This window comes from Neorhizobium populisoli (genome assembly GCF_019430945.1).
GTDB lineage: Bacteria > Pseudomonadota > Alphaproteobacteria > Rhizobiales > Rhizobiaceae > Neorhizobium > Neorhizobium populisoli.
This window is the reverse complement of record NZ_JAHYCB010000004.1, coordinates 575,743-633,085: the sequence shown is the minus strand read 5'-3', so window position 1 is coordinate 633,085 and position 57,343 is coordinate 575,743. Positions and strand designations below refer to the sequence as shown.

Annotated in this window: 54 protein-coding genes (2 of these 54 running past the window's edge); 34 read left to right on the top strand and 20 right to left on the bottom strand. The window is 61.0% G+C overall.

Annotated features, from left to right (window positions below; translation table 11 throughout):
- From KX729_RS14060 to KX729_RS14020, 9 genes are all read left to right on the top strand, one after another.
- A protein-coding gene (locus KX729_RS14060; protein WP_219743077.1) for a DUF6005 family protein crosses the window boundary here: on the top strand, positions 1 to 986 show its 3' portion. 310 nt of this gene lie to the left of the window's left edge; only the last 986 of its 1,296 coding nucleotides appear in the window; the start codon falls outside the window, past its left edge; its stop codon occupies positions 984 to 986.
- Between the two features lie 229 nt (positions 987 to 1,215).
- On the top strand, positions 1,216 to 1,731 hold the full coding sequence (locus KX729_RS14055; RefSeq protein ID WP_219743076.1) for a sigma-70 family RNA polymerase sigma factor: 516 nt from the start codon (positions 1,216 to 1,218) through the stop codon (positions 1,729 to 1,731).
- A gap of 201 nt (positions 1,732 to 1,932) precedes the next feature.
- The gene (locus KX729_RS14050) at positions 1,933 to 2,907 is read left to right on the top strand and encodes a FecR family protein (RefSeq protein ID WP_219743075.1); all 975 of its coding nucleotides are present in this window, start codon (positions 1,933 to 1,935) and stop codon (positions 2,905 to 2,907) included.
- Between the two features lie 125 nt (positions 2,908 to 3,032).
- Positions 3,033 to 5,318 (top strand): TonB-dependent receptor, encoded by a 2,286-nt coding sequence (locus KX729_RS14045; RefSeq protein ID WP_219743074.1) that lies wholly within the window; start codon positions 3,033 to 3,035, stop codon positions 5,316 to 5,318.
- 108 nt (positions 5,319 to 5,426) lie between these two features.
- Entirely contained in the window at positions 5,427 to 5,726 is a 300-nt protein-coding gene (locus KX729_RS14040) for a DUF2218 domain-containing protein (protein WP_219743073.1), read from the top strand.
- A gap of 33 nt (positions 5,727 to 5,759) precedes the next feature.
- Complete coding sequence (locus KX729_RS14035) at positions 5,760 to 6,659, top strand: siderophore ABC transporter substrate-binding protein (RefSeq protein ID WP_219743072.1); 900 nt, start codon at positions 5,760 to 5,762, stop codon at positions 6,657 to 6,659.
- The gene (locus KX729_RS14030) at positions 6,656 to 7,633 is read left to right on the top strand and encodes an ABC transporter permease (RefSeq protein WP_219743071.1); all 978 of its coding nucleotides are present in this window, start codon (positions 6,656 to 6,658) and stop codon (positions 7,631 to 7,633) included. Before KX729_RS14035 ends, KX729_RS14030 begins: the two co-directional genes overlap by 4 nt.
- Positions 7,626 to 8,567, top strand: coding sequence for an iron chelate uptake ABC transporter family permease subunit (locus KX729_RS14025; protein ID WP_219743070.1), 942 nt, complete (start codon positions 7,626 to 7,628; stop codon positions 8,565 to 8,567). Before KX729_RS14030 ends, KX729_RS14025 begins: the two co-directional genes overlap by 8 nt.
- Positions 8,564 to 9,322, top strand: a complete 759-nt coding sequence (locus KX729_RS14020) for an iron ABC transporter ATP-binding protein (protein WP_219743069.1) — start codon at positions 8,564 to 8,566, stop codon at positions 9,320 to 9,322. The genes KX729_RS14025 and KX729_RS14020 overlap by 4 nt, the downstream gene beginning before the upstream one ends.
- A 15-nt stretch (positions 9,323 to 9,337) precedes the next feature.
- Here the strand turns inward: KX729_RS14020 and KX729_RS14015 are convergent, their stop codons facing one another.
- Both KX729_RS14015 and KX729_RS14010 read right to left on the bottom strand, forming a co-directional pair.
- Positions 9,338 to 9,724, bottom strand: coding sequence for an SgcJ/EcaC family oxidoreductase (locus KX729_RS14015; protein WP_219743068.1), 387 nt, complete (start codon positions 9,722 to 9,724; stop codon positions 9,338 to 9,340).
- Positions 9,725 to 9,737: 13 nt separating this feature from the next.
- Positions 9,738 to 10,430: a GntR family transcriptional regulator gene (locus KX729_RS14010; RefSeq protein WP_219743067.1), complete on the bottom strand. Its 693-nt coding sequence runs from the start codon at positions 10,428 to 10,430 to the stop codon at positions 9,738 to 9,740.
- A 254-nt stretch (positions 10,431 to 10,684) separates the two neighbouring features.
- Here KX729_RS14010 and KX729_RS14005 point away from each other — a divergent pair, with 254 nt between their 5' ends.
- The 6 genes from KX729_RS14005 to KX729_RS13980 are packed head-to-tail and all read left to right on the top strand — an operon-like array spanning position 10,685 to position 18,103.
- A complete protein-coding gene (locus KX729_RS14005) occupies positions 10,685 to 12,517 on the top strand; it encodes a gamma-glutamyltransferase family protein (protein WP_219743066.1) in 1,833 nt (610 codons plus the stop codon).
- 48 nt (positions 12,518 to 12,565) lie between these two features.
- Positions 12,566 to 14,083, top strand: coding sequence for an ABC transporter substrate-binding protein (locus KX729_RS14000; RefSeq protein WP_219743065.1), 1,518 nt, complete (start codon positions 12,566 to 12,568; stop codon positions 14,081 to 14,083).
- A gap of 22 nt (positions 14,084 to 14,105) precedes the next feature.
- Complete coding sequence (locus tag KX729_RS13995; RefSeq protein WP_219743064.1) at positions 14,106 to 15,146, top strand: ABC transporter ATP-binding protein; 1,041 nt, start codon at positions 14,106 to 14,108, stop codon at positions 15,144 to 15,146.
- Positions 15,143 to 16,261: an ABC transporter ATP-binding protein gene (locus tag KX729_RS13990; RefSeq protein ID WP_219743063.1), complete on the top strand. Its 1,119-nt coding sequence runs from the start codon at positions 15,143 to 15,145 to the stop codon at positions 16,259 to 16,261. The genes KX729_RS13995 and KX729_RS13990 overlap by 4 nt, the downstream gene beginning before the upstream one ends.
- A 4-nt stretch (positions 16,262 to 16,265) precedes the next feature.
- A complete protein-coding gene (locus KX729_RS13985) occupies positions 16,266 to 17,207 on the top strand; it encodes an ABC transporter permease (RefSeq protein WP_219743062.1) in 942 nt (313 codons plus the stop codon).
- 53 nt (positions 17,208 to 17,260) lie between these two features.
- Positions 17,261 to 18,103 (top strand): ABC transporter permease, encoded by an 843-nt coding sequence (locus KX729_RS13980; RefSeq protein WP_219743142.1) that lies wholly within the window; start codon positions 17,261 to 17,263, stop codon positions 18,101 to 18,103.
- Between the two features lie 83 nt (positions 18,104 to 18,186).
- On the opposite strand, the gene KX729_RS13975 is transcribed toward KX729_RS13980, so the two are convergent.
- From KX729_RS13975 to KX729_RS13945, 7 genes are read right to left on the bottom strand one after another with little or no spacing between them, the layout of a single operon-like run.
- Entirely contained in the window at positions 18,187 to 18,885 is a 699-nt protein-coding gene (locus tag KX729_RS13975; protein ID WP_219743061.1) for a hypothetical protein, read from the bottom strand.
- A gap of 8 nt (positions 18,886 to 18,893) precedes the next feature.
- Positions 18,894 to 19,946, bottom strand: a complete 1,053-nt coding sequence (locus KX729_RS13970) for an ABC transporter ATP-binding protein (RefSeq protein ID WP_219743060.1) — start codon at positions 19,944 to 19,946, stop codon at positions 18,894 to 18,896.
- Between the two features lie 15 nt (positions 19,947 to 19,961).
- Positions 19,962 to 20,804: a carbohydrate ABC transporter permease gene (locus KX729_RS13965; protein WP_219743059.1), complete on the bottom strand. Its 843-nt coding sequence runs from the start codon at positions 20,802 to 20,804 to the stop codon at positions 19,962 to 19,964.
- Positions 20,794 to 21,726, bottom strand: a complete 933-nt coding sequence (locus KX729_RS13960) for a carbohydrate ABC transporter permease (protein ID WP_219743058.1) — start codon at positions 21,724 to 21,726, stop codon at positions 20,794 to 20,796. The genes KX729_RS13965 and KX729_RS13960 overlap by 11 nt, the downstream gene beginning before the upstream one ends.
- Before the next feature lie 12 nt (positions 21,727 to 21,738).
- Positions 21,739 to 23,013: an ABC transporter substrate-binding protein gene (locus KX729_RS13955; protein ID WP_219743057.1), complete on the bottom strand. Its 1,275-nt coding sequence runs from the start codon at positions 23,011 to 23,013 to the stop codon at positions 21,739 to 21,741.
- A gap of 26 nt (positions 23,014 to 23,039) precedes the next feature.
- Entirely contained in the window at positions 23,040 to 24,641 is a 1,602-nt protein-coding gene (locus KX729_RS13950; RefSeq protein WP_219743141.1) for an FAD-dependent oxidoreductase, read from the bottom strand.
- Positions 24,642 to 24,661: 20 nt separating this feature from the next.
- On the bottom strand, positions 24,662 to 25,687 hold the full coding sequence (locus KX729_RS13945; protein ID WP_219743056.1) for a LacI family DNA-binding transcriptional regulator: 1,026 nt from the start codon (positions 25,685 to 25,687) through the stop codon (positions 24,662 to 24,664).
- A 106-nt stretch (positions 25,688 to 25,793) separates the two neighbouring features.
- On the opposite strand from KX729_RS13945, the gene KX729_RS13940 reads away from it, so the two are divergent.
- From KX729_RS13940 to KX729_RS13900, 9 genes are all read left to right on the top strand, one after another.
- The gene (locus tag KX729_RS13940) at positions 25,794 to 26,459 is read left to right on the top strand and encodes an SGNH/GDSL hydrolase family protein (protein WP_219743055.1); all 666 of its coding nucleotides are present in this window, start codon (positions 25,794 to 25,796) and stop codon (positions 26,457 to 26,459) included.
- Positions 26,460 to 26,570: 111 nt separating this feature from the next.
- The gene (locus KX729_RS13935) at positions 26,571 to 27,008 is read left to right on the top strand and encodes a DUF2231 domain-containing protein (RefSeq protein WP_219743054.1); all 438 of its coding nucleotides are present in this window, start codon (positions 26,571 to 26,573) and stop codon (positions 27,006 to 27,008) included.
- A gap of 2 nt (positions 27,009 to 27,010) precedes the next feature.
- On the top strand, positions 27,011 to 28,600 hold the full coding sequence (locus KX729_RS13930; RefSeq protein ID WP_376775966.1) for a PQQ-dependent sugar dehydrogenase: 1,590 nt from the start codon (positions 27,011 to 27,013) through the stop codon (positions 28,598 to 28,600).
- An 81-nt stretch (positions 28,601 to 28,681) separates the two neighbouring features.
- Complete coding sequence (locus KX729_RS13925) at positions 28,682 to 29,014, top strand: hypothetical protein (RefSeq protein WP_219743052.1); 333 nt, start codon at positions 28,682 to 28,684, stop codon at positions 29,012 to 29,014.
- Positions 29,015 to 29,129: 115 nt separating this feature from the next.
- A complete protein-coding gene (locus tag KX729_RS13920; RefSeq protein WP_312991020.1) occupies positions 29,130 to 30,266 on the top strand; it encodes an HlyD family secretion protein in 1,137 nt (378 codons plus the stop codon).
- 9 nt (positions 30,267 to 30,275) lie between these two features.
- Positions 30,276 to 31,883, top strand: a complete 1,608-nt coding sequence (locus KX729_RS13915) for a DHA2 family efflux MFS transporter permease subunit (RefSeq protein ID WP_219743050.1) — start codon at positions 30,276 to 30,278, stop codon at positions 31,881 to 31,883.
- Between the two features lie 111 nt (positions 31,884 to 31,994).
- Positions 31,995 to 33,035: a gentisate 1,2-dioxygenase gene (gtdA, locus tag KX729_RS13910; protein WP_376775965.1), complete on the top strand. Its 1,041-nt coding sequence runs from the start codon at positions 31,995 to 31,997 to the stop codon at positions 33,033 to 33,035.
- A gap of 45 nt (positions 33,036 to 33,080) precedes the next feature.
- Complete coding sequence (locus tag KX729_RS13905) at positions 33,081 to 33,950, top strand: fumarylacetoacetate hydrolase family protein (RefSeq protein WP_219743048.1); 870 nt, start codon at positions 33,081 to 33,083, stop codon at positions 33,948 to 33,950.
- Entirely contained in the window at positions 33,947 to 34,462 is a 516-nt protein-coding gene (locus KX729_RS13900) for a MarR family winged helix-turn-helix transcriptional regulator (RefSeq protein ID WP_219743047.1), read from the top strand. Before KX729_RS13905 ends, KX729_RS13900 begins: the two co-directional genes overlap by 4 nt.
- 18 nt (positions 34,463 to 34,480) lie before the next feature.
- Here KX729_RS13900 and KX729_RS13895 read toward each other — a convergent pair whose 3' ends face one another.
- Positions 34,481 to 35,068 carry a TetR/AcrR family transcriptional regulator gene (locus KX729_RS13895; protein ID WP_219743046.1) on the bottom strand — a complete coding sequence of 196 codons (588 nt, stop codon included), beginning with the start codon at positions 35,066 to 35,068 and terminating at the stop codon, positions 34,481 to 34,483.
- A gap of 140 nt (positions 35,069 to 35,208) precedes the next feature.
- On the opposite strand from KX729_RS13895, the gene KX729_RS13890 reads away from it, so the two are divergent.
- The 3 genes from KX729_RS13890 to KX729_RS13880 all read left to right on the top strand — a co-directional run bounded on the left by KX729_RS13890 (position 35,209) and on the right by KX729_RS13880 (position 37,850).
- Positions 35,209 to 35,754: a DUF308 domain-containing protein gene (locus KX729_RS13890; RefSeq protein WP_219743045.1), complete on the top strand. Its 546-nt coding sequence runs from the start codon at positions 35,209 to 35,211 to the stop codon at positions 35,752 to 35,754.
- A 102-nt stretch (positions 35,755 to 35,856) separates the two neighbouring features.
- Positions 35,857 to 36,915 carry an alcohol dehydrogenase gene (locus tag KX729_RS13885; protein ID WP_219743044.1) on the top strand — a complete coding sequence of 353 codons (1,059 nt, stop codon included), beginning with the start codon at positions 35,857 to 35,859 and terminating at the stop codon, positions 36,913 to 36,915.
- Positions 36,912 to 37,850, top strand: coding sequence for an acyl-ACP thioesterase (locus tag KX729_RS13880; protein ID WP_219743043.1), 939 nt, complete (start codon positions 36,912 to 36,914; stop codon positions 37,848 to 37,850). Before KX729_RS13885 ends, KX729_RS13880 begins: the two co-directional genes overlap by 4 nt.
- A 58-nt stretch (positions 37,851 to 37,908) precedes the next feature.
- Here the strand turns inward: KX729_RS13880 and KX729_RS13875 are convergent, their stop codons facing one another.
- The 5 genes from KX729_RS13875 to KX729_RS13855 all read right to left on the bottom strand — a co-directional run bounded on the left by KX729_RS13875 (position 37,909) and on the right by KX729_RS13855 (position 43,812).
- A complete protein-coding gene (locus tag KX729_RS13875) occupies positions 37,909 to 38,631 on the bottom strand; it encodes an enoyl-CoA hydratase/isomerase family protein (protein WP_219743042.1) in 723 nt (240 codons plus the stop codon).
- Positions 38,632 to 38,642: 11 nt separating this feature from the next.
- The gene (locus tag KX729_RS13870; RefSeq protein ID WP_219743041.1) at positions 38,643 to 40,988 is read right to left on the bottom strand and encodes a xanthine dehydrogenase family protein molybdopterin-binding subunit; all 2,346 of its coding nucleotides are present in this window, start codon (positions 40,986 to 40,988) and stop codon (positions 38,643 to 38,645) included.
- A gap of 226 nt (positions 40,989 to 41,214) precedes the next feature.
- A complete protein-coding gene (locus KX729_RS13865; protein ID WP_219743040.1) occupies positions 41,215 to 41,994 on the bottom strand; it encodes an alpha/beta fold hydrolase in 780 nt (259 codons plus the stop codon).
- A gap of 15 nt (positions 41,995 to 42,009) precedes the next feature.
- A complete protein-coding gene (locus tag KX729_RS13860; protein ID WP_219743039.1) occupies positions 42,010 to 43,134 on the bottom strand; it encodes an LLM class flavin-dependent oxidoreductase in 1,125 nt (374 codons plus the stop codon).
- Between the two features lie 66 nt (positions 43,135 to 43,200).
- Entirely contained in the window at positions 43,201 to 43,812 is a 612-nt protein-coding gene (locus KX729_RS13855) for an NADPH-dependent FMN reductase (protein WP_219743038.1), read from the bottom strand.
- A gap of 203 nt (positions 43,813 to 44,015) precedes the next feature.
- Between KX729_RS13855 and KX729_RS13850 the strand changes: the two genes are divergently transcribed.
- Positions 44,016 to 44,720, top strand: coding sequence for a GntR family transcriptional regulator (locus tag KX729_RS13850; RefSeq protein WP_219743037.1), 705 nt, complete (start codon positions 44,016 to 44,018; stop codon positions 44,718 to 44,720).
- 5 nt (positions 44,721 to 44,725) lie between these two features.
- Here the strand turns inward: KX729_RS13850 and KX729_RS13845 are convergent, their stop codons facing one another.
- Positions 44,726 to 45,397, bottom strand: coding sequence for a spermine/spermidine synthase domain-containing protein (locus KX729_RS13845; protein WP_219743036.1), 672 nt, complete (start codon positions 45,395 to 45,397; stop codon positions 44,726 to 44,728).
- A gap of 121 nt (positions 45,398 to 45,518) precedes the next feature.
- On the opposite strand from KX729_RS13845, the gene KX729_RS13840 reads away from it, so the two are divergent.
- Complete coding sequence (locus KX729_RS13840) at positions 45,519 to 45,977, top strand: DUF1801 domain-containing protein (RefSeq protein ID WP_219743035.1); 459 nt, start codon at positions 45,519 to 45,521, stop codon at positions 45,975 to 45,977.
- A gap of 1 nt (position 45,978) precedes the next feature.
- Here the strand turns inward: KX729_RS13840 and KX729_RS13835 are convergent, their stop codons facing one another.
- Positions 45,979 to 46,830, bottom strand: a complete 852-nt coding sequence (locus tag KX729_RS13835) for a LysR family transcriptional regulator (protein ID WP_219743034.1) — start codon at positions 46,828 to 46,830, stop codon at positions 45,979 to 45,981.
- A gap of 272 nt (positions 46,831 to 47,102) precedes the next feature.
- On the opposite strand from KX729_RS13835, the gene KX729_RS13830 reads away from it, so the two are divergent.
- The 4 genes from KX729_RS13830 (at position 47,103) to KX729_RS13815 (ending at position 53,852) form a co-directional block, all read left to right on the top strand.
- Positions 47,103 to 49,553 (top strand): GcvT family protein, encoded by a 2,451-nt coding sequence (locus KX729_RS13830; RefSeq protein ID WP_219743033.1) that lies wholly within the window; start codon positions 47,103 to 47,105, stop codon positions 49,551 to 49,553.
- Positions 49,550 to 52,000 carry a GcvT family protein gene (locus tag KX729_RS13825; RefSeq protein ID WP_219743032.1) on the top strand — a complete coding sequence of 817 codons (2,451 nt, stop codon included), beginning with the start codon at positions 49,550 to 49,552 and terminating at the stop codon, positions 51,998 to 52,000. The genes KX729_RS13830 and KX729_RS13825 overlap by 4 nt, the downstream gene beginning before the upstream one ends.
- A gap of 216 nt (positions 52,001 to 52,216) precedes the next feature.
- Positions 52,217 to 53,446 carry an aromatic ring-hydroxylating oxygenase subunit alpha gene (locus KX729_RS13820; protein ID WP_219743031.1) on the top strand — a complete coding sequence of 410 codons (1,230 nt, stop codon included), beginning with the start codon at positions 52,217 to 52,219 and terminating at the stop codon, positions 53,444 to 53,446.
- A 7-nt stretch (positions 53,447 to 53,453) separates the two neighbouring features.
- Entirely contained in the window at positions 53,454 to 53,852 is a 399-nt protein-coding gene (locus KX729_RS13815; RefSeq protein ID WP_219743030.1) for a GFA family protein, read from the top strand.
- 3 nt (positions 53,853 to 53,855) lie between these two features.
- Here the strand turns inward: KX729_RS13815 and KX729_RS13810 are convergent, their stop codons facing one another.
- A complete protein-coding gene (locus KX729_RS13810; protein ID WP_219743140.1) occupies positions 53,856 to 54,260 on the bottom strand; it encodes a GNAT family N-acetyltransferase in 405 nt (134 codons plus the stop codon).
- 178 nt (positions 54,261 to 54,438) lie between these two features.
- Between KX729_RS13810 and KX729_RS13805 the strand changes: the two genes are divergently transcribed.
- On the top strand, positions 54,439 to 54,675 hold the full coding sequence (locus KX729_RS13805) for a hypothetical protein (protein WP_105371118.1): 237 nt from the start codon (positions 54,439 to 54,441) through the stop codon (positions 54,673 to 54,675).
- 4 nt (positions 54,676 to 54,679) lie between these two features.
- Here KX729_RS13805 and KX729_RS13800 read toward each other — a convergent pair whose 3' ends face one another.
- Complete coding sequence (locus KX729_RS13800) at positions 54,680 to 55,465, bottom strand: carnitinyl-CoA dehydratase (protein ID WP_219743029.1); 786 nt, start codon at positions 55,463 to 55,465, stop codon at positions 54,680 to 54,682.
- Between the two features lie 64 nt (positions 55,466 to 55,529).
- Positions 55,530 to 57,343, bottom strand: the 3' portion of a protein-coding gene (locus KX729_RS13795) for an acetate--CoA ligase family protein (protein WP_219743028.1). The gene runs 262 nt beyond the window's last position; 1,814 of the gene's 2,076 nt are visible here — the last part of the coding sequence; the start codon falls outside the window, past its right edge; its stop codon occupies positions 55,530 to 55,532.

Genomic DNA, 57,343 nt, shown 5'->3' with positions numbered 1-57,343 from the left:
ACGACATCAAGGTGCATTGCTTCGTCAGCTGCGTCTGCGACGGGCTGAAGCGGAACGGGCTCGATCAGCGGCCCTTCTATTTCGGCGTCTGGGACGTGAAATTCACCGTCAGCGACCGGTTCGAACTTCTCTACCATTCCCCGGAGATCAAACAGGATTTCTTCCGCGAATGGTTCACCCAGCTCTACACGGTGCCGATCCGCGAATGGTACAATCCCGCAAAATCGAAGGCGGAAAACCTCGAGACGCTGATCGACCTCGTCGAGAACCGGCGGGAGACAGGCTCGGTCATGGTCATGCTCGACATGTTCCACCTGCCGGAGCGCGAGAACAAGTTCAACCAGAACCCCTTCCCGCACTACCTCATGCTGCAGAAGACCGCCGATCCGGAAAAATGGTTCGTGCACGATCCTGACTATCGCTGGGAAGGAGAGATCGATCGGAAGACGGTCATCAATGCCATCATGCAGCCGACCGTCGGTGGCGGATATGTCTTTGACAACGCACTGGCCCGCAATCCGGCGCCGGAAGATTTAAAGGCTTATTTCGAAGCCTGCTTCGTGCCAGACCGCAATCCAATTGCCGATGCGGTCCGCAGTATCGTTACCGCCCATCTGGAAGGCTACGATGGTCTGACGCTCGCCGATCTGACCGCCGCAGTGCGCGAACTGCCGATCATCGCCATCCGCAAATATGCCTACGAACACGGCTTCGCGTTCTTCTGGCGGGCACTGAAGCTGCCGGCGTCCGAGTTCGAAGCCTGGTGTGAGGAGATAGAGGCGCTATTCCAGGCGCTCAAGAATCTGCATTACTCTTGCATGAAGCTTGGCCAGACGGGTGACAGGACGCACGCAGCGGCGGTCTTCCAGCGCCTTGATGAAGCCGATCGGCAGGAATTCAGGCTGAAGGCGCGGCTGGGCGAGGTCTTCGGTCTCTGGTGCAATCATAATGTGCCGGTAATGCCGTTGAAACGAGTGGCAGGATAGGCCCTTTCCGGCATCGCTGGGACCCGAATTGGCGATGCAGAGCGGCACGGATTTTCACCTCTGTACTGCCGTCATCGTAATATGACTATTGCAATCAACTTTTTGATGATAGATAGACGTCCGGCATGATGAGCAATTCGGACGTGCAATTCCATTCGGCCGTGCAGCCGGCAGGCGTCGTCGCCTGCCGGCTCCCGGCGCGTGAAACAGATTTCGCCCTCTCGATCATATGACCACAGACGCGGAAGAACGGCACAGTGTTTATCTGACCCACCGCCCCGCGCTGGTGGATTATGCTGCGCGTATTCTCGGCTCCCGCGAAGCGGCCGAGGATATCGTTCAAGAAGCCTATCTGCGGTTCGCGCCCGGCAAGGCGCCGAGCGAAACCGCGCGCCAGGGACCGTCCTATCTCTATCGCATCGTCCGCAACCTCGCCTTCGACGTCCTGAAGCGCCGCAAGATCGAATATCGCGGCCATTCGGAAGACCCGCCGTTCTGGACTGTGCCGCAGCATGCCGACAGTCCCGAACAGGCGGTCATGTATTCCGATGAAGTGCGCGTCGCCGCCGCCGTCCTCGATGGATTGCCGACAGAAATTCGGGTTGCTGTGGAAATGTATCGCTTCGGCGGCCATACATTGGAAGGCGTCGCCGACCATCTCGGCATTTCGGTTGCCACCGCCCATCGCCACGTCCGTACCGCCATGGTGAAGATAGCTACCGCGCTCGACAGGAAAAATGCCTGATTGCTGCAAAAAGCGAAAAATCCGGACTGTTCAATCGTTCCTACGCATGAAAGGGAAATTTCGGACAAGCATCTCGCGCAAATGTGAGTAACGGTTCTGCGATGACGACATGTGAAAGCAGAAATCCAAAGCGTCAAAAGCGAATCCATAGGATCGCGACATGCTTTGTAAAATGCGGGATATCCGAAGCAGGTTAAAGACTTGGCACGGCAGGGCGAAACGGACGAAAGCATTCTGGAAGAGGCTATGGACTGGTTCCTGCGCCTGCGTGAGCCATCGCGCGCGCCCGGCGACGAGCAGGAGTTCGGCCGGTGGCTTGACTTCTCGCCCTCTCATCGTGAGGCGTGGCTGAAAGCCTGTAGAACCTGGGAGCTGATGGGCGAAACCACGCCGATCCACGAGGATCTATGGCGACCGGCAACCCAGACGAAAATCGTCACGCTCCGGCCGCGCCGCCGCGCCTGGGGTGTTGGTGTGGCGCTTGCGCTGGCAGCCTGTCTTGTGCTGGCGCTTGCCGGCCCCTCCCTGTTTCTCCGGTATCAGGCGGATTTCCGCACGAAAACGGCAGAACTTCGCAAGATCACCCTCGACGACGGCACGGTGGTCGAGCTCGGGCCGAAAAGCGCAATCGACACCGATTTCGCCGATGGTGCGCGCAATGTGACCCTGCTTGCGGGCGAGGCCTTTTTCGATGTCAAACATGATCCAGCACGGCCGTTCGTCGTCAATGCCGCGGGCGTCCAAGTTACGGTTCTCGGCACTGCCTTCGACGTGCATATGAAGCCGGAAGACACGACGGTCGAGCTGTTGCGCGGTCTGGTCGGCCTTTCGGTGGAAGGCACTTCACACCGGTTCGAGCTTTCCCCGGGCGATTCCGTTTCCGTCGCGCGAGCAGACGGTAAAGCGTCGCGCAATCGGCTTTCGCCGGACGACATCGCCGCCTGGCGCAATGGCAAGCTATTCGTCAACGACGTGACGATTGCTTCCGTGGTCGAGGAATTGCGACGCTACCACCCTGCCTGGATCAGCATTCCGAGCGGCGATCTCGCCAATCGCCGCGTCACAGGCCTCTATGATCTGTCGAACCCTGATCGTGCCCTTGAGGCTCTTGTGCAGCCTTATGGCGGCAAGGTGCATCATGTTTTGCCTTACCTTCGTGTCGTGGCACTTTTCTGAGGCCGTTAAGTTTTCCTGAAAATTTTCACGAGCGGTGAAAAAACTGCCGCGTGCAGTCGTCTCTACGCTTGAAACGCTGGCCGGGGGGCTTGGCGTACACATCGCGTAATCAGGAGACGGGGCGGATGAGTTTGCCGGTAAGTGGAGTTTTGCGTGGCGCGGAGCCGAAGGCCAAAAAGAAAGCCTTTGCATTGGGCTTGATGGCGACGGTAGCTGCTGCGGCAATCGTGGCAAGCCCGATCGTCACTCGCCCCGCCATGGCACAGACCGCCACCCGCAACTTCAATATTCCCGCACAGCCGCTTGCCTCGGCTTTGAACGCCTTCGGCCGCCAGTCCGGCCTGCAGGTGACGCTTGCCGCTTCGACCTCCCAAGGCGTCACGGCCCAGCCGGTCAGCGGCAACCTGACGCCGGACCAAGCGCTGGCCCGCCTGCTGTCCGGCACGGGCGTCAGCTATCGGATCAATAATGGAACCGCTGTGATCGGCGCACCGGCGGCGGCCGGCGGAGCAGGTTCGGCGGAGGGTACCACCACCCTCCGCCCGATCGTGCTCGACGGTCAGCCCAGTGCGGAAGGCGATGTCGGCGAAACGGTCATCGGCCAGGAGCAGCTGGAGCGCATCAACCCGACCGATCTCGCCGACGTCTTCCGCGAAGAACCCGGCGTCCAGGTCGGCAGCTCGCTGCCGATGTCGCAGAAGGTCTATGTTCACGGCGTGGAAGAGACCAATCTTGCGGTCAGCATCGATGGCGCCCGGCAGAACAACAAGGTCTTCCACCACAATGCCACCAACCTAATCGACCCGTCTATTCTGAAGGCCGTCGATGTCGACGCCGGCATCGCGCCGGCCGATGCCGGCCCCGGCGCTCTGGCGGGCTCGATCAATTACGAGACCAAGGATGCGGCGGACCTTCTGGCGCCCGGCCAATCGATCGGCGGCTTCGTGACGTCGACCTACAATTTCAACAGCGACACGGTGACGACCGGTGTTTCGGCCTATGGCAAGCACGAGGGTTTCGAATTCCTCGGCTACTTCACCTTCGGCAAGGGTGACGATTTCGTCGCCGGCAATGGTCATGAAGTGGGCGGCACCAGCACCAATATCCTGAGCGGTCTCGGCAAGATCGCTTACGAGACCCAAGACGGCCACCGTTTCGAATTGAGCCATGACCGTGTTGTCGATGACGCCCCGCGTCCCTTCCGCGCCAATGCAGGTTTCGTCGATACCGGCCGCCCATGGGAACCGCGCGTGCGCGACTATCGCATGGACCGGCAGAACACTGTCTTCACCTATACGGACACGTCGCCCGAAGGCTGGTGGGATCCGAAATTTCAGCTGGCCTACAGCTCCACCGAGGTGAAGGTGCCGATCTTCGGCCCGCCCGGCTATCTCTATACTGATACCGGCGAGACCTCGAGCTTCAACGGCAAGTTCGAGAACAAGTTCGCCTTGGACATCGGCAATATCGTCGCCGGCATCGATTTCTACAGTGACAAGGCGGACCTCGACGATCCGTTCGAGCCCGGCACAGAAAAGGCGACCAATGTCGGCATCTACGCGCAGGCGCGTCTCGAGCCGTGGGATCATACCCGCCTTTCGTTCGGCGGTCGCGCCGACCATCAGTGGTTCACCGGCGTCAACGGCTCGGAATTCGACAATAGCGGCCTCAGCGCCAATATTTCCGGCGAATATGACCTGACGGATTTCCTCACCGCCAAGGCCGGTTTTTCGCATGTCTGGGCAGGCATTCCGCTTGCGGAAAACTTCATCATGAACCCGGCCTGGGATTACGGCGCGGACGGTCCGAAGGTCGTTACCGCCAACAATTACATGATCGGCCTCGAAGCCCATTATGAAGGTTTCACGGCGGAAGCCAGCCTATTCCGGACCAAGATCAACAATGCCCGCGTCGCAGCCTATCGGACGGCGGCGGAAGGTGCGCTGATCAACAAGGATCTCGATTCCAGGGGCTTCGAGCTTGGCGCCGGCTACGCATGGACCGACAGTTCGGTAAAGGTGAAATACGCGCATGTGGACGTAGACGTGAACGGGGCGCCTGCAGATTCCGACTCCGGCAACTACCTTGCCACGCCGGTCGGCGACATCTTTACGCTCACCGCGACCCATACGTTCGTGGATTGGGGCCTGACCATTGGCGGCGATCTGGAATATGCGCCGGAATATGACCATGTCAGCGCCGGCGACCCTTACAAGGCCTATACGGTGGTCAACGTCTTCGCCGAGTGGAAGCCGGAGACGATGCAGCACTTCACCTTCCGTGCCGAAGTGAAGAACGTGTTCGACGAAACCTATTCCGACCGCGCCACCTACGGCCAGGAATTCGGCAATGTCACGCCGCTTTACGAGCCGGGCCGCGCATTTCTTCTGACCGCAAAGGCGACGTTCTGAGGAACGTGATCACATTGTTCACGTCGGCGTGTGGCGGCAACCTTCCGGGTTGTCGCCACATCCATGTCGGGATAAGTGGAATATAAAACTCAAGTAAAGGAGCAATCCATGATCCAGGCAGCAGCAGAATGGCGAACCGAACACGGCCGCAAATATCTCGTCCAGCTGTGCAAGCATTTCGCCCACAAGATCGACGTCACCTATACGGAAGACCACGGCGAATGCCGTTTCTCCTGCGGCATGGCGGTGCTGGATGCCGATGACACTGGTCTGAAGATCACAGCGGTTGCGGAGGGTTCCGAACAGCTCACCGAGACGCAATCGGTGATCGAGCGGCATCTCGTCCGCTTCGCCTTCCGCGAAAATCTGGAGGCTCTGCAATGGCAGCTACAGGATCGCGCCGCCTGAGCCGGAGCGAGATGAGCAATACAGGGTGAGACGATGAAGATCAGGACGATAGCGGCTGTCGCCGCCTTTGCGCTTTCAGCACTTTCGGCACAGGCTGCCGAGATTTCGACCGCCAGGGGGCCGGTCGCGATTGCAAAGGCGCCGGCCAAGGTTGCCGTCTTCGATATCGCCGCCCTCGACACGCTCGACCGGATCGGAGTCAAGCCGGCAGGCGTGCCGGAAAAGCTGTTCCTGTCGCAACTCGAACCGTTGAAACAGGGAGCCGAAGTCGTCGGCGATATTTTCGAGCCAGATCTCGAAGCGCTGAGCTCACTTGGCCCCGATCTCATCATCGTCGGCGGCAGGTCTTCCACCAGGTTGGATGCGGCCGCCAAGGTGGCGCAGACCATCGACATGACCATGGATGGCGACGATCTCGTGGCTCAGGCCAAGCAAAGGCTTGCAACTTATGGCGCTCTCTTCGGCAAGCAGGCGGAAGCCGCCAAGGCCGCGAGCGAACTCGACGATCAGATCAAGGCAGCCAAGACCGCGATCTCCGGCAAAGGCCGGGGTTTGATCGTCATGACCAACGGGCCGAAGGTGACAGCCTACGGTCCAGGCTCCCGCTTCGGCTGGGTGCATGCGGCACTCGACCTGCCACCAGCCGTGCCCGACGTGAAGGCCGCCAATCACGGCGAAGCGGTTTCCTTCGAATTCATCGCCAAGGCCAATCCCGACTGGTTGCTGGTGCTCGATCGCGCCGCTGCAATTGGTTCGGGCGAGCAGGGCGCCAGGGCGACATTGAATAACGAATTGATCGCCCAGACGACCGCCTGGAAGAAGGGTCAGGTCGTTTATCTGCCGGCCGCGGAGTTCTACATCGCCGCCGGGGGCGTGCAATCGATGCAGCGGGTGATGGCGACCGTCGCAGAGGCATTTGCCGCCGCGAAATGACGAGCGCCGTCCTGAAACCAGTGTCGTCGGTAACCTGGATTGCGGGTCTCGTGCTCGCAATTCTCGTCGTGGCAAGCCTGTTTGTCGGCGTCAGCGACGTGTCGCCGGGCCGCGTCTTTTCCGATGCCGCAGTATTCGAACTGCTGCTGGTAAGCCGACTGCCGCGCACGCTGGCGGCCCTTCTGGTCGGAGCCGGCATGGCGATCGCAGGGCTCATCATGCAGACGCTGGCGCGCAACAGCTATGTCGAGCCTTCAACGGCCGGCACGGCGCAAAGTGCCGAACTCGGCGTGTTGGTCGTCACGCTGTTCTGGCCTTCAGCAAGCCTCTTCCTCAAAAGCATCGCCGCAACCGGCACTGCTCTTCTCGGAACGTCAATTTTCCTGATGACCGCGCATCGCTTGCTGCCGACGCAGCCGTTTCTCGTACCGCTGTTCGGCATCGTTTACGGCGGGGTTGTCGGCGCGGCAGTCACCTTTATCGCCTGGCAGGCGGATCTGCTGCAATATCTCTCGGTCTGGACCAACGGCGATTTTTCCGGCGTGCTGCGCGGCCGTTATGAACTATTGTGGATCGGCGCGGCCATGCTGATCGTCGCCTGGGCGATCGCCGATCGGCTGACGATCATGGCGATGGGGCGCGATGCAAGCATCGGGCTCGGTGTCGATTATGCCCGCATGCTGCAGCTCGGCCTTGTGATCGTCTCCGTTATCTCGGCGCTCTGTACGGTCGTTGTCGGCACCATCCCCTTCGTCGGCATCGTCGTGCCGAACATCGTATCGCGCCTTGCGGGAGATAATCTGCGCAGCACCTTGCCGGTCGTGGCGCTCAGCGGCGCGATCCTGGTACTGGGTTGCGACATCCTCGGCCGGCTGGTCCGTTATCCCTATGAGATACCCGTAGGCACGGTGATGGGCTGCGTCGGTGGCGCCATTTTCCTCTGGCTCCTGTTCAGGCGGCCAGCACATGGTTGATCGTCGGCTTGCCTGTCTCGGCGTTGCAGCCCTGCTCTGCATCCTGGCCTATATGACGATCGGGCTGCGCGGCAATATCGGCTTCGTGCTGGCGCTGCGCGCCACGAAACTCGCGGCCCTGATCCAGGTCAGCGTCTCGATCGCCATCTCCACCGTGATCTTCCAGACTGTCACCAACAATCGCATCCTGACGCCCTCCATCATGGGTCTCGATGCGCTCTATCTTTTCGGCCAGATGCTGCTCGTCTTCCTGTTGGGCGGGCTCGGTTACGCGGCGCTCGACCCGCAGCTCAAGTTCAGCGGCGAAGTGCTGCTGCTGATGGCGCTTGCGGCCGGCCTGCTGCTTCCTATGCTGAAGCATCGCATCGACATGGGGCTGATGCTGCTTGCCGGCATCATCCTCGGCGTTCTGTTCCGCAGCCTTCAATCGCTGCTCGCCCGGCTTGTCGACCCGAACGATTTCGCCGTGGCTCAGGGCGCGAGTTTCGCCAATTTCAACGACGTCCGCACTGATCTGCTGATTTTCGCGGCCGTCCTCACGGTGGTTGGCGTGGTGATCGCCTGGCGCGCGCGGCATGTGCTGGATATCCTGGCGCTCGGGGCAGACAGCGCAACCGGCCTTGGCGTAACCTGGAGCAGGACGGTCACCGGGTTTCTTCTGCTCGTCGCGGCGCTGGTCGCCGTTTCCACTGCTCTTGTCGGCCCCGTCGCCTTTTTCGGTCTGCTTGTCGTCGCCGTGGCGGAACGCATCGTGGATACCCGCCGGCATGCCATGATGATGCCGGCGGCCGCGCTGACAGCCATCGTCATTCTGGTCGGCGGCCAGACGCTGTTTCAGCACGGGCTCGGCAACAGCTCGACACTCGGCGTCGTTATCGAGTTCGCCGGCGGCCTCGCCTTTCTCGTCCTCCTCTTTCTTGGCAGCCGCAAATGATCCGGATTGAAAACGTCTCCCTGAAACACGGCGCCGCATCGATCCTGTATGACATCTCGCTGGACATCCCGAAAGGCGGCATTACCGCACTGATCGGCCCGAACGGCGCCGGCAAGTCCTCGCTTCTCTCGCTCATCGCAAGGCTGCAGCCCCTGCAATCCGGCAAGATCTCCATCGACGGTTTCCCGGTCGATAAGACGCCGAACCGAGATCTGGCAAAGATCATCGCGATCCTGCGTCAAGATTCGATCGTGACGAGCCGGCTTAGGGTGCGAGAACTCGTCGGTTTCGGCCGTTTTCCGCATGGCCGCGGGCGGCTGACATCGGAGGACCACGCGGTCATCGGCCAATCGCTCCAGCAATTCGACCTCACCGATCTTGCTGACCGGTTCCTCGAAACACTGTCGGGCGGACAGCGGCAGCGCGCACTCGTCGCCATGGCCTTCGCACAAGGCACTGATTACCTGCTGCTCGACGAACCGCTCAACAATCTCGACATGTATTTTTCTCGCGAGCTGATGCGCTCGCTGCGTGCCATTGCCGATGACGCCGGCAAAACGGTAGTGATCGTGCTGCACGATATCAATCAGGCGGCCGCGCATGCGGACCGGATCGTTGCGATGAAAGCCGGGCGCATCATTGCCGACGGCACGCCCGCAGAGCTTCTCACATCCGAGACCCTGCAAAGGATTTTCAGTTTCGACATGCCAGTTATCACAATCGACGGCACGCCGGTCGTCATGCATTTCCGATAAGATTGTATAACGCGCCTATCGCTCGATCTGCGAAACGTGGTTGAGTGCGATCACCCATCTGCCGTCGCGTTTGCGCATCAGCCGGGTGTTGACGCCGGTCTGGTTGCCGGCCGGGCGCACCAGCTTGTAGTCGCTGATCAGCTGGGCGGCATCGGGCGCCAGCATTTCGATGCGGATGTTGGTGAAGGCGAGTTCGCCTTGGGAGCCCGGAGACCCGCCGTAGTCGGCGATATAATGATCCAGCGTCGCCTGCCAGTCCTTCTGGATCTTGCCGCGGGAGACGAAGGTCACGTCCGGATTTGCGAACCCGGCCATGTATCCATGGAAATCCGCGCGGTTCCAGGCAGCCTGCATCTGCGCGATAACATCGCGGATGGCGTCTTTTTCGATCGTGTCGGACATCAGTATGCTTTCTTCAGAGATGACTTTTGGCGGCGGCCTCGTCTTCCTGACGCTGCCGTTTGAGAAGGACTTCCTGGGCCGCCGAAACGAGATGACGTCGCAGCGCATTTTCCGCAGCCTTCGGATCCTGGTCGAGGATCGCGTCAACGATCTGCTGATGCTCGCGGCAGGAACGCTTAAGGCGGCCCTTGTCCTTCAGCTGGTATTTACGGAATGGCGCAAGCTTCAGCCGCAGCGTCTGGGCGGCGGAGATCAGGTCGCTATTATGGCTGCCCTGGAAAAGCAGGCTGTGAAACCGCGTATTGATCTCGTTATAGGCCTCGTGGTCGCCTTCATCGGCCAGCGCATTCATCTCGCGATGCATGCTTTCGAGTTCCGCCCGCTCGCTCATCGTCATCCGATGCGATGAAAGCCGGCCGCAGGTCGCTTCGAGCTCGGCCATCGCCTCGAACATCTCGTCGATACGCTGCGCCGAGATCTGGATGGCAACGACGCCCTTGTAAGGCTCCCGCTCGGCAAGGCCGCGGCCGCACAGAATATGCAATGCCTCGCGAACCGGCGTGCGCGAGACGCCGAACTGTGCGGCGATCGATGTTTCATCGAGGCGTGACCCGGCTGGAATATCGCCGTTAATGACAGCCTCTTCCAGCTGCTCTGCAACGAAATCGCTTCGACTTTTCTTCGCGTTAGCCGGAGTTTCCAGCATCAGGCATTCCCCTTTCCCGTTTCGGGCAGTTTCTTTTGTATCGTTCGGATAACCCAATCGGCAACATATTACACAATCCGCTTGCAATATCGGCAACAAATATACAGTATGTCCACAGAGAGAGGCTGTCGCATGCGATGCGGCACTTAACATTGAGACTTGTATATAATCCAGCGTCAACATGCGGCTCCCGCCAGCAACCTCTGCGAAGAGGCTGAAAGATGGGGCGCACGCGGCTGGGATGAGGAATCGCCATGACATTCACGACACGACCGGAACTCAGAGGCACGTTCGGAGCAGTATCGTCGACTCACTGGCTTGCCTCAACAGTCGGCATGTCCATTCTGGAAAAAGGCCACACGGCCTTTGATGCTGCCGTGGCAACCGGCTTCGTCCTTCAGGTCGTCGAGCCCCATCTCAACGGCCCTGCAGGCGAAGTGCCGATCATCGTCACCCCGGCCGGCGCCGATGCTCCGACCGTGATTTCCGGACAAGGCCCCTCGCCATCCAAGGCGACCATAAAGTATTTCAAGGACCTTGGCCTCGATATTATTCCGGGTACCGGCCTTCTCGCGGCCTGTATCCCGGGTGCATTCGGCGCCTGGCTGACACTTCTGCGTGATTACGGCACGGCCGAACTCGAGGATGTGCTGGCGCCGGCGATCTATTATGCAAGGACCGGCCACCCGCTGGTGCCGCGCATCGCCAACACGATTGCCTCGATGCGCGAACTCTTCGAAACGCATTGGCCGAGCTCGGCGGAAATCTACCTGCCGGGCGGTGTTGCGCCGCAATCCGGCAAGCTCTTCCGTAACCCGCTGATTGCCGATCTCTACGAAAAGATCATCAATCAGACGAAGTCCGCCAAGACCCGCGAAGCCCGCATCGATGCGGCTTTGGATTTCTGGTATCGCGGCCCGGTTGCCGAACGGATCGAGGAATTCTGCGCCACGGAAGAAGTCTGGGACGTTTCCGGCCGCCGCCACAAGGGCCTGATCACCGCCCAGGACATGGCCGATTACAAGCCGCTGATCGAAAAGCCGGTCTCCACCACCTATGGCGACTACGAGGTCTTCAAGTGCGGACCGTGGTCGCAAGGCCCGGTCCTCCTGCAGATGCTCAACATCCTGAAGGGCACGGATATCGCCGATCTGGACCCGATGGGCGCCGATTTCGTGCATCTCGTCGTCGAGGCGACAAAGCTCGCCATGGCCGACCGCGAGTCGTGGTATGGCGACAGTCCCGACGTGCCGATGGCCGCGCTGCTGTCCTCCGGTTATGCCGACACCCGCCGCGCACTGATCACCGGTGCCGCCTCCATGGATGTGCGCCCCGGCGCCCCGGAAGGCCGCAACCCGAACATCCCGCCGCTGCGCACGGTCGGCACCATTCATCAGCCGGGCCTTGGCGGCGGCGAACCGACGGTTGCCCGTGACGTCAAGCTGCCGAACGACAAGCAGGGCGAACCCGCCTTGACACGCGAAGGCGCTCAGCGCGGCGATACCGTGCAAGTAAGCGCCGTCGATCGCTGGGGCAATATGGTCTCCGCAACCCCTTCGGGCGGCTGGTTCCAGTCGAGCCCGGTCATTCCGGGCCTTGGTTTCAGCCTCACAACACGCGGCCAGATGTTCTGGCTGGAAGAGGGCCTGAATTCCTCGCTCGCACCGTCCAGGCGGCCGCGCACGACGCTGACCCCGTCCACCATGTTCCGCGATGGCCAGCCTTACATGGCCTTCGGTACGCCGGGTGGCGACCAGCAGGACCAGTGGCAGCTCATCATGCTGATGCGCCATATCCACAAGGGCATGAACCTGCAGGAGGCGATCGACGCGCCTTCCTTCCATACCGACCATCTGCCCTCCTCCTTCTGGCCGCGCGAGATCAGCTATGGTGCGGTCACGCTGGAATCCCGTTTCCCTGAAGCGGTTCGCGAGGATCTGGCGGCCCGTGGCCATAAGATCACCGTCGCCGATGCCTGGTCGGAAGGTCGTCTTGCTGCGGTCGCAAGGGAAATGGATGGCGACGTGCAACTGATCAAGGCCGGCTCCAACCCGCGCGGCGTGCAGGGCTATGCTGTCGCGCGCTGATGCCGCCTAGGCCGTAACAAGAGTTTTAAACAAGAGAGAGGGAATTCGATGAAACCACTTTACCTCGCACTCGCAGCCACGCTGGCATTCGGCGGCATGGCCGCCACTGCAGCGCCGGCCGCCGCTCAGTCCGTCCTCAAGATCGGCCTGCAGGACGACCCGGATACGCTCGACCCGGCAACCAATTGGAGCTTCGTCGGCCGCCACGTTCTGCAGTCGCTCTGCGACAAGATCGTCGATATCGACGAGAACGGCCAGATCATCCCGATGCTCGCTGCCAGCTGGCAGTGGAGCGCCGACAGCAAGACCCTGACGCTGAAGCTGCGCAGTGACGCCGTTTTCCATGACGGCACCAAGGTCGATGCGGCTGCGATCAAGTACAATCTCGAGCGCGCTCTCAACGCCAAGTTCTCCCGCCGCAAGCCGGAAATCAGCGCGATCAACACGGTCGACGTCGTCGATCCGACCACCGTCCAGATCAATCTGAAATCGCCGTCCGTGCCGCTGCTCGCTGCACTCAGCGACCGCGCCGGCATGATCATCAGCCCGGCTGCCGGTGAAAAGCTCGGCGAGAAGTTCACCGACGCTCCGGTGTGCTCCGGCCCGTACAAGTTCGTCGAGCGCGTGGTTCAGGACCGTATCGTCCTTGAAAAGTTCCCGCAGTATTACGACGCCAAGAAGTACAATTTCGACCGCCTGATCTATCGCGGCATGCCGGATTCCAACGTCCGCCTGCTCAACCTGCGTTCCGGCCAGCTTGACCTGATCGAGCGTCTGGCAGCGACCGACGTCGAAGCCGTCAAGAAGGACAAGGCGCTCGCCGTCGATCCGGTCGTCGGTCTCGGTTATTACGGCATCACCTTCAGCATCGGTGGCGAGGGCGCAAACCTCGAAGCCGGCAAGAAGGCCGCCATCCGCGAAGCATTCAGCCTTGCGATCGACCGCGAAGCGATCAGCAATGTCGTGTTCGACGGCCAGGCCTCGATCGGCAACCAGCCGTTCCCGCCGTCGAGCCCGTTCTACGACAAAAAGTTCCCGGTTCCGGCCCGCGACGTCGAAGCCGCCAAGAAGAAGATGGCGGAAGCCGGTGTGAAGTCGGTCGATCTGGAACTCCTCGTTCCGACCGATGCCGAGCGCCAGCAGGTCGCAACGCTGATCCAGGCCATGGTTCAGGAAATCGGCATCAACGTTTCGATCAAGCCGACCGAGCTGATGACGCTGCTCGACATCGCCCGCCAGGGCAAGTTCCAGGCGCACCTCGTCGGCTGGAGCGGTCGTGTCGACCCCGACCTCAACATCACGCCGATGCTCTCCTGCGGTGCGCCGACCAACGACGCGCATTACTGCAACAAGGAGCTCGATGCGAACCTGGAAAAGGCCCGCTCTATCGGTGACGTAGAAGCCCGCAAAGTGGAATACGCCAAGATCGTCGCGACACTCCAGAAGGACCTGCCGATCGTCTACATGTACCATTCGCAGTGGATCTTCGCGCATAACTCCAACATCGTCGGCATGAAGCCTGCTCCGGACGGCATCATCCGCCTGGCTGGCGTCAGCCGTAAGTAATACAAGCTGATCAAAGGCTTCGATGAGCACGTCTCAACATACACTTGAAACCCAGTCAGCCCGATCCGTTCGGGCTGACGACGCGTCTGCGTCGGTGCTGGAAGTCAACAATCTGCGTGTCGTCTTCGAAGGCGATACGCGCACCGTCACCGCCGTGGACGGCGTCAGTTTTTCGGTCAAGAAGGGCCGGACGCTGGCGATCGTCGGCGAATCCGGTAGCGGCAAGAGCGTCACGTCGCTTGCCGTGATGCGGCTTCTGCCCGAACACAGCGCCCGCATTTCCGGCAGCGTCAATTTCGACGGCCGACAGTTGCTCGACGAAACCAAGAGCGGTATGCGCAGCCTGCGCGGCAATCGGCTCGCAATGATCTTCCAGGAACCGATGACCTCGCTCAACCCGTCCCATACGGTCGGCGACCAGATCGAGGAAGTCATCCTGCGCCATCGCCGGATGTCGAAAAAGGAAGCGACCGAACGCGCCATCGCCATGCTGAAGCTGGTGCGCATTCCTTCGCCCGAAACCCGCTATCATCAATATCCGCACAATCTTTCCGGCGGCATGCGCCAGCGCGTGATGATCGCCATGGCGCTCGCCTGCGATCCGGAACTGCTGATCGCCGACGAACCGACGACCGCACTGGACGTGACCATCCAGGCGCAGGTGCTGGAACTGATGCGCGAACTGCAGCAGAAGACCGGCACCGCCATCGTCCTCATCACTCACGATCTCGGCGTCGTGGCGGAATCCTGCGATGACGTGATCGTCATGTATGCCGGCCAGGTGGTCGAGCAGTGTTCCGTCGAGGAGCTGTTCACTTTCCCGCAGCACCCTTACACTGTTGGCCTGCTCGGCTCGCTGCCACGCCTTGATGAAAAGCGCGAGCAGCTCGTCGCTATCACCGGTACCGTTCCGGACATGGCCAATCCGCCTTCGGGCTGTCGTTTCCAGGCGCGCTGTCCGTTCCGCATCGAAAAATGCGCCGAAATGCCTGAGTTGATGGACGTCACCGACGGCCATTTCAGCCGCTGTTGGCGCGCGCCCATGCAGGACCTCGTCCCATGACCCAGACCTCCACCACCCCGATTATCGAAGTCCGTGGGCTCGGCAAGAATTTCGTCGTCAAGCGCACCGTGTTCGGCCGTCCGCTGGCCTCTGTCGGCGCTGTTGATGCCGTCACCCTGAAGCTGATGCCCGGCGAAACGCTGGCGATCGTCGGCGAATCCGGTTGCGGCAAGTCCACGCTCGGCCGATTGCTGATGCGGCTGATCAAGCCGAGCGCCGGCGAAGTGCTGATCGACGGCCAGGACGTCACCAATATCAGCCACTCGGCGATGCGCGAGCAGCGCCGGCATGTGCAGCTGATCTTCCAGGACCCCTATGCCTCGCTCAACCCGCGCATGACGATCGCCCAGACGATTGCCGAGCCGCTGATGCTGCACAATATCGTGCCGGCCAATCAGCGCGCCAAACGCGTCGCCGAGCTTCTCGAAATGGTCGGTCTGCGCCCGGAAACGGCAAACCGCTATCCGCACGAATTCTCCGGCGGCCAGCGCCAGCGCGTCGTCATCGCCCGTGCGCTTGCGTCGGAGCCGAAGGCCATCATCTGCGACGAGGCGGTTTCCGCCCTCGACGTATCGATCCAGGCGCAGGTTCTCAATCTGCTGAAAGATCTGCAGAAACGCCTCGGCCTCGCCTTCGTGTTCATCTCGCATGACCTCGGCGTGGTGAAGCACATCGCCGACCGCGTCGCCGTCATGTATCTCGGCAAGGTGGTCGAGATGGGCACGGCCGACGATATCTTCGCCGCTCCGCGCCATCCTTATACACGCGCCCTGCTCTCGGCCATTCCGGTCGCCGCTCCGCCAAGCCACCAGCGCGCCAAGGCCGCCCGCCTGCATGGTGACCTGCCAAGCCCGCTTTCGCCGCCGGAAGGCTGCCGCCTGCATACCCGCTGTCCGTATGCGCGACCGGAATGCAAGAGCGTCGATATGAAACTAGACGTCGAAGCCAATGGCCATGCCAATACCTGCGCCTTCTGGCGCGAACTGCCGGCGCAGGATGCAGCGGAAATCGCCCGCGAACCGCGCAATCCAAAGCTTGAAAAGCTGTTCGCGGCCTTCGAGGCCATGGCCGCCAAAGCGGCCAATCGTCCGGCCCAGACCGTGGCAGGAGGCTGAACCCATGTCATCGCTTCTCGCACGCCGCCTCCTGCAGCTCATCCCGACGGTCATCCTTCTGTCGCTGATCATCTTCTCGCTGCAGCATCTCCTGCCGGGTGACCCGGCGCTGGTGCTGGCCGGCGAAAATCCGGACGAGGCGACGCTTGCCGCCATCCGCGCCCAGTACCATCTCGATCAGCCGATGCTCGTCCAGTATCTCTACTGGGTTAAGGGCGTCTTCGTCGGTGATCTCGGCGAATCCATGCGCCACAATCGCCCGGTTCTCGAACTCATCCTGCTCAAGCTACCGGTCACCCTGCAGCTCGCGGTCATGGGCATCATCGTAGCCCTGGTGCTCGGCATTGCCGGCGGCGTCATCTCGGCGCTTCGCCAGAATACGCCGATCGACTACGCCACAAACGTCGTGTCGCTGGCCGGCATTTCGCTGCCGAACTTCTGGCTCGGCATCATGCTGATCATGTTCTTCTCGGTAAATCTCGGCTGGCTGCCGGCCTCCGGCTTCGTCAGCCCTTGGGAAGACCTGAGGATGAACCTTGCGACGACGATCATGCCGGCCTTCGTGCTGGGCACCGGCATTGCCGGCGTCATCATGCGCCACACCCGCGGCGCCATGCTGCAGGCGCTGGAAAGCGATTACGTCCGCACTGCCCGCGCCAAGGGCCTCAGCGAATGGGTCGTCGTGTTCAAACATGCTATGCGCAATGCCCTGACGCCGATCATCACGCTCGGCGCGCTGGAATTCGGCGCGCTGCTCTCCGGCGCAGTGCTAACCGAACAGATCTTCACGATCCCCGGTTTCGGCAAGCTGATCGTCGATGCCGTCTTCACCCGCGACTATCCCGTGGTGCAGGGCGTCGTGCTCGTGACCTCGCTGTTCTATATCATCCTCAACCTTCTGGCTGACATCGGATACATCCTCGTCAACCCAAGACTGAGAAGCTGACCGTGCTGACGATCTCCGAAACCAAACCTGTCGCCGCTCCCAAGGGCAACCCGATCACCAACTTCTTCCAGGGGCGCCTGTGGCGGCGGCTGTCGAAGCGCAAGAGCGCGCTCGTCGGCCTCGCCGTTGTGCTGCTCATGGTCTTCGTCGCCGTTTTCGCGCCGCTGCTGGCACCCTACGATCCGGCCGCGCAAAGCTGGACGCTGGTCCGCAAGGCGCCGTCCATGGCGCATTGGTTCGGCACGGACGAAGCCGGCCGCGACATGCTTTCCCGGATCATCTGGGGCGCCCGCGCCTCGCTGCTGGCCGGCCTTACCTCGGTTGCGATCGCCATGGCGATCGGCGTGCCTCTGGGCCTTGCCGCCGGCTTTCTCGGCGGCATCGTCGACGGGCTGATCAGCCGTTTCACCGATGCCATGCTCGCCTGCCCGTTCCTGATCTTGGCGATTGCCTTCGCCGCCTTCCTCGGTCCGAGCCTGACCAACGCCATGCTGGCGATCGGCATCACTGCCACGCCGCTCTTCATCCGCCTGACCCGCGGTCAGGTCCTGTCGATCAAGGCGGAAGAGTATATCGAGGCGGCGAGCGCGGTCGGCAACCCGCAATGGCGCATCGCGGTTCGACATATCCTGCCGAACATCCTGCCGCAGCTGATGGTGCAGGCGACCTTGACGATCGCATCAGCGATCATCGCCGAAGCCAGCATGTCCTTCCTCGGCCTCGGCCTGCAGCCGCCGGCTCCCTCCTGGGGTTCCATGCTGAACTCGGCGCAACGCTTCCTCAGCAATGCACCCTGGATGGCGCTCTGGCCCGGTGTGGCCATCTTCATGACGGTTCTGTCGTTCAACCTGCTGGGCGACGGGTTGCGTGATGCGCTGGATCCGCGTTCGCGATAAGCCCGCGACAGCAAACGTGAATCAAAAAGGCCTGTCTGGACAAATGTCCGACAGGCCTTTTGCATTCGGATTGGTAAGGCGGATCAGTTCACGCGCCGGGCGCTTTCCACGATCGGCCGCACTGCGGCTTCCATGCTCTCGACCGTGGTGCCGGTCACGATGACGCCGAGCAGCGGTGCAGCAATGCCAGCTGCCTTCAACTTCTGCATGTCGGTTGGCGTGAACTTCTTCTGGCTCGGCGCGATGACCGGAATGCCTGCCTTGGTGGTGATCTCACGATAGCGGGCGAGATCGGTCTCATTGAGAGGCTTGCCGTAGTCGGCAAACGAGGCAACGGATGCCTCCATCATCGAACCAGGAATATCGAGGATCTTCTTCAGGTCATCGTCCGTGCTGTTTTCGCCGAGCGCCGGCATGGGACGAAGTCGCGACTGCAGAAGATGCGGGTGCAAGTCGCTGAAATAGATATTGAAACCCTCGAAACCCAGATCGGCGAGCGCATCCATTTCTTCCACACTCGGCACCTTCTCCTGCCCGGCCATCACCAGCAGCGGCACACCTAAAGTCGCGAGCTTTTCATAAAACGGCCGTTCTTCGGCAAAACTTCCGAACGTCGTGCGGGTCGCCCGGTGATAGGCGTTGAGATGCACCTTGATGGCGACGGCTCCTGCCCCGATCGCCGCCTTTGCGAGGTCGAGATCGTGACGCGCCAGCGAGACGATGACGGGAAACTCACCCCCACGCAGAGCCTTGGTGAGCTTGGTTTCTGGATAGACCGGCATGGCGACCCTCAGTTCAGGCGCTGACCGCCATCGGCGGCGAAGAGGTGAATGTTGGCAAGATCCGGGCGAGCGCGGATCGTCTCTCCCGGAGAAAGCCTGACACGCTCGCGAAAAACGCCGGTGACCTGCGTTTCGCCGAGCTTCATCGTCACCTGCGTCTCCGAGCCCATCGGCTCGACAAGGATGATTTCCGCCGGCACGCCGTTATCGTCGAGCGTGAAATGCTCCGGCCGAATGCCGTAGACCGCCTTGCGATCGCGCCATTGATGCGCCGTCTCCGGAAGCGGCAACACGATACCCGGCGCGGCAAAACCTTCTGCCGTGATCGTGCCGTTCAGGAAGTTCATCGAGGGGGAGCCGATGAAGCCCGCCACGAACTGATTGGCCGGCCGGTCATAAAGATCGAGCGGCGCGCCGATCTGCTCCACCCTTCCGCCGTTGAGCACGACGATCTTGTCGGCCATGGTCATGGCCTCGACCTGATCGTGGGTGACATAGACGGTGGTGGTTTTTAGCTTCTGGTGCAGGCTCTTGATTTCGCCGCGCATCACGACGCGCAGTTTGGCGTCGAGGTTCGACAGCGGTTCGTCGAACAGGAAGACCTGTGGATCGCGGACGATCGCCCGCCCCATGGCGACGCGCTGCCGCTGGCCGCCGGACAACTGGCGGGGGTAACGGTCCAGCAGATGCGTCAGGCCGAGGATATCGGCCGCCCATTTCACACGCTCGGCGATCTGTGCCTTGCTAGTGCCCCGATGCTCCAGCGAGAAGCCCATATTGGTGGCCACCGTCATATGCGGATAGAGCGCATAGTTCTGGAAGACCATGGCGATGTCGCGGTCCTTGGGATCAAGATCATTGACCACGCGTCCGCCGATCCTGATGTCGCCGCCGGTGATCGTCTCCAGCCCGGCGACCATCCGAAGCAGCGTTGACTTGCCGCAGCCGGAGGGGCCGACCAGCACCACGAACTCACCGTCGCGGATTTCGAGATCGACGCCATGGATGATATCGACGGCACCATAGCTCTTGCGGACATTCGAAAGGGTAACTTCAGCCATGAGAAATCCGGTTCTTCAGCCCTTCAGGCCGGTATGCGCGAGCCCTTCGACGAACTGCTTCTGCGCGATGATGAAGACGATGAGGACGGGCAGTGCCGTCAGTGTCGCGGCGGCAAGCTGGATGTTCCACATCGGCCCGCCATAAGCGTCGGTATATTGGGTCAGCGCCTGCGGCAGCGTGAACTTGTCGGCGCTGGAAAGGAACACGATCGGTTCGAGGAACAAATTCCAGGAATGCAGGAAGGTGAAGATCGCCACCGATGCCAGCGCCGGCTTGGCGAGCGGCAGGGCGATCTTGTGAAAGATCTTGAAACGGCCAAGGCCATCGACGCGCGCCGCCTCTTCCAATTCGTTCGGCAGCGTCACGAAGAACTGCCGCATCACGAAAGTGGCGAAGACGCTCGGCGCGCCGAAGATCGGCACCAGGATCAGCGGCCAGTGGGTGTTCACCATGCCGGCCTTCAGAAACATCTGGAACAGCGGCACGATCGTCACTTCCGACGGGATCAGCAGACCGAGCAGCACGATCATGAAAATCGTGTTGGCGAACGGAAACCTAATCCGCGCGAAGGCATAACCGGCCATCGACGAGATCACCATCGTGCCTATTGTCACCGCCGCGGCGATATAGGCCGAGTTCCAGTATTGCTGCACGAAGGGCTGCAGTTCGAAGACCTTCGAATAGGTTGTCCAGTCGTAGTGTTGCGGGATGAACTGCGGCGGGAAAGCGAAGATATCGCTGATCGGCTTGACCGATGACGTGACCATCCACCAGGTCGGGAAGACGAAGGGGATGAGCAGCACGCACATCAGCCCGTAAAGCGCGGTCTTCATGCGCGGGGAGAGTTCAGCTTTCATAAAAGACGATCCTCTTGCGCATCTGCCACTGGGCGAAGGTCAGCACCGCGACGATGACGAACAACACAATGGAGAGCGTCGAGCCGTAACCAAAGAGATGGAACTGGAAGGCCTGCTGGTAGAGGTAATAGACAAGCACGGTCGTCGACATGCCCGGCCCGCCCTGGGTCAGCACCGCGATCTGCGCAAACACCTGCAGCGAGCCGACGATGGTGATGATCGAGGTGAGCAGGATGGTCGGGCTGATCAGCGGCAGGGTGATGCGGCGGAACTGCTTGAAACGCGGCGCTCCATCAATGCGGGCTGCCTCGTAAAGCTCGTTCGGCACGCCCTGAAGCGCCGCCAGAAACAGGATCATGTTGAGGCCGACATTCTTGAAGACCTGTACAACGATGACGGAGATCATCGCAGTGGTTTCCTCACGCAGCCAGTTCGGTCCCTCAATGCCGACGAGAAGCAGCACACCGTTGATGCCGCCGTTCTTCTGCAGGAGAAAACCCCAGACGATCGTCCAGGCCACCAGCGAAACGACGACCGGCGAGAAGAACAGCGTGCGGAAAATGGTGATGCCGGCGAGCTTCTGGTTCAAAAGCACCGCCAGCAGCAGCGCCAACGACATGTTGAGAACGACGAGCCCGGCGGAAAAGATCGCGGTCGCGCCCAGCACTTCGAGGAGGTTCGTGTCCTCCATCAGCATCTGGTAGTTCTGCGCGCCGGTATAGGTAAAGGTGTTCGCCAGCACATTCCACTCGTGCAGCGAATACCAGAATACGAGGCCGAGCGGGATCAGCACGAAGGTGATAATGCCGATCAGTTGTGGGGCGATGAAGAGGAAACCGGCGAGACTGTCGCGCCGGGCAATCGTCCAGAAGGGCGATGAGGAGCGGCCCTCCGGCGTTGCATGATCCTGCGCGACAGCCATCCGTTTATCCCCTTAGCGCTTCAGCAGCGGGTTGATCTGGCCGCAGATCTTTTGCAGCGAACCGGCAATATCCGCATCCGGACGCCAGACGGCATCGAGACCGGAACGCACCGCCTGTTGGATCTGCGCAAAGCCCGTATGACCAGGAATGACCTTGCCGGTGGCGATGCCGCCGATGACGACCTTGTCGATCTGTTCTTGGGTGAGCAGCGGGTTGGTCTTCTTCAAGACTTCCGCGTTGAGCAGCGACTTGCGGGCCGAGGGGAAGAACTGGCTGAGCTTGGCCGAGTTTTCCGGGTTCGTCATATAGGCAACGAATTCGGCCGCCGTCTTGGCGTTCTTGCCCGCCTGCATGACGCCGATACCGGCCTGGCCGATCAGTGCATATTCACCTGCCGGACCCTTCGGCAGCGGTACGAGGTCCCAGGCGAAGGGCTTTTCCTTCGGCAGAAGCGAGGCACGGCTGATCTGGGTGATCGTCATCGCCGCATTGCCGGCGAAGAAATCGACGTTTTCACCGGGTCCCGGTATCGCCTTTTTCTTGAAGATGGCGTTGTGGATGGTGGTCAGCGCATCGACCATCGGCTTTTCGGTCATGGTGCAAGTCTTGCCGTCGGCGCTCCAGGGCGAGGCACCCCAGCCGTTCCAGACGGAAGCGAGGTTCTGCCAGACCTGGTAGTTGAAGTCGCGGACGATCAGGCCGCCCTTGCCCGGCGTCTGGCCAACGGCGGACGCGGTGGCGAGGGCATTCTCCCAGGTCCACTGGCCGGCGGCGATCATCTCGGCAGGTGTCTTGGCGCCTGCGGCCTTGATGACGTCGTTGTTGACGAACATGGCAAACGGCGAGGTGGAGAAAGGATAGGCGTAAAGCTTGCCGTCCTTCGTCCAGCGTTCTGCAGCCGTGGCGCTCAGTTCCTCGGCATTGTAGTCCTTGGTGGCCTTCAGCGTATCGCTCAGCGGGAAGAGAGCGCCGGAGTTGACGAAGTCATAGGCGGCGGTCTCGAAGATCCAGGCCATGTCCGGCGCGTTGCCGCCGGCGATCTGGGTGGTGAGCGCCGTCGTATAGGTATCGAACGGCAGCGACTCGTAGGTCACCTTGACGTTCGGATGATCCTTCGAGAAGCCGGCGGCGATCTCGTTGAACAGCTTCAGATGCGCCTCGTTGGCGCTCCAGATCGTCATGCGCAGGTTGACGGCATCCTGGGCGTGGGCCATGCCCGTGAAGCCCAGCGGCACGGCGATGGCCAGAGCCGCCACCGCCGATTTCAGTTTGCTGTGATAGTTCATTCCCTTATCCTCCTCCAAAGATTGGTTCAGTAAGCGCCGATATGCGGCCAGCGGATTTCGACGCCTTCGCGGGTCAGTTCCTGCTGGAAATCCGTGAGATGTTTGTCGTCGGCCTGCACCTGATGCGGCTTCAAGCCCTTCTCCAGGCAATAGGCGGCGAGCATGCCGGCGGCCTCGCCGACATTCCATTCGACCGGATGCAGGCGGTAGCAGCCATTGGTGATGTGGGTGGTGCCGATGTTCTTGCCGGCGGCGATGAGGTTCTTCATCCTCTGCGGCAGCAGGCTCCCGAGCGGGATTTCGAACGGGCAGGACGGCACGTCGATATAGTTGTCGCCGCCGGTCGAGGGATGCAGGTCGATGCGGTACATGCCGATGCCGATGCTGTCGCGATAGTTCACCGCGCCCGTGGCACCACGCACTGCTTCTGACATGTCCTGCTCGACGATGCGTGTGACCGGCTTCAGGCGGCGGCCTTCACGGATGTAAGGCGCCATGGCGAGCCCATGTTCGGTGCCGGTAATGTCGCCGCGCAGGCGCAGGCCGCGATAGCCCTGCCCGCCATCGACGCGCGGCGCTTCCGTCTGCAGCCAGTAGAAGACCGAATATGAAAGATCGGCCGCCGACTTCAGGTGCCGCGCCTTTTCCTCTTCCGACACGTCGATGATCGTGCCATCCATATAGTCGATCATCGGCCAATTCACGAAGCAGATGTCGGACTGGTAGAAACCGGGGGTAAAATTACCGCGCGCCGCGATGCGGCGGAACAGCCAGAGGTTTTCGTCGCCGCCGCCCTTGCGCTGGTCGGCATCGACCAGCAGCGGGTTGTCGTCCACATTCGGCGTGAAGGAACGGGTGGTGAATTCCAGCGTGCGCGGATGCGGCGCCGTGAAACCCAGCAGCGGCCCGCCCCAGAAATGCGGCTGGTACTTTTTCCAGTAATCGTAGTTTTCCGGCTTGTCGATCGTCTGGTCGCCATCGACGCAATCGACCGCGAAGCAGACGGAAACCGCCTGGACGTTATCCGGCTGCGCCTGGCTCGGCGCGCTCGGCTCGCCCGTATCAGACTGCGCTTCGAAGCCCTTCACATATTCCGTGCCGGTCATCGGCAGTAGATCGCCAAGTTCGGTCGCATCGAGAACGTAGTCGGCCGAGATGACGATTTCCCGATCCGTATCGCGATGACGGACGGTGACGGAGCGCACCGTGTCGCCATCCACATCCGCCGCAACCGGCCGATAAGGCTGCAGCACCGTCAGGCGGCCAGCGCCGCGATAAGGCATCAACATCGCTTCCATGACGGCAAGGCTGACGCGCGGCTCGGCGCAGATGCGGCTGACCCAGCCACCGCCCGGATTGAGGTCACCCCAGGCGCGCGCGCCCTCGGTCAGCGGATAGTTGTCACGGTAATACTGGCGGATGCCGTTGCGCAGCTTGCGATAGGAACGGGTGATGCCGAACTGCTCGACCCAGGTATGTTCATCAGAGGGCACCGCCTGGCTGGTCGACTGACCGCCGATCCAATCGAATTCCTCGGTCATGATAACGCTTTTGCCGGCCCGGCAGGCGCCGAGCGCTGCCGCCACGCCGCCGAGGCCGCCGCCGACCACCAGAATATCCGCTCGCATCTCTTTTGCAGGCATTTCACTCACGTCCGTTTGTTTGCGAGGGTTTGCCCCTCGACCGGTTCACAGGTCAGAAGAATTTGTTCGACGGGAGCATCGCCTTCGATGCGCCGCACCAGCATGGCCGTCGCCTGCCGCCCCATTTCCTCGCGGGGAATGTCGAAGGCGGTAAATTGCATATGGCTGCGTTCGGCCCGCACATGGCTGCCGAGCACGATGGCCGAGAAATCGTCGGGAACCGAGAGCCCCCTCGCCCGCGCCACCGCCTCGACGCGCACCGCGTCGGCCAGTTCGACGAAAAAGACGGCGGTCGCGCCGCTTGCAACGATCGCATCCAGCGTTTCATCGGCCGCTCCGCCGACTTCATCCAAATGCAGGACCAGTTCGGCACCCGCCGTGATTGCCTCGGCAAAGCCGCGCCAACGGTCGATAACGGATTCGGCCGAACCGCTTGGCCCGACATAGGCAAGTTTCTCATGGCCGAGCGCCCAAGCCTTTTCCACCAGCGCTCGGGTGGCGTTCGCATAATCGCCGCCGACGTAAGGAACGGGTCCGCCAGCGTCCTCACGTCGGCCGATCGCCACGAACGGGTAATCGCCGGTGACGAGCCTTTTCAGTTCTTCGCGGTCAAATTCGCGGCCGAGCACGAGGCAGCCGTCGGCGATCCTCAAGCGGTTGCCATCGGCAAAAATCTTGCGCTCCCGGCCAACACCGGCGCCGGTCAGCAGCAACAGATCGTAATTCTGCGCCTGCGCCTCTTCCTCAATGCCCAGCAGGAAGGGCGTGAAGAAATCCGCTTGCGCACTCGGAAAAGCTGGCTCGTAGGTGAAGACGCCGAGAATGCGGTTGAGGCCCTTGGCCATGCGCCGCGCGATCGGATCGGCCACGTAACCTGTCGTGCGGATGACGTGCTGAACGCGCTCGCGAGTTTCCTGCGGAATGCGCGCCAGGGCTGTCGGCGCACCGTTCAGCACAAGCGAGACGGTTGCCTGACTGACGCCGGCAAGTTTCGCAATATCGTGCTGGGTCAAGCGCTTAGTGCCCGCCACGCAACATCCTCCCCTTCTCCTCTTGACTGCTAATGCGTATTAGCAGCTAATACGTATAAACAAGATTGAGCGGTCTGCTGTCAAGCGGGAAAATACGGGAGTGCCGATGCAATTCGGGGAGCATTTGAAAACGCTGGGAATTTCCGGCACCCGCGTGTTCGGCGACAGCATCACCGCCGGTTTCAACGCCAGCCAGCCGCATCTCGCCTGGCCGGCTTTGTTTGCCGCTGATGTCGATGGATTCCCGATCCGCAACCACGCAATCCCCGGTACGGTGCTGCAGGGCTCACGACCGGCGGATGGCAAGCCGCGAGCGGACAACGGCATCGGGCGTTTTCAAACCGCGCTTCTGGATGGACCGCATCGCGATGCGATTCTCATCCTCTACGGCTACAACGATGCCCGTTATACGGCAGCACCGGAGACGATGAACGTCCGCAGCTTCGTTCGCGACTATACAAGGCTGGTTGAAACATTGATCGAGGCCGGTCATGCGGAACGGTTGGCAATCGGCAGCCCGCCCTATATTCCCGATGCAGGTTTCTCGATCGGCAGTGCAGGTTTCATCGGCCAGACAAGGGTCGGTTTCGAGGATTATGTCGAAGCCGTAAGCGCATTGGCGCGACGGTTTTCGATCTTTTACGCGCCGGTCTACGAGATCATGAATGCGCAAGGAGATGGCATGCTTGCCTCGCCCGATCTCACTCATCCCAACGATGCCGGTCATCGCGCCATATTCGAGGCTTTCCTGAGCGCTGAAATCCGCCGCTAGTTCGATTGTGCAGCAGATTTACATGCCGGCGGAAGTCACCAGCCTGGCGGAACAAATTCCCATATCTGCGGGTTGAATGGCATCTCCAGCTCTTATCCCAGGGAGCATGCCATGGCTGTACTATCCTCCAATGATCGCGACTCCGCCGCCTACCCGATCCAGTCGCTTTTCGTACCGTTTCCTTTCGTCTGTTTCACGCTGGCGCTCGCCACCGATATCGCCTTCTGGCAGAGCAACAATCTAATGTGGCAGAATTCCTCCGCCTGGCTGCTGTTTGCCGGATTGGTGTTCGGCGCGATCGGCGTTCTGGCCGGCCTGATGGATCTCGTTCGGCCCCGCACCCGCCCGCTGCGTCCGGCTTTCCTGACGGCGCTTCTCTACCTCATCATTCTCGCGCTCGCGTTCGCCAACAGCCTCGTGCATGCCGGCGATGGATGGACCGCTGTGGTTCCCTACGGACTGGCGCTCTCCGCCGTCACCTTCGTGCTCTGCCTCATGGCCGCTGCCGTTTCTGCCCGCAAATATGCCAGACTGGCCTGGAGGATCTGATGATGAAGACGTCCCTTATTCTCGGCGTTTCGGTTCTGTCGCTGTCTCTCGGTTTCGGCGCGGCGGCGCAGGACGCGAAGTTCGATCTTTCCCAGCAGATCGGACCGGACCCGGTCCTGCCCGAACCGTCACCATCCTTGATGCCCGACCTGAAGGTCGCCGAAGTGGTCGGATGGAAAGAGAACGAGGCGCCCAAGGTCCCGGACGGTTTGAAGGTAACGCCTTATGCCAAGGACCTTGCCAACCCGCGCACCGTTCATACCCTGCCGAACGGCGACGTCCTCGTAATCCAGTCCCGCGGACCGGAAGGCGAACCGACCTCGCGGCCGAAGGATTTTATCCGTGGCTGGATCATGGCGATCGCCCATGGCGGCGGTGGCGGCGAGCAGAAAGAGAGCAACATGATCACCCTGTTGCGCGATACCAATCGCGATGGCACGGTGGACGAACGGCATGACCTTCTGAAAAAGCTCGATTCGCCGTTCGGTGTCGCCTGGGTGGACAACACGCTCTATGTCGCGACCACCAGTGCCATCCTCGCTTATCCTTACGAGCTCGGACAGAACGAGATTTCAGGCCAGCCGAAGGTTCTCATCCCGCTGCCCGGCGGTCCGATCAATCATCATTGGACCAAGGATCTGGCGCTCAGCCCCGATGGCAAGATGCTGTATGTCTCGGTGGGCTCGAATTCCAATATTGTCGAAAACGGTCTGGAAGCCGAAAAGGGTCGTGCCGCAATCTGGCAGGTCGACCGACAGACGGGTGCAGCCCGCGTCTTCGCATCCGGCCTGCGCAACCCGAACGGCCTCACCTTCAATCCGGAAACCGGCGCACTCTGGACCGTCGTCAACGAACGCGACGAACTCGGGCCAAATCTCGTTCCGGATTATATGACGTCGGTAAAGGATGGCGGTTTCTATGGCTGGCCCTGGAGCTATTACGGCAAGCATGTCGATGCCCGTGTCAACCCGACCCGCCAAGACATGGTCGATAAGGCGACACCGCCGGATTACGCGCTGTCCAGTCACGTTGCGGCGCTTGGGCTGACTTTCTCGATGAATTCCGCGCTGCCGGCAGCCTATGCCAACGGCGCCTTCATTGGTGAACACGGCAGCTGGAACCGCGACAGTTTCAACGGCTACAAAGTTGTCTTCGTGCCGTTTCAAAACGGCAAGCCAAACGGCAAAGCGCAGGACGTCGTCACCGGCTTCCTGGACGGCGACAAGACGCGTGGTCGTCCCGTTGGCGTCGGGATCGATGGAACAGGTGCTCTTCTGGTAGCAGACGATGCCGGCAATACGCTTTGGCGCGTTGCGTCGGCAGACGGCAAGGTCACGCCGCAGCCCATCGGCACCGATCAGGTTTCCGCCAGTCAGCAGGTCTCCTCGACGGAAAAGACCGGTCGCCTGCCGGATGCTGCGCTCAGTGTAAGCCGGGAAACCACCGCTTCCACGACGACTTCCAATGCTGCACCCGCAGCACAGACACCCGCTTCCGCCGATGAGCGCCTGACGGGGCAGGAACCGCTTTCCGGTCAGCCGGACAAGTTCTTGCCGGCTCAGATGCAGGTTGCCCCGGCAACCGGTCCCTGAGGCGGATAGCTCGGCTGGGAACCTATATTGTGACGGAACGACTGGCTATGCATCGGGTTGACCTCCAAAGGAGGCAATCCGATGCAGACAAAAATCCGTAAACTCCCAGCAATTTTAGCCCTGCTGCCTCTTATGGCGGCGGGCTTTTCATTTTTACCCGCAGCTTATGCTCAAACCTCCCCGTCTGGAAAATGCGTTGCTCCGGTTCCGCCTGGTCCTGGCCAGAATAACGGACACACCGACAATTCGCAGGATCTTGCTCAAAAGCTGGATAGCTGCAACGGCGAGCTGAAAGCCCCGCCTGTCGGCGACGGCCAGATGGTGGAGCCGGCCCCTGATACGGGCAATTCTCGCGTCATCAAGCCGGGCGAAGTGCCGAGCAACAACAATCCCTCGAACGGCTCGGGCGGCTAACGCGGCATGCGTGAACAAATGTCGCCGATCTGAGCGGCAGCCCGCCACCGGCTGGAACCTTAAGCGACGTGCCACGTTGCAAATGCTTCCCTCAGCCAATTTTCAGAGGCATATCGTGGCCCAAGCTCAGCGCGCCGTTCCTGAAGACGAAGCGAAGCAACCCACCGATCAAGCCCCCACAGCGGAGGCCAAACAGGAAGAGAAGAAGCCCTCGATTATCCGCCGTCATCCATTCTGGGCGGCACTCGTGGTGCTCCTGCTGATCGCGTTCGGTGTCGGCGCCTATTTCGTCTGGCTTATCTATTTCCATCCCTACGAATCGACTGACGATGCCTTTGTCGATGCGCGCAGCTTCTCGCTGGCGGCAAAGGTTTCCGGTTATCTCGATGAGGTGAGTGTCACCGACAACGCCCATATCGCAGCCGGCGCAGTGATCGCTAAAATAGCGCCACGTGACTACCAGATCGCAATCGATCAGGCGCAGGCCCAGGTGGAATCCGCCAGGGCGGCGATCGCCAATGCCGCCGCACAGATAGACGTGGCGTCGGCGGCCATAGATGAGGCGAAGGCGCGGGAGACATCATCTGCCGCCGCGCTTCAATTCGCAAAAGACGAAGCTGATCGCCAGCGCCAGCTGCAACAGGGCGGCGCCGGCAGCCTGCAGACCTCGCAGCAGGCAGAATCGAGCCTTCGACAGGCGCAGGCCGCCCATACGGAAGCGCAGGCCAACATCAGTTCGGCGACGAAGAGCAAGGTTGCGGCGGAAGCGCAGCGCAACAGTGCCCAAGCCAGCCTGAAGCAGGCCGAGGCCCAGAAGGAAAGCGCCGACCAGAATTTGAACTACACCACGCTGACGGCGGCCCAGCCAGGCCGTGTGGTGAAGATCAGCGGCGCGAAAGGCCAGTTTGTCGAAGCCGGCCAGGCGATTGCGATGTTCGTGCCGGACGAGATTTGGGTGACCGCCAATTTCAAGGAGACCCAGCTTGCCGACATGCGACCCGGCCAACCGGTGGATTTGACCATCGATGCCTATCCGGACCACATCCTGCGCGGAAAAATAGATTCTGTGCAGCCCGGTTCGGGCACTGCCTTTTCGCTGTTGCCGGCGGAAAATGCCACCGGCAATTATGTGAAAGTAACCCAGCGCGTGCCGGTGAAGATCGTCGTCGATCAATGGCCGAAGGACGTTTCGATCGGCCCCGGCATGTCTGTCGTTCCAACCGTTACCGTTCGCCCCAGAAGCCAGAATTGAGGACCTGACATGGCGACTGCGGCAATAACAGGCGGACCCGGCGCGAAAGCGGCCCGGCGCAGTACCAATCCATGGCTGGTTGCGATCGTCGTGGCGCTCGCAGTCTTCATGGAAGTGTTGGACACCACCATCGCCAATGTGGCGTTGCGCTACATTTCCGGGGGGCTGGCGATCAGCTCGGACGAGGCGTCATGGGTGGTCACCACCTATCTCGTCTCCAACGCCATCGCGCTGATAGCCTCCAGCTTCATCGCCCAGCGTTACGGCCGTAAGCAGTTCTATCTCGTGTGTCTGGCGATGTTCACCATCGCGTCCATCATGTGCGGATTGGCCTGGGACCTGCCTTCGCTGCTCTTCTTCCGCATGATTCAGGGTTTTGCAGGCGGCGGCATGGTGCCAGTTTCGCAGTCGATTTTGACAGATGCCTTTCCGCCCGCCAAACGCGGTCAGGCCTTTGCCATTTTCGGCGTCGCAGTGGTCGTGGCGCCCGTCGTCGGGCCGACGCTCGGCGGCTGGCTCTCCGACAATTTCTCCTGGCACTGGTGTTTCCTGATCAATGGCCCGGTCGGCGTCTTTGCCTTCATCCTGGTCTATTTCCTCGTCAACGAATCCGAAGAAACCGAGAAAAAGCGGCAGGAGATGCGCCGAAAAGGCATCCGTTTCGACATCGTCGGCTTCCTGCTGGTTGCAACTTTCCTCGGTTCGCTGGAACTGGTGCTCGATCGCGGACAGATCGAAGACTGGTTCGATTCCACCTTCGTCACCGTTGCAACGATGATCTGTGTCGCAGCGCTGGCAGCCTCCATTCCTTGGCTGTTAACTGCGAAGAACCCGGCTGTAGATGTGCGCCTCATTGCGACCCGGCAATTCGGTTCCTGCATGATCGTCATGCTGGCCATCGGCGCCATCCTGATCGCCACAACCCAGTTCGTGCCGCAGGTCCTTCAAGAGAACTACGGATACACCGCAACCTGGGCAGGACTGGCGCTCTCGCCCGGCGGACTTGTCACCATGGTCATGATGTTCATGGCGGGCCAGCTTACCTCACGTTTCCAGCCGAAATACCTGATCGCCATCGGCGCCACCATCATCGCGTTCTCGATGTACGATATGACCCGGCTCAGCCCAGACGCCGATTTTGGCTTCTTCGTCTGGTCGCGCTGCATCCTTGGCCTCGGTCTGCCGCTGATCTTCATCCCGATCACTGCCGCTTCTTATGACGGCTTGAGGCCGGATCAAACCGACCAGGCCTCGGCGCTGATCAACGCCGCGCGGAATACAGGCGGCTCGATCGGTGTGTCGGTTGCCTCGAATGTGCTGGCTCATCGCGAGCAATGGCATCAAAGCCGGTTGGTGGAGCATATCAACCCGACCGACCCTGCCTTTCACGAGGCGATGCGCGGCATGCAGGGCTTCTTTATGGAACGCGGCGCCTCTATGGCCGATGCGCAAGGTCAGGCCATGGGCCTGATCGGCAAACAAGTCGGACTGCAGGCAAGTTATCTCGCCTATATCGACGTGTTCTATGTGTTGGCGATCATCTCCGCGCTTGCCGTGCCGTTGGCGCTGATCCTGCGCAACGTCAATCTCAAGGCCGGTGGCGGCGGAATGCATTGAGCCGATCGAACCGCATCAAACCATAAAGGCGACATTGACGCATTTCAGATAATTAGTATACCTTACGATCTGAGGCTGGAGGAGCCTTCAGAGGAGGATTTCATGCACGGGATCGATGCACCCACCGCCGCCAAGCGCGAGGAATTTTACGGTCGTCTCAAGCCGCATAACATGGCGCCCCTCTGGGAAGTCATGAAGGGCATGCTGCCGCCGGAGCCGACATCCAAGGCGCAGGCGCATCGGTGGCGCTATGACGAAATCCGTCCGCTGATCCTAGAATCCGGCAGCCTGCTGACCGCCGAAGAGGCCGAGCGACGGGTGCTGATCCTCGAAAATCCGGCCTTCCCCGGCCAGTCGCGCGCAACCTCGACGCTTTACGCCGGCATCCAGATCATCATGCCGGGCGAAGTGGCGCCAGCCCATCGCCATACGCCGTCGGCGTTGCGTTTCATGCTGGAAGGCACCGGCGCCTACACCTCTGTCGGCGGCGAGCGCACCCGCATGGCCTTCGGCGATTTCGTCATCACCCCCGTCTGGGCCTGGCACGACCACGGCAATGACGGCTCCGATCCGGCCGCCTGGCTGGACGGGCTCGACGTGCCGATGATCGCCTTCTTCGAAGCGGTCTTCCGCGAAGATTCCGGTGAAACCGAGCAGGAACTGTTGCGGCCAGAAGGCGACAGCCTCGCCCGTTTCGGCTCCGGTATGCTGCCGATCGACGGCACCAGTCCCTATGGCCAGACAACGCCGATCTTCAACTATCCTTATGAGCGCAGCCGCGAAGCGCTGTTCCGGGCATCGCGCGGCGAGAAGATCGATGCGCATATCGGCACGACGCTACGCTACTCCAACCCGCTCGACGGCGGCTGGACGATGCCGACGATGTCTGCCTGGCTCAGCCATTTCCCGAAGGGCATGGAGACAGCCAATATCCGTTCCACCGACCATATCGTCATGTGCATCGCCGAAGGCACCGGCTCGATCACCGTCGGCGCGAAGACCTTCGATTTCGGCCCGAAGGACGTCATCGTCGTGCCGGGCTGGGCCTGGCGTTCGTTCAAGGCAAACGAAGACGTCGTCGTCTTCTGCTTCTCCGACCGCGTGGCGCAGGAGAAGCTCGGTTATTTCCGCGAGGACCGCGTCCGCGCTTAACGCGGATTGCTTCACCCCTATTTCAAGAATATCGAGGAGAGAAAAATGCGTTTCTGTCGCTTTGACGATAATCGGCTGGGCGTGGTGATCGGCGACGAGGTGAAGGATGTCACCGCCGTGCTCGACCGCCTGCCGAGCTATCGCTATCCCTTCCCGCATGGCGACCAGCTGATGGTGAACTTCGCCGAACTGCGCCCAGTCATGGAAGAAATGGCCAAGACCGCGCCTTCGAAGAAGCTCGCCGATGTCGCGCTTCTGAGCCCGATCGCCAATCCCGGCAAGATCATCGGTGCCCCGGTCAACTATCGCCTGCATCTCGACGAGGTGCTGGACAGCGACCAGCTGCATCACGGCATGAAGATCAAGCCGATCGCCGAGGCCGGCGTGTTCCTGAAGGCGACAAGCTCGCTGATCGGACCGTCGGAAGGCATTGTCGTCGACTGGAACGACCGCCGCACCGACCACGAGATCGAACTGGCCGTCATCATCGGCAAAAAGGGTTTTCGCATTTCTGAAGCCGACGCACTGGATTACATCGCCGGCTACGCGATCTGCTACGACATCACCATCCGTGGCCCAGAAGAGCGCAGCTACCGCAAGTCTCTCGATACGTTCAGCGTGCTCGGCCCCTATGTGGTGACAACCGACGAGATCGCCGATCCGAACAATCTCGATTTCGAACTGACGATCGGCGGCGAGACGCGCCAGAAGTCGAATACCAAGATGCTGATCTTCAACATCCAGAAGCTCATCGAATTTGCCTCCAAGGCCTATACACTGCACCCTGGCGACGTAATCATGACCGGCACGCCGGAAGGCGTCGCACCGATAGCCGCCGGTGACGTGCTGCATGGCACGTTCGAAGGCATCGGCTCCATGGACGTGAAGGTCTACGACAACTGGGCCACGAAATGAGCCTCGATCCGAAGGCGCCGGAACAGGAGGGCGGGCCGGAAAACCCCGCCCCCGTCCTCCTTGACGGCGTCGTCGGCATCCGCATCAGGCGGCTGCAGGCATTGTTCAGCGGCCATTGGCAAAGCTGGTTTCGCGCCCGTGGTCTCGTGGTTACACCGGTTCAAGGTGGCGTTCTTCTTCTCATCCGGCATCACCCAGGCATCAGCCAGATTGCGCTCGCAAGGCGGCTGAGGATCGAGCCGCCGACTTTACTGCAATCGCTGACACCTCTCGTCAATCAAGGTCTCGTCGAGCGTGATCGCTCGGCCGAAGACGGCCGTGTTTATGAACTGCGGCTGACCCAGGCAGGCAGCGAGGCTGCGGCGATGGTCGAAACATCCACGCCGAAGCACGAGGCGGATTTGCTGCGCGCTCTTTCGTTCGAAGAGCGCCAGGCTTTTCTTGCATTGCTGGACAAGGCCATAGCAGGCGCAGAAACCGCGATCGACGAGCCGGGCGCAGGCATCCGATAGCGCGCTTGCGAGACGGTTTTACCGAGCCGGCGCCTGCAGCTTGGCAATCTGTGCATTGGCGATCGTGATAAAAAGTGCCGGATCGCCGAAAGCGCGCGCTGACAACATCGCCCCGTGGACGGACGCCATAAGCGCTTGCGCCTCGTCTTCCGGACGCCTGCTCAACCTGAACAAATCCTGCTCCGCCCCTTCCTTCAGCAAGGATGTCAGCCATGCGGCTAGGCTTTGGAAATGGGTGCGAACGCGCGATGCGACCTCTTCCGGCAACATCTGCATCTCGCTTGCAAGCATCGCGCAGACGCAGACGGGCAGCGAGGCATCGCGAATGCATTTCTCCCAGAAGCCAAGATAAGACTGCAACTGTTCAGACGGATCCGAAGACCGTTCCTGGAGGAATTTCAAGCCCGCCTCCGCCTGCTGCCGATAGCGGTCGACCAATACTGCGACGAGTTCGGCCTTGGTGGGAAAATGGTGATGGATGCTGGCTTTGCGGATGCCGATCGCAGCCGAGATATCGGCATAGCTGAAGCCATTATAGCCCCCCGCGACGATGAGGGACTGGGCGATGTCCAATATTTTATCCGAAGTAGAGGCCATTGAATTCATACCGTTGCCTACCTTCTGGTAGGCAGGCTGTCAATTGCTCTGGCGCTTTCTGATCTATCACGATGAGGTGTTTGCATGGCCGATTGACTCGCCTGATTTGCCTTCCTACTAGTAGGTAGGATTTATAAAGGAAACCAACGATGCAAAATCAATCTCCCACTTCCAACTGGCTGCGGTCCTATTATTTCGGTCGCGCCATCTTCTCCATCGGATGGATTGCCGCAGCGATCCTGTTGAAAGACCTCGCTACCCTGTTGCTGGTGATCTACCCTCTGTGGGATGCGGCAGCTAACTTTGTCGATGCACGCGTCAACGGCGGCTTGAAGGCCAATCCGTCCCAGGCCTTGAACGTCGCAGTCAGCGTAATCACCACGCTTGCGGTAATCATCGCCGCGAGCAATAGCAGCTATGCTGTTCTGGCCGTATTCGGGGTTTGGGCCATCTTCTCGGGTCTTCTGCAGCTTTACACGGGTGTCAGACGCTGGCGTCAGTATGGCGCGCAATGGGTAATGATCCTCAGCGGCGCACAATCTGCTCTCGCCGGTGGCTTCATGATCAGCCGATCTGTCGGCAGCGCTATGCCGACAATTCTGGACATCGCCCCCTATGCAGGTTTCGGGGCATTCTATTTCCTGCTTTCGGCAATCTGGCTGGTCGTGGCCGGTTATCGCCAGGCGCGCGCATAAAGAACCGCCCGGTCGTCATTCCCCGGCCAGGTGGTCATTCCTCGATTGCCGCATAACAGGCGACCTGATATGAGATGTCGTGCATCTGGGAGGAGCGGCATCATGCGGTCATGGCAAGTTTTTCAGGCATCGGAAGTGTTGCGGGAGATCGAGGAGGCAACACCCGAGCCTGTCGGCAGTGAAGTCATCGTTTCGGTCTCGCATTGCGGCCTCTGTCATTCGGATATCACCCTGTGGAAGGGGATTTTCGACATGGGCGAGAAGATGGTGTCGATCGACAGCATCGGCATGAAACATCCACTGACATTAGGTCATGAAATCTTCGGGACCGTCACCGCCATCGGCCCCGAAGCGACCGGTGTGGAAATCGGTGATCGCCGCCTCGTCTACCCGTGGCTGGGCTGCGGCGAATGCGACGCCTGCCGGGCCAATCAGGAGAACCTGTGCATGCAGGGCAAGCCGCTCGGCATGCGCAGGCCTGGCGGCTTCGGCAGCCATGTCGTCGTCCCCCATAGTCGTTACCTGATCGATATCGGCGATCTCGATCCTGCCCTTGCGGCGACCTATGCATGTTCCGGCCTGACTGCCTATTCCGCCGTCCGCAAGGCGATGCCGGCGCGCCCCGATGAAGCGATCGTGGTGGTCGGTGCCGGAGGACTAGGCCTGAGCGGCATCGTCATCCTCAAGGCTCTGGGGCACGAAAACATCGTCGTTGTCGATGTTTCCGAAGATAAGCTTGAGACCGCACGGAATGCCGGCGCTCACACGACGGTGCTTTCTGTCGGCGAAGACGTGACGAGAAGGATGGTCGACGCCGTCGGCAGGCCTGTCCGCACCATTATCGACTTCGTCAACAACAGCGAGACCGTCGCGTTTTCCTTCCCGGCTCTGGCGCGCGGCGGGCGGATCATCATGGTCGGCATGTTCGGCGGCCAGATAACCATTCCCACCATGCGCATGGCGCAAGGAGGTCTCAGTTTGATCGGCAGCATCACCGGATCGCTGCAGGAATTGCGAGACCTCGTCGATCTGGCAAAAAGCGGCAAGCTGGCCGCAATCCCTTACGAATACGTGCCGAAATCCAAAATCAACGATGCAATGGCGAGGCTGCACGAAGGCAGGGTAAAAGGCCGGATCGTGCTGCAGGAGGAAATGGCTTGAGCGGTGAAATGATCGAAGTCTGGCGCGGCGGCGTGCGCCAATGGGAAGTGGACGAGATGGGCCACTGGAATACGCAGTTCTACGTCGCGCGTGCCAATGAAGGGTTGGCCGCGCTTTTCGGTTTCCGCGGACTGCCGGGCCTCTTCGCACCGAACTCCGCCACGACGATCTCCTTCAACGAACATCACATCCGCTTCCATCGCGAAGCTCACGGCGGCGCGCCACTGCACATGACCGGCGGTTTTCTTGAGGTAACCGAAACGACCGCGTCTGCGGTACTCGTCCTGCATCATAGCGAAAGCGGCCAGATCGCTGCCACCTTCCGCGTGCGTGTCACGCATGTGCATGCCGCCGACGGTCTGGCATCGCGGACTTGGCCAGCTGCGTTTTACGAAAAAGCCTCCGCTTCGCGGGTGGAAATGCCGAAGGAAGCAGCTCCTCGCGGCACGGGCGACACACCGGTCAGCGTTACCGCCTCGCGCGACCGGGCAATCGAACTCAACCTCAAGCGCACCGCCATGAGCCTGATCGAGCGGGACAGCTGCGATGCGTTCGGCCGCATGGGACCTCAGAGATTCATCGGTGCGGTCGGTAGCGGGGTCAAGCAACTGACCGGACCACTCCGTGCCAAAGTCGCCGAACTCGCCGAAACCCCACCTGGCAAGATCGGCGGCGCGGTGCTGGAATTCCGCATCCTCTATGGCGAAACGCCTCGGATAGGCGACTGTTTCGAAATCTGGGCCGGGCTGCAGAAAACCGACAAACGCACCATGTCGCTGATCTTCTGGATGGTCGATCCGTTCAGCGGCCGGGTGTTCGGGACGATGCAGTCGGTCGCAGTGGTGTTCGATATTGACGCGCGGGCAATCGTGTCGATTTCTCCGGCGGCGACGGAGGCGCTGAAGGAGTTTGTGACGGAGGGGTTGAGGCTTTAAGGGCGCCACCGGACTCCCTTCCTCCCCGCAAGGGGAAAGAAAGGAGTAGGCCGCGCTCTTACCGGAACTTCTCAGCCGTCGCGACGCAGTTGATCAGCGCCGCCAGTTCCTTACGGGATGCGAACGACGTTTCCGGGCTCATCGAAATAAACGCCTTGATGCCGCGCACCGTCGGCACGGAGTTCTTTTCGAGCTGGCCGACGACGCGGGCGACTTCGGCCTCCAGTCCGTCAGCGGAAACCGTAATGCCGATCACGCCAAGCATCTTGGCTTCGGTCGCCGGGATGATGTCTCGGGTCAGGACCATTCGGGCAAGCGCGGCGCGGGAAATGCGGTCCGCAAGCGCATTCAGAACCAGCGTCGGGGCGATGTCGTGATTCATTTCCGGAACTTGAAACGTGGCTGCTTCAGAAGCGATGGCAACATCCGCGAGAGCTGCAAGCGCACAGCCGACGCCGGCGGCCTTGCCCTGAACAGCGGTGATGAACGGTACCGGGATTTCGCGCAGCACTTCATAGAAATCGAGCACTGGATCGGAGATCGCATTGCGCAGGTCGAGCGCGGTCGCCCGGCTACCGGCCGCCGGCATTGCGGCGGCGCGGCCGGTGCAGAAGTCCGGGCCATTCGCCTTCATCAATACCACGCGGGTATCCGGCGACAGCGACTTCAGTGCCGCAGTGATCTCCTGCACCATTTCAGGCGTCAGCGCATTGCCCTTGTCGGGGCGATTGAGGGTGATCTCGAGGACGTTGCCCTTGGTGGAAATCAGGACGTCAGACATTTCTCTCTCCCTTATTGATTGGCTTTTGCCGCTTGAATCGCATTCCAGATACGCGACGGCGTGACGGGCATTTCGATATGGGTGATGCCGAGCGGCGCAAGTGCATCGGTGATCGTGTTGACGATGACGCCGAGCGACGGCGTCGTGCCGCCCTCTCCGCCCGGGCGGAAACCAAGCGGATGGCTCTTAGCCGGCACTTCACTGATATGCGTATCGAAACTCGGGAAATCCGAAGCCCGCGCTACCTGATAGTCCATGAAGGTAGCCGCCAGATTCTGCCCCGTCTCGTGATCGTAATGCGACCATTCGAACATCGCCTGGCCGGCGCCCTGGACGATCCCGCCATGGGTCTGGCCGTCGACGATCATCGGGTTCAGCGCCTTGCCGACATCGTCCACCGTCGAATAACGCGGGATTTCGTAATGACCGGTTTCCGGATCGATCTCGATTTCGCAGGCGGCAGAGCCGTAAGGATAAGCGAGGCCATGGGTGGTTTCGTCGGCGATGGCGGCAAGCGTGCCTTGAAGCTCGTCGGGCAGGCCGAGATCGGTTTCGGCAGCCTGCGCCGCTTCGAAAAGACTCATGACACCGTTAGAACCGCGGGCGCGAAAATGGCCTTCGGTATAGTCGATCTCTTCCGGATTTACCGACAGGATGAAGGCGGCAATCTTCCGCCCGCGTTCGATGATCTCGGCGGTTGCCTTGTGCATGACGATCGAGGCGAAACGCAATGACCGGCCAGAATGCGAACCGCCGCCGGCCGAGACGAAATCCGTATCGCTGGCGCGAACCTGCACGACCTCATGCGAAACGCCGAGGAAGGAGCCGACGAGCTGGGCAAAGGCCGTCTCGTGCCCCTGCCCCGTGTTCTGGGTGCCGATCACCACATCGACGATGCCGAAGGTCGGATCGACGGTAATCTCGGCGCGCTCGCGAGGCACGCCGCTCGTACCTTCGATATAGTTGGACATGCCGATGCCGCGCAGTTTTCCACGCATCAGTGCTTCGGCCCGGCGCGCCTCGAAACCCTGCCAGTCGGCCATGTCGAGTACCTTGTCCATGCAGCCAATATAATCGCCATTGTCATAGGTGACACCGACCGGGTTGGCATAGGGACAGTCCGCTTCCGGGATCATGTTGATACGGCGCAGCTCAATCCGGTCGAAGCCGAATTTGCGGGCGGCGAGATCGATCATCCGCTCGATGATGTACATCGCCTCCGGACGGCCGGCGCTGCGGTAAGGAATGGTCGAGACCGTATTGGTCATCGCGGCACGGAATTCCACATGCGCCACCGGCACGCGGTAGAGACTGGTCATCAGCTGGATGCCCTTGTTCAGGGCGGTATAGGAGACCGTATGGGCGCCGATATTGCTGGTATTGACCGAATGGAAGGCGAGGAACTTGCCACTTTCGTCGAGCGCCAGACGCGACTTCACATGCAGGTCGCGGCCCTGGAAATCCGAGAGAAACGCCTCGATGCGCTCCGCCAGATGCTTGACCGGCCGGCCGACCAGCTTGGCGGCATAGGGCAGCGCCACGAATTCCGGATAGGTGGCGTTGCGCGTGCCGAAATTGCCGCCCACATCACGCGGCGCAACGACCCGCACGAAAGCCATCTCGACGCCGAGCGAGGCGGCAATCTGCTCGCGCATCATCACCACGCCATGGCCGCCAGAGGCATGGATGGTAAATTTTCTCGTTTCCGGATCGTATTCGGCCGATGAAGACCGCGGTTCCATATGAACGCCGGTGACACGCTGCGCCCAGCTTTCGAATTCCAGCACATGTGCCGCGCTGGCAAAAGCCTCCGCCGTGCCGACCGGATTGCCGACCTCGCCGCCCATGGCGAGATTGCCCGGCACGTGATCCCAGAGCTGCGGGGCGCCGTCTTCCAGAGCCTCGATGCCGCGCACGACGGCCGGGAGCTCTTCCCAATCGATCATGACGGCTTCCGCCGCATCTTTAGCCAGATTGGTGGTCTCGGCGATCACCATCACCACCGCCTCGCCGACGAAACGGGCCTTGTCGGTCGGCAGCGCGTGGTGATGGGTACGGGCACGTTCGGTGCCGTCGTGGTTCTTGATGCGGATGTCTGAGCCGAATTGCGAACTGCCGATCGCATGCGGGATCGGCTTGATGCCGGCGGCAACAAGGTCCTCGCCGGTGATGACGGCCAGCACGCCCGGCATTTTCAGCGCAGCGGAGGTATCGATGCTTTTGATTACGGCATGCGCATGCGGCGAGCGGAGGAACGAAGCATAGGCCGTGTTTTCGTATTTCAAATCGTCGGCATATTCTCCCCGGCCGGTGATCAACCGGAGGTCTTCCTTGCGCCTGACTTCTTCACCGATCATGCCATTCCTCCCATTCTCACCGATCCTATCGCGACCGGCGGCACTCCGCCTGCAGCTTTCGAGCCGCGTTATGGAAGGAATGCAATGCCATTCATAATAGACATATTTAATCCGTCAATGTTGAAAAATAAATCAACGGCAATTGAATACGGAATAAAAAAGGCCCGAACCGAAGTCCGGGCCAAGCTTCCCTGGGAGGGGAATTTTTCCCGAGGGGGAAACCGTATCAGGCGGCTTCCGGCCCCTGGTTCAGCACATAGCCCGGGCCGCGCTTCAGGAAGTCGTTCCAGAGGCGAAGCACCCGCTCCGGCTGGTCGACCTCGACCGAATGGGCGGCATCAAAGATGAAGGCGCGCTGCGACATCGGGATATTGCGTTTCAGATGCGCACCCGCCTCCGCCGGCACGACCCTGTCTTCCGTACCCAGCAGAATAAGAGTCACGGCCTCGATAGAGGCCAAGCGCGCGCTCAGCGCCTCGTCAACCTGAACATTGTTGGCGAGCCGCTCGTAAGTCTTGCCGTTGGCTCCCATGATCTCGGGCGCCTTTGGCGTCGACGTAATCTTCTGCGGATGGGCGTAAAGCGCCTTGAAACGCGCCTCCGGATCGGTCGGCAAACCACCCTTGCCGTCGAAGCGGAAACCGGCCGGCACCTGCAGGATGAGATGGTCCACCATTTTCGGCCGCTCGGCCGCAAGCCAGAGCGCCGTCCAGCTGCCGAAAGAAGAGCCGATCACATCGAAACGCGGACCGACAATCTTTTCGGCAAATTCGGCGACCATGGCCGTCCAGTCCTGCACGGATTTCAGGCCCTCATTGCCTTCCGTGCCATCGAAGCCAGGGCAGATCGGCGCGTAAACTTTGTGGCTGCCGGTCAGCGCCTTCAAAGGCTCGGTCAGCATGATGCCGCCGGCGGCATGGAGATAAAGAACCGGCGTGCCATTGCCGCCGACATGATAGGAGAGCTTGCCGCGGGAAAGCTCGATCGTCTTGATTTCAAAAGCCATGGATCGAACTCCCTTTTACAAACCGGCAACTTCAGGCGCGACGCGATCGCGGAACAGTTCCATGCCGCGGCGAACGACGCTGCCCGGCATGTTGCCGACCTTGATCGTCAGGTTCAGCAGGCCGCAATCCAGCTCCTGGCGCAGGCGTTTGATCTGCTTGACCACCGATTCCGGGCTGCCGCAGATGATCGAACCGGCTTCGATCTGCTCTTCCACGGTGCGGCCGCGCAGCGTCGCGAGGCGCTTCTGGAAATTCTCGCCGGCATCGGCCTCGGTATAGTAGCGGCTTTGGCCGAGCACGAGCTGTTGGGCGGAGCGCTGCGGCCGCATCAGCGTCTGGTGAAAGTAGGTCTGGGCGGCAGCCATATGGTGCTTGGCCTCCTCGTCCGTATCGGCGATGCAGATCTGCTGGCCAACCAGAATGTCGTCCGGCGTCGGTTCCCAGCCGTAGGACCGAGCGGTCTTCTTGAAATAATCGACTGCGCCAGCGGCGATCTTCAGGTCCTGGATCAGGGTGATGCCCATGATGGCGCGCATCTTGGCGACGAATTCCGCCGATTCCGCGTTGCTGGCGGACATCAGGATGCGCGGATGCGGCTTCTGGATCGGTTTCGGCCAGATGGAGACGGCCGGGAACTGGTAATGCTCGCCTTCCCAGCCGAAGGGCTCGTCCTCTGTCCAGCACTTGATGATCAGCTCCGTCGCCTCGCGCAGACGGCTGCGGGATTCACTCGGCGGGATGTTGTAGGCGATATATTCGTGCGGAATGCCGCGCAGGAAGCCCGCCACCAGACGACCGCCGGACATGACGTCGATCATCGCATATTCTTCCGCGACGCGGATCGGATTGAGCAGCGGCAGGAGATTGCCGACGATGGCGATCTTCGCCTTGGACGTCTGACGGGCAAGAGCGCCGGCAATCAGGTTCGGGTTCGACATCAGGCCATAGGGGCTGAAATGGTGCTCGTTGCAGCCCACCCAGTCGAAACCGTAGTTTTCGGCATCGACCATCTCGTCGATGTATTCGTTGTAGAGGCCCTGGATGCGCCTGCTGTCGATGCCATGCGTGCTGACTGGCCATTCATGCGGCAGCTTGTCGTAGTCCGGATAGGGCATCAGGTGAAAGAAGTTGAACTTCATGGAAAACTCCGCATGGACCGCCGCCCTTCGAAAGGCTGAACGGTAAAGACGCTGGTTATGAAATGATCAGTTGGAAACCACGAGGCGCGGGCTCGCATCTTCGACGCGGCTCGCCATCGCCATGCGCGCAAAATCGACGACCTGCGAGGCAACGATCTCAAGCGCCTGTGCCACTTCCCGCTTGGCCGGCTGGCCGTCGATGAAAGGCTTTTCATTGGACTTGATGGTCGCAGCATAGGGCGTCGGCCAGCCGCGAAGGGCATGCACGACCATGCGCAGGCCCATCAGGCCGGAACCAAGTGCCTGGTCACCGGCAGCACAGACGATGCAGCCGACGGCGCGGCCATCGAAATAGGAGCGCGCGTCTTCGCGCATATCTTCGGTGTAATCGATCGCATTCTTGATCATGCCCGACATGCCGCCGTGATAGCTCGGCGTGGCGATGACGACGCCATCGGCGCGGCGGAGCGCCTGGATGAGGCGGAGCGTGGCCGGCGTGCGGTGGGTAACACCCGGATCGAAAAGCGGCAGCTCAAGGGCTGCGCCACAGATGATGTCCGTTTCGGCACCCGCCTTTTCAGCGGCCGACAGGCAATAACGAAGCGCAAGCTCCGAGCTGGAGCCGGCACGCTGAGTGCCGCCGATGCCGACGATGAACGGCTTTCTTGTCTGAGTCATTTATTCCTCCCTCGGCCGAAGCCGATCGCCTCCTCAGGCATCCTTGAAATGAGTTTTGTATACCTTTTTGGATGAAGTCAAGCGTCACCCGTTATCCTCAAATCGATTTCGTTGAATTGGTATACACTTTTTGATCGGCTGCATCTCTAGACGGCAGGCTGCTTTTCCCTCATCATTCGAATAAATGCAGCATGGGCAATGACTTGAAAAACGAGACGAGCAAAGACACAAGCAAGGACGGCGGCTCCACCAGTGCGGTGGAAACGGCATACCATCGCATCCGCCACATGATCCTGACCGGCGAGATGCGGTCCGGCGACAAGCTTCTGGAAAACCAGCTGGCGACCGCGATCGGCGTCTCCCGCACGCCCGTACGCGAAGCGCTGAACCGGCTGAATGCCGAGGGCCTCGTCGTGCTGGAACGCTACCGGCGCGGCATCGTCGCGGACTTCTCGTTGAACGACGCGATGGAAATCTTCCGACTACGCGCGATCCTTGAAGGCCATGCGGCCAGCCGTGCCGCGACGCGTATTTCCGATACGGACCTCTTGCGGCTGCAGGAGATGGAACGGGTGATGGAAGCCCAGTTTGAGGAACTGGGCTGGAACGAACATCTGGAAGGTTTCGACAAGCTGAATAGCGAATTCCACGCGGTGATCGCCGCCGCCGCCGAAAGCCCGCGGCTGGAAAAGATCCTCGCCTCCTCGCTGGAACTGCCGGCCTCGATCTTCAACCGCTATTCCGAGCCGGTCGAGGTGCGCACCCGCCGCACCCATGCACAGCATCGGGAAATCCTCGCGGCGCTGAAGGCGCACAATCCCGAATGGGCGCAAGCCGCGATGAACGCCCATCTCTTCTCGCTGCTGCCAACGGCTTCAGGCTCGCTGGAGCATGAAGAAAAAAGCTGAGACCCTCAGCGGTTCACAGCCATCCAGATGACGTGCTTGGCGCCGCGCTTGCCATGCGCCCGCACATGCACTTCCTCGGCGGCAAAGCCGACCTCCTTCAGCCGGCGCGTAAAGGCGGCATCCGGAGCAGAAGACCAGACGGCCAGCACGCCGCCGGCGCGCAAGGCCGTTTTGGCGGCGCGCAGGCCGATGTAGTTGTAGAGGCTATCGTTCGAGGCGCGCGTCAGCCCATCGGGGCCGTTGTCGACATCGAGCAGGATGGCGTCATAGGCAGCCTTCTTCGAGCGGATCAGCGCGCCGACATCGCCTACGTGGGTATCGACATGCGGATCATCGAGCGTGCCCTTATGAAAATCCACCATCGGCCCGCGTGCCCATGCAACAACAGCGGGCACGAGCTCGGCAACCGTGATTTTTATATCCTCCGGCGCGGCCGCAAGCGCTGCTCGCAACGTGAATCCCATGCCAAGGCCGCCGATCAGCATATGGGCGTCCTTTCGCCCGGCGATCCGCTCCAGTGAGAGCGTCGCCAGCGCTTCTTCCGAGCCGCTCAGCCGGCTGTTCATCAGCTCGGTAGAGCCGAGCATGATGGAAAACTCCTGACCGCGCTGTTTCAGGCGCAGCTCGCCGCCCTCGCCGGGAATGGTTGCTCGGTCAAGTTCTATCCAGGGAAGCATCGGTCTGTCTCGTCGTTGTGGAGGCGCCTCCTAACACAGGCTTGATCCGGAAAACACCTCCAGATCGATGCAATACGAGGCCGCTTCGTATAGTTTGGGATGAATACATGGAGGAAACCTGATGGCGAAACAGATGTCCCGCAAGCCGGCGAAGAGCAATGAAACCGGCCCGGCATCCGAACCCACCCTGCTGTCCGGCGGCAATCCGCAGATCGCCAAGGGTTATGGCAACGAACCGGTACAGGCCTATATCGCCGCCATGCCGGGCTGGAAAAGCGATGTCGGGCGCAGGCTCGACGCGCTGATCGAAACCACCCTCCCCGATATCAAAAAAGCGGTGAAATGGAATTCGCCGCTTTACGGGATGGATGGCGAGACCTGGTTTCTCGGCATCCACTGTTTCGACAAATACATCAAGCTCGCGTTCTTCCGCGGCAAGCTGCTCGATCCCATGCCGCCGGTCGATTCCAAGACCAAGGAAGCGCGCTACCTGCATATCGCCGAGGACGGAAAATTCGACGAAGCGCAGTTCGTCGACTGGATTCGGCAGGCAAGCCGGATGCCGGGCGAGAAGATGTGAGTTATGCAGCCGAGATGAGATCGGACAGGATGGCCATCAGCCGCCGGTGCTGATGGGCGTGGCGGGAGCGGATATTGGTCGCCGCATGCACAGCCTGCGCGATCACCGGCGCATCTTCGACAGGCTGAGCTATGCCTTTTGCCTTCAGGGCTTCAGCCGTCCAGCGCGTCACATAGGCGGCACCGCCGAGCGTCGAGATGAGTTCGGCGGCGATCAGGTCGCGGCCGGTCGAGACCGGCGCCGAGGCGAATTGCGGCATGACCAGCCTGTGCGCGCGATCAAAGGACGGCGAATAATTGGCGTAGATATAGTCCTCCAAACGGATGTCCGCGATTGTCCCGGCATTGGTGCTGACGAGGATATAGGCGATCTCACCGATCCGTTCGTAATGCAGGTCGGGCAAATGATGGGGTGTGTAGAGCACGGCAAGATCAAGGTCGCCGGCCCCGAGATCGCGGTTCATCTGGTTGGAGTAGTCGCCCTCGAGATAGATCGAGGTGCCCGGCATCTCGCTACGCATCGCCTTCAGGAAGCGCCCGACCACCAGTTCGGCCACATCATGCTGGATGCCGATCCGCATTGCTCGTTCATAAGTGCCCGCCGCCTCCACCGCCCGCGCCGCCTCGTGCCACTGGCTCTGCAGCGCCTTGGCGTGGTCGACGAGCCTCAAGCCCGCCGCCGTCGGCAACGTGCCGCCCTTGCCACGGCTGAAAAGCTTGCGGTTGAACGCCGTCTCCAGCGCGTTGACCCGATGCGAGACGGTCGATTGGGTGATGTTCAGCCGCTCCGCCGTGCGGTTGAAGCTGCGGGTTTCCATCAGGTCGAGGAATGTTTCGATCAGGTCGATTTGCATTTTGTTGCTCCCGCGTGATTAGCCCCTCATCCGCCTGCCGGCACCTTCTCCCCGTTCTGACGGGGAGAAGGAAGATGTGGCACCATCCTCGCCCCAATTACCAGTGTCGAGCATGGCACGTCCCCTCTCCCCGCAAGCGGGGAGAGGGTTAGGGTGAGGGGCAAACTCTGGCTTCAAATCTAATCGAATTCCTCGATCAATAAAGCCATTTCTGCCTGCTTGATGGCGATCAATTCCGCTGGAAAACTCCACTCAAAATCAGGGGAGAGACGATGTCGGAATTGCCGGAACGGGCGCGCGTGGTGATCATCGGCGGGGGAGCGGTGGGGGCGTCGTCGCTCTACCATCTCGCCAAGGCTGGCTGGACGGATTGCGTGCTTCTGGAAAAGAACGAGCTGACCGCCGGCTCCACCTGGCACGCGGCCGGCAATGTGCCGACCTTCTCGTCTTCCTGGTCGATCATGAACATGCAGCGTTATTCCGCCTCGCTTTATCGGGAGCTGGGCGCGATGGTCGATTATCCGATGAACTACCATGTGACCGGCTCGATCCGCCTCGGCCACAACAACGAACGCCTGCGGGAGTTCAAGCGCGTCGTCGGCATGGGTCGTTATCAGGGGATGGACCTCGACATCATTTCACCGGACGAGATGCGGCAAAGGTATCCCTTTCTCGAAACCCACGAACTGACCGGGGCGCTTTATGACCCCTATGACGGCGACATCGATCCGGCGCAGCTGACCCAGGCGCTGGCAAAGGGTGCCCGCGACATGGGTGCGAAGATTATCCGCTTCTGTCCCGTCACGGCGGCGCGCCGGGAAAAGGGCGACTGGATCCTGACCACGCCGAAGGGTGAGATCGCCTGCGAATATGTGGTCAACGCCGCCGGGTATTATGCCCGCGAGGTGGGAAAACTGTTCGGCCGCGACGTGCCGATGATGGTGATGAGCCATCAATATATCCTGTTCGACGAGATCCCCGAACTTGCCGCCTGGTCCAGGGAGGCCGGCCACAAGCTGCCGCTGCTGCGGGACGTCGACAGCTCCTATTATCTCCGGCAGGAGAAAAACGGCATGAATCTCGGCCCCTATGAGAGGAACTGCCGGGCCCACTGGGTAACAGCGGATGACCCGATGCCGGACGATTTCTCCTTCCAGCTTTTCCCCGACGATCTCGACCGGCTGGAGTGGTATCTGAACGACGCTGTTGCCCGCGTGCCGATCCTCGGCACGGCCGGCCTGTCGCGCATCATCAACGGACCGATCCCCTATGCGCCGGACGGCAATCCGCTGATCGGCCCGATGCCCGGCGTGCCGAACGCTTTCGAGGCCTGCGTCTTCACTTTCGGCATCTGCCAGGCCGGCGGCGCCGGCAAGGTCCTGGCCGAATGGGTGACCGAAGGCGAAACCGAATGGGACATGTGGAGCTGCGACCCGCGCCGCTACACATCCTTCGCCTCCCACCCGGATTATTGCATCTCCAAAGGCATGGAAATCTACGGCCACGAATATGCGATGCATTTCCCGAAACACTATTGGCCGGCAGGGCGCGGGAAAAAACTGTCGCCGATCCATGACCGCATCGCCGCGCTCGGCGCCCAGTTCAAGCCCTATAACGGCTGGGAGCGCGCCATGTGGTATGCCAAACCGGGCGATAACACATCGGAGGAAGCGACCCAGACCTGGAACCGCGAAGGGCCCTGGAGCCAGCGCATCGAGGAGGAATGTCTCGCAGTCCGCGATGCCGCCGGCATTCTCGATCTGCCGGGTTTTTCCCGCTACCGAGTCAAGGGAACGGGCGCCACCGAATGGTTCTCCTCGCTGATCACCGGCAAGGTGCCGAAACCCGGCCGCATCGGGCTCGCCTATTTCGCCGACGACAAGGGCCGCATCGTCACGGAAATGTCCGTGATGATGCTGGATGAGGATTTCTTCTTCCTGATCACCGCCGCCACCGCCCAGTGGCACGACCTCGACTGGCTGAAGAAACATCTGCCAACGGATGCCGCCTTCTCGATCGACGATGTCACCGAGCAATTCTCCTGCCAGATCCTCTCCGGCCCGAAGAGCCGCGATATCCTGGCCGAAGTCAGCGACGCCGATCTTTCGAAGGGCTGGCTCACGCATCAATCCTGCCAGATTGCCAGCCGCTGGTGCCAGTTGGTGCGCGTCTCCTTCGCCGGCGAATTGGGCTGGGAAATCCATACCAAGCTCGATGACACGGCAATCATCTTCGATGCCGTCTGGGCAGCCGGCCAGAAACACGGTCTCAAACCCTTCGGCATGGAAGCGCTGGACTGCCTGCGCATCGAAAAAGGCTATCGCGCCTGGAAGGGCGATCTTTCGACCGATTACACCGTGTTACAGGGTGGGCTCGAACGTTTCGTCGACTGGTCGAAACCGGATTTCAGGGGCAAGGCGGCACTCGCCGCCGAAAAGCAGCAAGGCGTCAGGAGGCGCTTCGTGACGCTTGTCGTCGACGCCGGCGATTGCGACGCGCCTTACATGTCGACGCTCTGGCATGGCGGCGAGGTGGTCGGCGAGACGACCTCCGGCAACTGGGGTTACCGCACCGGCAAATCCATCGCACTCGGCATGTTGCGCGCCGATCTTGCAGAGCCCGGAACGGAACTCGAAGTCGAGATTTTCGGAGATCGCTTCAAGGCCACCGTGCAGGCGGAACAGGCCCTTTGGGACTCGGCAAACGAGAGGATCCGCGCATGAAAACGATCCCCTCGAAAGCCCGAGCAGTGATCATCGGCGGCGGCGTCTCCGGCTGTTCGGTCGCATATCACCTGGCCAAGCTCGGCTGGACGGATGTCGTGCTGTTGGAACGCAAGCAGCTCACCTCCGGCACCACGTGGCACGCAGCCGGCTTGATCGGCCAGTTGCGCGCCAGCCAGAACATGACCCGGCTCGCCAAATATTCCGCCGATCTCTACGTAAAGCTGGAGGCGGAAACCGGCATCGGAACCGGCATGAAGCAAAACGGCTCGATGACCGTGGCGCTGACGGAGGAGCGGAAAGAGGAAATCTACCGCCAGGCCTCGCTTGCTCGCGCCTTCAATATCGATGTCCGCGAAATCTCGCCGGACGAGGCGAAGGCGATGTATCCGCACTTGAACATCGGTGACATCAAGGCCGCCGTACATCTGCCGCTCGACGGCCAGTGCGATCCGGCCAATATCGCCATGGCGCTCGCCAAAGGCGCACGCCAGAACGGTGCCACCGTCCTCGAAGGCGTAAAGGTCACCGAAGTCATCGCCAAGGATGGCCGCGTCACCGGCGTGGCCTGCGAGCAGAATGGCGAGCGATACGTCATCGAGACGGAAAATGTCGTCAACTGCGCCGGCATGTGGGGTCGTGATCTTGCCGCCTCGTCTGGCGTCACCGTGCCGCTGCATGCCTGCGAGCATTTCTACATCGTCACTGAACCGATCGCCGGGCTGAAACAACTGCCGGTGCTGCGCGTGCCGGACGAATGCACCTATTACAAGGAGGATGCCGGCAAGATGCTGGTCGGCGCCTTCGAGCCGGTCGCCAAGCCCTGGCCGCCGGCGGGCGAGAAAATCCGCGAGGATTTCTGCTTCGATCAGTTGCCGGAGGATTTCGACCATTTCCAGCCGATCCTGGAAATGGCGATCAACCGCATGCCGATGCTGGAAACCGCCGGCATCCACACCTTCTTCAACGGCCCTGAGAGCTTTACCCCCGACGACCGCTATTATCTCGGCGAAGCGCCGGAACTGAAGGGTTATTGGGTTGCCGCCGGCTACAACTCCATCGGCATCGTTTCCTCCGGCGGCGCCGGCATGGCGCTGGCGCAATGGATGAACGATGGCGAAGCGCCCTTCGACCTCTGGGAAGTCGATATCCGCCGCGCCCAGCCCTTCCAGAAGAACCGCCGCTACCTGAAGGAGCGCGTCACCGAAACGCTCGGCCTGCTCTATGCCGACCATTTCCCCTATCGTCAGATGGCGACGGCCCGCGGCGTACGCCGCTCGCCGATCCACGAACATCTGAAGGCACGCGGCGCTGTGTTCGGCGAGGTGGCAGGCTGGGAGCGCGCCAACTGGTTCGCCAAGCCAGGCCAGGAGCGCGAATACCGCTATAGCTGGCAGAGGCAGAACTGGTTCGAAAACCAGCGCGACGAGCATATGGCGGTGCGCACCGGCGTTGGTCTGTTCGACATGACCTCGTTCGGCAAGATCCGCGTCGAGGGCCGTGATGCTTGCATCTTCCTCAACCGCCTCTGCGCCAACCAGATCGACGTGCTAGTGGACCGCATCGTCTATACCCAGATGCTGAACCGAAAGGGCGGCATCGAGAGCGACCTTACCGTCACCCGCCTTTCCGAGACCGCTTTCCTGCTCGTCGTGCCGGGTGCGACGCTGCAGCGTGACCTTGCCTGGCTGCGCAAGAACCTCGGCGACGAGTTCGTCGTAATCACCGATGTAACTGCTGCCGAAAGCGTGATCTGCCTGATGGGGCCGAAATCGCGCGAACTGATCCAGAAGGTCAGCCCAAACGACTTTTCCAATACGGTGCATCCCTTTGGCACCGCCCGCGAGATCGAGATCGGCATGGGCCTCGCCCGCGCCCATCGGGTCACCTATGTCGGCGAACTTGGCTGGGAGCTTTACGTCTCGACCGACCAGACGGCACATGTCTTCGAAGCGCTGGAAGAGGCTGGAGCCGATATCGGCCTGAAACTCTGCGGCATTCACACGCTGGATTCGTGCCGCATCGAAAAGGCCTTCCGCCATTTCGGCCATGACATCACGGATGAGGACCATGTGCTGGAAGCCGGCCTTGGTTTCGCAGTGAAGACGGACAAAGCTGATTTCCTCGGCCGCGATGCGGTGCTGCGGAAGCAAGAGGCCGGGCTTGACCGCCGGCTGTTACAGTTCCGCCTGACCAACCCTCAACCGCTGCTCTTCCACAACGAGGCTGTCGTCCGCGACGGAAAGATCGTCGGGACGATCACGTCCGGTAATTACGGCCATTTCCTCGGCGGCGCGGTCGGTCTCGGCTATGTGCCCTGCAAAGACGAGAGCGCAACCGATATGCTGGCTTCGAATTACGAAATCGAAATCGCCGGCCGGCGGGTTAAGGCGGAGGCGTCGCTTTCGCCGATGTACGACCCGAAGGCCGAGCGAGTGCGAATGTAAATTGCCCTTCATCGGCTTTGCCGATGAGACTGCCCCTCACCCTAACCCTCTCCCCGCTCGCGGGGAGAGGGGACGTGCCATGCTCAACGCCCACGTTGGGGCAAAGACAGTGCCGCGAGTCACCTTCTCCCCGCGGGCGGGGAGAAGGTGCCCGGCAGGGCGGATGAGGGGCAGCTTGAACGAATAGGCCGTAAGGCCACTAAGGAGACCGAGATCATGCTGGCATCCGATCCGAAAACCAATGTCGCCACCGGCGACCGCATCGACCGCCTCATCTCCGAGCACCGTCCCGGCCATGGCCTCACCCGCCCCTTCTACCACGACCCCGAGATCTTCGAGCGGGATATGGCCCGCGTCTTCTTCCGCCACTGGCACTGCCTGGCGCACGAAAGCGTCATTCCAAATCTCAACGATTTCGAAGTCTTCAAGCTCGGCGCCGAACAGATCATCCTCACCCGCGCGGGCGATGGCACGGTGCATGCCATGCTGAACGTCTGCCGCCATCGCGGCGCGGAGGTTTGCACGCAGGAAAAGGGCAATGCCAAGGCCTTCGTCTGTCCCTATCATGCCTGGACCTTTGCGAACGACGGCCGGCTGAAAGCCGCGCGGCTGATGCCGAAGGATTTCAAGCGCGAGGACCACGGGCTGAAAAAGCTGCATGTCCGTGTCGTCGAAGGCCTCGTCTTCATTTCCTTCGCCGAAAATCCGCTGGATTTCTCCGAGGTGGAAAACCTGCTGCACGCCACCTGCGGGCAATATGGCTGGGCCTCCGCCAAGATCGCCTATCGCCAGAGTTACCCGCTGGACGCCAACTGGAAGCTCGCCGTCGAGAACTATGTCGAGTGTTACCATTGCGGCCCGGCGCATCCGGAATATTCCGAGACCCACGCGCTGGAACAGCCGCTGCACATGATCGAGGAGCTGAACGCCAGGATGGAGGAGCGCACCTGCGCTCTGGGCATTGAAGTCGGGTCCGGCAATCACTGGCAGAATTCCAGGGAAGGTCGCGAGGCGATCCATGCCTTCCGGTATGCGCTCTACGATGGCGTGAAAACCGGCAGCAAGGATGGCCAGCCGCTCGCCCCGCTGATGGGCCGGTTTTCAGATTTCGACGGCGGCGTCACCTCCATCCATCTCGGCGGCACGAGTTTCCTCGTCTGTTATGCCGACCACGGCATGATCTACCGTTTTATTCCAAAAACGGTAGATACCTGCGAGATGGAACTGATCTGGCTGGTGGACGCCAAGGCGGAGGAAGGCCGCGATTACGATCTCGAACAGCTCACCTGGCTCTGGAAGGTGACAACGGACGAAGACAAGGCGATCATCGAGCATACCGCCCGCGGCGTTGTTTCCCGTTTCTTCGTTCCCGGTCCGATCGCCCCTATGGAACAGAACGAATTGCGCTATATCGGCTGGTATCTGGATGAGATCAGCCGGGCGTGAGGCGCAGATGAAAAGACTGTCGGGCAGATGCCTTTGCGGCGCGGTAGAATATGCGGTTGATGACAGCTTCGTTTACGCTGCCAATTGCCACTGTTCCGATTGCCGCCGCACGACAGGTTCGGCCTTCAAGCCGTTTGCCGGTATTCCGCGTGAGAAGCTCACGCTCACCAAGGGAGCCGACGGCCTGACGATTTACGGCGGGGCGGATAATCACGATGCCCATTGCCGCGTTTGCGGCTCGCTGCTCTATTCTCTCGTGCGCGAGGCCGCCTGGTATCATGTGGCGATGGGCACGCTTGTCGAAGCGCCGAGCATTTGTCCGACCCATCACATCTTCGTCGGCTCGAAAGCACCGTGGTATGAGATCACCGACGACCTGCCTCAATATGACGGGCACAAGCAATAACTCTCAGGCTTTGGCCGCCAGCGCCTTCAGTTTCTCGCCCTCCAGGCGATAAAAGATGCGGTCTTCCTTCCGGTCTCCACCCAGTTCGTCATAAAAACGCAGCAGCCTTTCGTTGGACCGGCCGGCGGTCCAGTCGATCCGGCTATGGCCACGCTCTACCGCCAGCGCCGCCAGCCGCGTCACGAGCTTGGTGCCGATATCCCTGCCGCGTTCGGCATTCAGGACATAGAGATCCTTGAGAAAGAAACCGGGTTTGAGACCCGGCCCCGGATAGTTGGCCCCGAAAGCCGCCATACCGACGATCCGATCTGCCTTCGCAACCAGTATTTCGGAGTTTTTGGGTCGATCAAGAATGCCGGCGAGCACCGCTTCGCGCGGTGGGCAAAATACCCCGTAATAGGCCTGCATTTCCATGAGAAGCGAGGCAAGGTCATCGACATCCGCCTCTTCGAAAAAACCGATATTCAAATTCTTCACCCAAACCGAGAGTAGAAAGCCCTATTCCCGAATTATTTCACGAATGTCACTGGCTCGTCGTTGACTTCGCCAATCATATGAACAAAATGGGAACATCAAAGGGGATTCCATGTCAAAATCGGAAAAATTCATCGTCCTGCCGTTCAAGAAGGTCAGGGGCAATATCGCGCCCGGAGAAATGCGGGCCGCATCCAATGCAGCATCGGCAGAAAAGATCGCCCGTGCCATGGCCGAACGTTTCGTGGGCGTCGCGGCTTATTCGGTGCAGGTGGATATGGAAAGCGGCGACATGTCGGATCCGAAGGTCCTGTGGCAGGCCGGCGAGATCGCAGATATCGCAGCCTGAAGGGTTACTTGCCCTTCCACACCGGATCACGCTTTTCGGCAAAGGCGCGTGCGCCTTCCAGCTGGTCGTCGCTGGAATAGAGAATATCGACCGTCTTCAGCTGGCGGCGGGTAATGCGGTTCATGGTCGCCTGGAATTTCTCGCCTTCCGCCTCGCGCACCACTTCCTTGATCGCCGCATAAACCAGCGGCGGGCCGCTTTCGAGCAGGCGTGCCAGCTCCCAGGCGCGGGCCATCAGCTTTTCGGCCGTCAGGATTTCATTGACGAACCCCCAGCGATGCGCTTCCTGCACGTCGAGCCAGCGTCCTGTAAACAGCATATCCATTGCGATATGGTAGGGAATGCGCTTCGGCAGCTTGATCGAGGCCGCATCGGCAACCGTGCCGGAGCGGATTTCGGGAAGCGCGAAGGTGGCGTGCTCGGCCGCCAGAATGAGATCCGTCGAGAGCGCGATTTCCAGACCGCCGCCGCAGCAGATGCCGTTCACCGCTGCGATGATCGGCTTGTTGAGATCGCGCAGCTCCTGCATGCCTCCAAAACCGCCGACGCCATAGTCGCCGTCCACGGCATCGCCGGAAGCCGCAGCTTTCAGATCCCAACCCGGGCAAAAGAATTTCTCGCCGGCGCCGGTAATGATCGCAACACGCAGCGTTTCATCATCCCGGAAATCGCGAAATATCTCGCCCATGATCCGCGATGTGACAAGATCGATCGCATTCGCCTTCGGCCGATCGATGGTGACTTCGAGAATGCCATCCTCGCGGCGTGTTTTGATCGGTTGGTCGGTCATGCTCGTATTCTTTCCCCCCAGTCGAGGTTTTCTGTATTGGCGGGTCACAGCCGCGCACCTCCCGTCAAAGGGAAGATGGAATTCTTCGCCGCACCAGCGCATCCACGGCAACCACTCCCTCGCCTTCCGGCAGAACCATGACCGGATTGATATCGAGCTCTTCGATATCGCCGGCATTGGCGACCAGATAGGCTGCGACGGCGGCAACAGCCAGCTCCAGAGCAGCGATGTCGCCCTTCGGCCCGCCGCGATAACCATCCAGCAGTTTCCTGATCTTGAGACCGGAGATCGCCGCAGAGATCGCCGCCCGCGTTGGTGGCAAGGTGATCAGCGCCGAATCCTCCAGCAGCTCCACCAAAATCCCGCCAGCGCCGACCGTGAGCACCAGCCCGGCAACCGGATCGCGAATGGCGCCGATAATGATTTCCGCGACGGGCTTACCGGCCATTTTCTCGACCAGGTAGCCGTTTGCGGCGCCGGCCATGGCATGCGCCGCGGCGTTGACCTCGTCACGGCTTTTCAGGTTGAGCTTCACAGCTCCGGCCTCCGTCTTGTGGGCGACCCCGCGCCCTTTCAGCACCACCGGGAAGCCGAGCCTTTCCGCCGCAGGCCCGGTGTCTTCAGGCTCAATCTCCACCAGCCCCTCTGGAACTGGCAAACCGAAGGCGGAAAGCTCGCGCTTTGCGTCGTCTTCGTTGAGTGTCACCAACTCGCCGGCACCAGCATTGGATTTCAGTAGAGGTGCAGGTGCAGGCTCACGCCAGGCCTTGCCGATAAAGGCCGCAGTCTCCGCCGCGGCAAGCGTTTCCTCGATGCCGTAAAAAGGTACTACGCCATCACGCATCAGTCGCTCGGCCACCGCTTCCGGCAGGTTTTCCGCCATGCTGGAAACGATACCGGCATTGGCTCCCGTTGCAATACGCGCCGCAACGACCGCATCCACGGTCGTCATCCAGTCGGCGGCGTCGCAGCGATCAAGGCGCGGGAAGTCCAGCACCACGAGATTCAACGCATAGCCACCCTGCATCATCGCAGTGATGGCCGCTGTCTGTTTCTCACCATTTCCCCAGACGAACGTGTGATAATCCAGCGGGTTGGCAAGCGTCACCATCTGGCCGAGCGTTTCGCGCAGGGGCTTCAGCTGTTCGTCTCTCAGCGGCCGATAGGCGATTTTCCGCCTAACTCCGGCATCCGCCATCAGCGAGGCTTCGCCGCCGGAACAGCTCATGGACGAGATATCGGCACTCTCCAGCGGGCCGTAGAGATGGAGAAGCTTCAACGTTTCCAGCAGTTCGGGTAATGTTTCGACACGGCCGATCCCGAGACGTTCCAGCAGGGCAGAAGAGACACGGTCATTGCCGGCGAGCGAAGCTGTGTGAGAAACGGTCGCAAGCTGCGCCGCCTCCGATTTCCCGACTTTCAGCATCACGACCGGCTTTTTCAGCTGCCGGGACAGGCCTGCAAGCCGCTCCAGCGCTTCCAGACTGTCGAACCCCTCCACATGCAAGCCGACGGCGGTGACGCGGGAATCCTGGATGACGGTGCAGGCGAGTTCAGCGAGCCCTGTCTGTGCCTGGTTGCCGGCCGTCATCAGATAGGCAAGCGGCAAGCCACGCTGCTGCATGGAAATGTTGCAGGCAATGTTGGAGGACTGCGTCAGCACCGCGACGCCGCGGTCGACACGCAACATGCCATGCTGATCCGGCCACATCAGCGCTCCATCCAGCATGTTGATGAAACCGTAGCAATTCGGTCCGAGGATCGGCATGTCGCCCGCCGCCGCGACCAGGGCCGCCTGTAGCGCGTCGCCATCGGCAAGCTCGCTCACGGCTTCGCGGAAGCCGGAGGCGTAACAGACCGCACCGCCTGCCCCGCGAG

Coding starts and splice junctions, on each gene's coding strand:
- KX729_RS13815 (WP_219743030.1), top strand. CDS start 53,454: ATGAAAAGACTGTCGGGCAGATGCCTTTGCGGCGCGGTAGAATATGCG.
- KX729_RS14015 (WP_219743068.1), bottom strand. CDS start 9,724: ATGTCCGACACGATCGAAAAAGACGCCATCCGCGATGTTATCGCGCAG.
- KX729_RS13970 (WP_219743060.1), bottom strand. CDS start 19,946: ATGGCTGAAGTTACCCTTTCGAATGTCCGCAAGAGCTATGGTGCCGTC.
- KX729_RS13955 (WP_219743057.1), bottom strand. CDS start 23,013: ATGAACTATCACAGCAAACTGAAATCGGCGGTGGCGGCTCTGGCCATC.
- KX729_RS14010 (WP_219743067.1), bottom strand. CDS start 10,430: ATGCTGGAAACTCCGGCTAACGCGAAGAAAAGTCGAAGCGATTTCGTT.
- KX729_RS13935 (WP_219743054.1), top strand. CDS start 26,571: ATGGCTGTACTATCCTCCAATGATCGCGACTCCGCCGCCTACCCGATC.
- KX729_RS14035 (WP_219743072.1), top strand. CDS start 5,760: ATGAAGATCAGGACGATAGCGGCTGTCGCCGCCTTTGCGCTTTCAGCA.
- KX729_RS14000 (WP_219743065.1), top strand. CDS start 12,566: ATGAAACCACTTTACCTCGCACTCGCAGCCACGCTGGCATTCGGCGGC.
- KX729_RS13950 (WP_219743141.1), bottom strand. CDS start 24,641: ATGCGAGCGGATATTCTGGTGGTCGGCGGCGGCCTCGGCGGCGTGGCG.
- KX729_RS14025 (WP_219743070.1), top strand. CDS start 7,626: ATGGTTGATCGTCGGCTTGCCTGTCTCGGCGTTGCAGCCCTGCTCTGC.
- KX729_RS13870 (WP_219743041.1), bottom strand. CDS start 40,988: ATGATCGGTGAAGAAGTCAGGCGCAAGGAAGACCTCCGGTTGATCACC.
- KX729_RS13960 (WP_219743058.1), bottom strand. CDS start 21,726: ATGGCTGTCGCGCAGGATCATGCAACGCCGGAGGGCCGCTCCTCATCG.
- KX729_RS13895 (WP_219743046.1), bottom strand. CDS start 35,068: ATGAATTCAATGGCCTCTACTTCGGATAAAATATTGGACATCGCCCAG.
- KX729_RS13875 (WP_219743042.1), bottom strand. CDS start 38,631: ATGTCTGACGTCCTGATTTCCACCAAGGGCAACGTCCTCGAGATCACC.
- KX729_RS13820 (WP_219743031.1), top strand. CDS start 52,217: ATGCTGGCATCCGATCCGAAAACCAATGTCGCCACCGGCGACCGCATC.
- KX729_RS13965 (WP_219743059.1), bottom strand. CDS start 20,804: ATGAAAGCTGAACTCTCCCCGCGCATGAAGACCGCGCTTTACGGGCTG.
- KX729_RS14030 (WP_219743071.1), top strand. CDS start 6,656: ATGACGAGCGCCGTCCTGAAACCAGTGTCGTCGGTAACCTGGATTGCG.
- KX729_RS13865 (WP_219743040.1), bottom strand. CDS start 41,994: ATGGCTTTTGAAATCAAGACGATCGAGCTTTCCCGCGGCAAGCTCTCC.
- KX729_RS13860 (WP_219743039.1), bottom strand. CDS start 43,134: ATGAAGTTCAACTTCTTTCACCTGATGCCCTATCCGGACTACGACAAG.
- KX729_RS13925 (WP_219743052.1), top strand. CDS start 28,682: ATGCAGACAAAAATCCGTAAACTCCCAGCAATTTTAGCCCTGCTGCCT.
- KX729_RS14045 (WP_219743074.1), top strand. CDS start 3,033: ATGAGTTTGCCGGTAAGTGGAGTTTTGCGTGGCGCGGAGCCGAAGGCC.
- KX729_RS13885 (WP_219743044.1), top strand. CDS start 35,857: ATGCGGTCATGGCAAGTTTTTCAGGCATCGGAAGTGTTGCGGGAGATC.
- KX729_RS13840 (WP_219743035.1), top strand. CDS start 45,519: ATGGCGAAACAGATGTCCCGCAAGCCGGCGAAGAGCAATGAAACCGGC.
- KX729_RS13800 (WP_219743029.1), bottom strand. CDS start 55,465: ATGACCGACCAACCGATCAAAACACGCCGCGAGGATGGCATTCTCGAA.
- KX729_RS13855 (WP_219743038.1), bottom strand. CDS start 43,812: ATGACTCAGACAAGAAAGCCGTTCATCGTCGGCATCGGCGGCACTCAG.
- KX729_RS13915 (WP_219743050.1), top strand. CDS start 30,276: ATGGCGACTGCGGCAATAACAGGCGGACCCGGCGCGAAAGCGGCCCGG.
- KX729_RS13810 (WP_219743140.1), bottom strand. CDS start 54,260: ATGCAGGCCTATTACGGGGTATTTTGCCCACCGCGCGAAGCGGTGCTC.
- KX729_RS13930 (WP_376775966.1), top strand. CDS start 27,011: ATGAAGACGTCCCTTATTCTCGGCGTTTCGGTTCTGTCGCTGTCTCTC.
- KX729_RS13900 (WP_219743047.1), top strand. CDS start 33,947: ATGAGCCTCGATCCGAAGGCGCCGGAACAGGAGGGCGGGCCGGAAAAC.
- KX729_RS14005 (WP_219743066.1), top strand. CDS start 10,685: ATGACATTCACGACACGACCGGAACTCAGAGGCACGTTCGGAGCAGTA.
- KX729_RS13985 (WP_219743062.1), top strand. CDS start 16,266: ATGTCATCGCTTCTCGCACGCCGCCTCCTGCAGCTCATCCCGACGGTC.
- KX729_RS13830 (WP_219743033.1), top strand. CDS start 47,103: ATGTCGGAATTGCCGGAACGGGCGCGCGTGGTGATCATCGGCGGGGGA.
- KX729_RS13995 (WP_219743064.1), top strand. CDS start 14,106: ATGAGCACGTCTCAACATACACTTGAAACCCAGTCAGCCCGATCCGTT.
- KX729_RS14040 (WP_219743073.1), top strand. CDS start 5,427: ATGATCCAGGCAGCAGCAGAATGGCGAACCGAACACGGCCGCAAATAT.
- KX729_RS13805 (WP_105371118.1), top strand. CDS start 54,439: ATGTCAAAATCGGAAAAATTCATCGTCCTGCCGTTCAAGAAGGTCAGG.
- KX729_RS14020 (WP_219743069.1), top strand. CDS start 8,564: ATGATCCGGATTGAAAACGTCTCCCTGAAACACGGCGCCGCATCGATC.
- KX729_RS13825 (WP_219743032.1), top strand. CDS start 49,550: ATGAAAACGATCCCCTCGAAAGCCCGAGCAGTGATCATCGGCGGCGGC.
- KX729_RS13890 (WP_219743045.1), top strand. CDS start 35,209: ATGCAAAATCAATCTCCCACTTCCAACTGGCTGCGGTCCTATTATTTC.
- KX729_RS13845 (WP_219743036.1), bottom strand. CDS start 45,397: ATGCTTCCCTGGATAGAACTTGACCGAGCAACCATTCCCGGCGAGGGC.
- KX729_RS13905 (WP_219743048.1), top strand. CDS start 33,081: ATGCGTTTCTGTCGCTTTGACGATAATCGGCTGGGCGTGGTGATCGGC.
- KX729_RS13990 (WP_219743063.1), top strand. CDS start 15,143: ATGACCCAGACCTCCACCACCCCGATTATCGAAGTCCGTGGGCTCGGC.
- KX729_RS13940 (WP_219743055.1), top strand. CDS start 25,794: ATGCAATTCGGGGAGCATTTGAAAACGCTGGGAATTTCCGGCACCCGC.
- KX729_RS13835 (WP_219743034.1), bottom strand. CDS start 46,830: ATGCAAATCGACCTGATCGAAACATTCCTCGACCTGATGGAAACCCGC.
- KX729_RS13975 (WP_219743061.1), bottom strand. CDS start 18,885: ATGCCGGTCTATCCAGAAACCAAGCTCACCAAGGCTCTGCGTGGGGGT.
- KX729_RS14055 (WP_219743076.1), top strand. CDS start 1,216: ATGACCACAGACGCGGAAGAACGGCACAGTGTTTATCTGACCCACCGC.